The following is a 56,958-nucleotide window of genomic DNA, read 5'->3' as shown; positions in this document are numbered from 1 at the left end:
GTCGCCCTCGTGCGCCAGCTTGATCGCACCCGCGAGGTCCAGCCGCCGCCGCCCGGTCGTCTCCCGGGCCCGGGCCAGGATCGCGTCCGACGAGGCAACCGTCTCCACGCAACCGCGCCGTCCACAGGTGCAGACCAGGTCCCCCGGGGCCAGCGGCAGGTGGCCGAGCTCACCGGAGACGCCGTACGCGCCGGACACGACCTCGCCGTTGATGTAGAGGCCACACCCGATCCCGGAGCCGATCGTGACGACGGCGAACGAGTCCGCGTCCACCCCGACCCCGAACCAGTGCTCGGCCACCGTCAGCGCCCGGACGTCGTTCGTCACCACGACCGGGACCTTCAGGTGCTTGGCCATCAGGTCCGCGACCGCGACGTCACGCCAGCCCATCAGCGGCGAGTGCCGGACCAGGCCGTGCCGGGCGTCGACGTCACCGGACACCGCCACCCCGATCCCGATCAACGGACCGGTCGTGGCGTCGGCCGCTTCCATCAGCTCCTTGGCCAGCTCGGCCAGCTGCTCGATCACAACAGCCGGTGTGGTGTCGTCCAGCGGCCGGTGCCGGACGGTGAGGATCCCGGCGGTGAAGTCCGTGGTCACGCCGATCAGCGCGGTCGGGGTGACCTTCAGCCCGATGACGGAGATGCTGTTCCGGACCACGGTCAGCGGGCTCACCGGCCGGCCGATACCCAGCTGGCTCTCCGCCTCGGCCGGGGTGGCCGGCTGGTCGGTGACGAAACCGGCCTCGATCAGCGGCGCGACCGCCTTCGTGACCGCCGCCTGGGACAGCCCGGTCCGGCGGGCGATCTCCACCCGGGGAATCGGGCCCTGGGTGAGGATCCGGGTCAACACTTCGACTCCCGCCGGCGTCGCCAGGGGGAGTGATCGATGCGGACGCAGCGGCACAGGAACAACTTACCGGCGAGTCGTGCCCTTAGTCCTCGATACTCCCCAGGATGGGGGACGTCAGCGCCCAGCGGATCGTCCTGGTCAGGCCTTCGCCGGCGGCGCGGACGACGGTCGCCTCCGCCAGCGGCAGGTACGGCAGCCGCAGCGGCCAACGGGTCCACCACGGCAGCAGACCGACCGCGGTGGCGGTCAGTACGCCGTACGCCGGGCGCGCGGCCCACGGGACGGGCGGGTGGACGAGCATGAACCGGGCGGTCCGCCGGGCCTCCGCCGTCCCGCGCAACTCCGGGCGGTACGCGTCGAGGGCCTCGCGCAACTCCGCCATGGTGGTCGGCGGGTCGATCACGCCGAGCTTCCGGGCGACGAGCGCCGCGTCCTCGACGTACTGGTCCTGCTCCGGCTCGGTCAGCGGCTGGACGCCGTACCGCTGGTGGGCGACCAGGAAACTGTCCACCTCGGCGACGTGCACCCACTTGAGCAGGTGCGGGTCGGACGCCCGGTACTTCACACCGTCCGGGCTCGTCCCGCGCACGCGCTCGTGCACCGCCTTGACCCGGGCGATCGCCTCCTCGGCGTCCGGGACCGCGCCGTACGTCGTGATCGCCAGGAAGTAGCTGGTCCGGCGGAGGCGGCCCCACGGGTCGCCGCGATAACCGGAGTGCGCCGTCACGGCCGCCATCGCGAGTGGGTGCAGCGACTGGAGCAGGAGGGCGCGCAGTCCGCCGGCGAACATCGAGGCGTCGCCGTGCACCCGCCGGATCGGGCTGTCCGGCGCGAACCACCGCGGGCCGGGGATGTTGTGCACCCGGTTCCTCTCGGCGCGCGGATCCGGCCCCGCGACCTTGGTCATGATCATTCGGGCCAACCCGTCCCGCAACGGGTTCAGTGGTGCTGCGATGGTGGCGGCCATATTCCCAGTCTGCCCACCACTCCAAACAGGACGCGGCTAGCGGTCGGCGTACTCCGACTCGAGCAGGGAGTAGAGCAGGGAGTCGCGCCAGTCGCCGTTGGTGAAGACGTGGTGCCTGATCCGGCCCTCGTAGCTGAAACCGAGGCGCTTCACGACCTGGATCGAGGCCTCGTTCTCGGGGCCGATCGCGGCGCTGACCCGATGCTTGCCGAGGGTGCCGAAGGCGAGCCGCAACATCACCCGGGACGCGTCGGTGGCGTAGCCACGACCCCAGTGATCGGCGTGGATGGCGTAGCCGAGGTGGGCGGCGCGCACCCCCGACGGGCCGAGGCGGGCGAAGCCGACCACGCGGTCGTCGTCCCGCCGGGTGACGGCGAGCGTGTAGTCCGGCCGGTCCTCCTGCGCCGCCCGCTCGACGATCGCGGTCAGCGCCTCCGCGGCCTCGGCCCGGCTCCGGCTGTCGAACGACAGCCACGACGTCACGCGGTCGTCGCTGACGATGGCCAGGTAGTCCTCGAGATCGGATGTCCGGAACTCGCGCAGCGTCGTCAGGTCACCGATCAAGCGTTCCATCTCCGGGAGATTACCGGGGAAACGTCTGCATGGGAGTCCGGGTGAACATCTCGATCTCTTCCTGCAGTTCGCGGGCGTCGTCGGCTCGGCCGGACTGCCGCAGCGCCTGGTGGACCCTGCGGGCGGAGTGCACCACGCCGTTGATCCGGCGCTCGGCCGGCAGGTCCAGCACGGGGGCGATCGCGTCCGCGGCACCGTCCAGCTCGCCGTTCACGATCCGGCTGATGGCCATCGCGGCCTGGCTGCCGGCGGCGTCGCCGAAGGCCCACTCCGGGTGGTTCTGGTCGTTGTAGGCGTCCACGGCCTGGCTGGAGTACCGCTCGGCCTGCTCGACCTCGCCCGGCAGCCAGGCGAGCGCGTCGGCCGCGTAGTAGAGCTGGCGGTGGCGGCCGAAGGTGCACAGGCCGCCCATCTCGTCCAGGTCGTCGTTGCGGACTGTGTTCCAGGCCGCTTCGGCCCGCTCGAGGGCGGCCCGGGTGGCCTCCGGATTGCCCAGCGCCGCCCACGCGCGGGCCTCGCTCACCGGCAGCCAGACGCTGGTGGTGCTGTTGGCCTGCTCGGCGTACCCGGCACCGAGCTGTGCGTAGCGGACGGAGTCGTGCGGGTTCCCGGCCCAGTAGGAGACCAGCGACTGCAGGCCGCGCACCCAGGCGCGCAGGCCGTGGTGGTCGGCGTTGTCGGCGCAGAGGAACGCCGTCCGCGCCTGGGTCAGGGCGGCGTGGGGGTTGCCGAGGTCGTGGGACGCCTTGGCGAGCAGGCCGCCGGTGACGCCGCCGAGGAAGTACAGCTGCCGCAGGTGCTCCGGACGCTGCCGGCTCTCCAGCAGGGCGAAGACCAGATCCTGGGTCTCGACCAGCTGGCCGAGGATCTCCGGCAGCGGCCGCTGCGGGTAGGCCTTCGCGACGTGACGCACGTCGTCGTACACCTGTTCCATGGCCTCGCTTCCGAGACCGGACTGGGCCGCGAGGGCAAACGCCCTCGCTCGGCTGGCAGCCATGTCGAGAACCTCCATCTCATTACCTGTCGTGATCCGTCCACTCGCGGCAGGTGCCGGCACCACCTGGGCGGCCTGCTCGGGGACGTACGGGGCGAGGAGTTCCTCGACCGGCTTGCCGAACATGCGTTGCAGGGTGCGCCGGGTCTGAGGAGTGGTCCCCGCGCGCTCGCCCGATGCGAGGCGCCGCAGGTGCCGCTCGGTGATGGTTCCACCCAGCTCGACGAACTCGGCGACGATCTCGGAGTAGGTCTGGTTCCGGCGCTGGATCAGGTGCGCCAGGACCGTCTTTGGCGTGTACCTACCCGCCATCGGTTCCTCCCGTTCACGTCAGTTCAGACGTTGTCTCGACTGATGCCCCACGACAAGGTGCTGTCCCCCAGATGTCCGCGAGAGGTCCGGAAGAGGTCCGGCAAAGGTCCGGTCCAGGTCCTAGAGCGGTCACGTTGGGCTCGTGCACCATTACTGCCATGACAACCAGTAAGTCCAACTGGTTGCAAGGCCTGAGAGTTACGGGGTGAGAGGTAGTGACCATCGCGGAGATGACGTCGAGACAGCACCGCCGCAGAGTGCGGGTCTGGTTCGGCGAGCATGTGATCGCGCAGTACGTCGCGGAGGCGCCGCTGGCGGCCCGCTACGAGCAGGCGATGCGGAGGCGGTTCGCCGGCCTCCGGGTCACCAACGACGTACTCGGTCCGCTCGACACCGACGACTGAAACACCCGACCGTCCGGGTCCTCCTCAGACCCGGCAGCTGCGTCCTGGGGTCTCCTCACGTCCAGGAGCAGCACCTGAAGGTCCGGAGCACTCCTCAGTTCCGGACGAAACCCAGGTGCGGTCCGGAGTACTCCTCAACTCCGGACCGCACCGCCCACAGACCCGGCTGGGCCTGGCGGTTGAGTCCCTGTATCACCGCCGCCCAGCCGTTCCAACCACCTCCTGGCCGACACCTCGGGCCAGGCGGGGAGTGTCCTGGGCGGTAGGACACCGTGTGGCTCGTGACACCTCACCACGAGCCACCCCCCGAGGTGGCCGGCTCCGCTGTGTGACCGCCGCGCCTGGGCGGTCACGCAGCGGAGCCCTTCAGGTTTCCGGCCATCCGTCGCAGGACGTCGACGGCCGCGGGGTACTCCGCGCCGGTGATCCTCGCGGTACCCGCTCGCGCCGCGCCCAGACCTTCGCCGTGAGCCCGTCCAGCCCGGCCCGGCCGGCTGCTGTCAGACGCTCGTCATCGAGCCGGCCGCGCGCGGCGGGTCCACCGCTACCGGCAGGAGCAGTTCGGGGCCGCGATGAAAGGCTGGACCGCCGCCGAACGCGAGACGTTCGCCGACCTCCTGACCCCGCTTCGTCACCGCCCTGGACCGCTAGATGTCCGCTTGAGGTCCGGTGACATACACAGGGAACGGTGCGTCCGGGCGGATCTCGGCCGATCCCTCGAACCGGCCTGCCGCGGTGATCTCACCCGCGTAGGTCATGCCGAGGCGCTCCATCACCGCTCGCGACGCCACGTTGTGGCGCTCGGTGAACGCGATCACCGACCGCGCCCCCAGCGTCTCGAACGCGAACGCCAGCCCGGCGCGACCGATCTCGGTGGCCAGCCCGCGCCCGCGGGCCGACTCGGTCAGCGCCCACCCCAGCTCGAGCCGGGTGGCCGCCCAGTCCGGTCCGACCAGCCGAGTGAGTTGCTCGGTCACCGGGTCGCCCGGCCCGCACCGGGACAGTCCGCCCCGCCCGGCGAGCGCTCCGCTGCCACGTTCGAACGCCATCCACTTGTTCACGCCGTCGCCCTCCCAGCGGGCCTGGGCCTGGATGGCGCGGAGTACGGCGTCCTCCTCGGGCAACGTCTCGGCGTACCAGTGCGCAACCCACGGATCGGCGTACAACTCGACCAGGTCCGCCGCATGTCCGGGCAGGACCTCGCCTGGACCGGTCAGCGGTTCGAGGCGGAGGCGCTCGGTGAAACGGGTGCGGACGACGTACGCCACGATGTCGCGCAGCCGCCGGTCGCCGTCGGTCCGGTTGACCATCAGCAGGTCGAGATCGTCCGGTCCGACCCAGGCGCCCGCGTCGTGCTTGCCCTCTTCGAGCCGCGGCCGGGCCAGGTCGCCGTCGACGGTGACGACGTAGTCGAGCTCACGCCGTACGCGGCCTTCCCACTCCCACTCCCAGTCGGCGACGGACCAGACGATGTCCCGGACCTTCCAGCCGGTCTCCTCCTCGACCTCCCGGGCCAGTGCCTGCTCGGGGGTCTCCCCAGGCTCCAGGTGTCCGCCGACGATGTCCCAGATCCCGGGCAGCAGCCGCCGTTCCGCCGTACGGCGCTGGACGTAGACGCGATGGTGTTCGTCGCGGATCAGGGCAGCGACACAGTCGACCGGACGCATGCAGCCAAACCTAGACCTCGCCCGTGGCAGGTTGCGGGGCCATGTCCAAGCCCCAGCGGATCGTGCGGTCGTCCTGCTGATCCCCGGCCGAAGCAGCAGCCTCGAGGAACGCTTCGGCTCCGCCTACCCCGCCGTCCGGCCGCTCGGCTTCGGTTGGGCCTGCGGCTTCCTGGCCGGCCGGGTGGCTGCGCTACTCGCGCCGATGCCCTGAGCTCACTTCGCGAGCGGCTGCTCGACGATCCGGTTGGGCATGAAGGCGACTGCCACGACCAGCAGCACAGCTGCCGCGGCGGCTCCGTAGTACACGCCGTGGATCGCCGGAGCGAGCACTTCGCCCGGCAGCGTCTCCAGGTCCGCGTGACTGTCGCCGAGCCGGGCGGCCAGGACCCCGTTCGCCACCGCGCCGAACACCGCCACACCGACCGCACTGCCGACCGACCGGGCGAACATGTTGGCACCGGTCACCACACCGCGGGTCTGCCAGGCGACCGACGACTGCGCGGCCACGACGGACGGCGATGCGGAGAAGCCGAGTCCGAGTCCGATGACGAAGCACGCCGCGGCCAGGCGCAGTACGGCGCTGCCGGAGTCGACCGTGAGCAGCAGCCCGGCCCCGATCACGACGATCACCGAGCCGAAGAGCATCGTGGTCCGGAATCCGACCCGCAGGTAGATCCGGCCGGCCAGCGACGCCGCGATCGGCCAGCCCAGTGTCATCGCCGCCAGCGCGAATCCGGCGACGAGGGCCGACGTACCGAGGACCTTCTGGGCGAACAGCGGCACGTACGTCGACAGGCCGATCATGAGCACGCCGATCAGCAGGGCGCTCGAGTTCGCGGAGTTCAGCACGCGTTGGCCGAGCACCCACAGCGGGAGGATCGGCTCGGCGGCGCGGCGCTCGACCAGCACGAACGCGGTCAGCAGTACGACGGCCGCGGCCAGGATCGTGATGCTGGCCGCCGAGTCCCACGCCCAGACCACGCCGCCCTCGAGCAGGCCGAGCAGCAGCAGCGAACCGCCGATCGCGAGCAGGACCGCGCCCGGGTAGTCGATCTTGTGGCTGGCCTGCCGTTCCACGCTCTCCTTGAACCGCCGCGTCAGCACCCAGGCGGCCGCCAGTCCGAGCGGGATGTTCACGAAGAAGATCCAGCGCCAGGAGACGAAGTCGGAGAACACGCCGCCGAGCGCCGGGCCGACGAACGACGAGATCCCCCACACGCTGGCGATGTAGCCCTGCACCTTGGCCCGCTCGGCGACCGTGTAGATGTCGCCGACGATCGTCATCCCGATCGGCTGGATCGCCCCGGCGCCGAGCCCCTGGATCAGCCGGAACGCGATCAGCGCCGGCATGCTCCAGGCGATCCCGCAGAGCACCGAGCCGAGCACGAACAGACCGACGCCGAGCAGCATGATCGGCTTGCGGCCGCGGAGGTCGGCGAGCTTGCCGTAGATCGGCACCGACACGGCCTGGGCGAGCAGGTAGATCGAGAACAGCCAGGGGAACTGGGTGAACCCGCCGAGATCGTCGACGACCGACGGTACGGCGGTGGCCAGGATGGTCGCGTCGATGGCCACCAGGCCGACGCTCAGCATGACCGCGAGCAGGATCGGTCCGCGCTCCGAGCGGAGGCCCACCCCGGCCGCTCGGTCGATCTCCTCGGTAGTCATGTCAGGAGAAAATTTACGTCATGAGCAAACGTTTCCAGAGCCCCTGACCGCCAGGCGGACCCGAGCGCGGCCGGAGTCACTCGACGACGGGTTCCTCCAAGGCGTAACCCAGCAGGCAACTAGTGAGGACCAGGCCGATCAGGGTGGCGAGCGCCAGCCGCAGTGAGGTGTGCTCGGCGATCGTGCCGAGGACCGGGGTGGCGATGCCGCCGATGCTGACCGCGAGGCCGAGCGTCATGCCGCCTGCCGTGCCGACCCGGCCGGGCAAAAAGTCCTGGCCGAGGGTGACGTGCAGCGAGAACGGGATCGACATCGCGATCGCGGTCAGCGCGAGGAAGCCGAAGAACGCCGGGCCGGGCACGAACACCAGACCGGCGATCGCCGGAACCGCGACTCCGTACGACGTCCGCATCGTCCGCACCCGCCCGTACCGGGTCGCGAACCGCCCGCCGAGCAGGGTGCCGAACGCCCCGGCCGCGAACAGGATGAACAGCGCGATCCCGCCGGTCGTCGTCCCGCCGCCGACCCGTTCGCCGGCGTACAGCGCGATGAAGGTGCCCAGCCCGACGAAGACGACCGACCGGCAGACCATGATCGCGGACAACCGCAGGAACGACGGCCAGTCGTCCCGTCCGGACCGTTCGGGTGTGATCGCCCCGGCGGTACGGCGGGAACGGATCGCCACCGAGGTGATCAGCGCCCCGGCCAGCGCGGGGACGACGAGCACCGGCGTCAGCGACAGCCCGCCGACCGCGACGATCGGCGTCACCAGCACCGGCGCAAGCGCGAACCCGACGTTCCCGCCGACCGAGAACCAACTCATCCCGACATGGCTGCCGCCACTGACCGCCCGCGCCATCCGCGCCGCCTCCGGGTGGTAGGCGGCGACGCCCAGCCCGGACAGCGCGGCCGCCAGCCAGCTCAGCACGTACGCGTTCCCGATCCCGACCAGCGCGATCCCGAGTCCGGCGGTGGTCATGCTGACCGGGATCAACCAGGTCAGCTGCCGCCGGTCGGTCAGTACGCCGAACACCGGCTGCACCACCGACGACAGCAGGGTCGCGGCCAGCGTGATCCCGGACACCGCCACGTAGCCGAGCCCGCGCTCGGCGACCAGGAACGGCACCAGAGCGGGTACGGCGCCCTGGTAGACGTCCACGCAGGCATGCCCGACCGCCATCAGCCCGATCGGTCGAAGTCTCCTCACCCATCGATCCTGTCCGGCTTCCGATAAAATGCCAATCGATGCCGGAAATCAGCCAACGCCGTCCCGCGAACACCGGCTTCCGGTCGATCCCGGCCGGAGGCGGTATCGCCCCGCACTGGCACGAGGAGCACCAGATCGTCTACGCCGGTCGCGGCGTGCTCTCGGTGACGACCGAGGCGGGCAGCTGGGTCGCGCCGGCCAACCGGGCGATCTGGGTCCCGGCGGGCACTCTCCACCAGCACCGCGCGTACGGCGACACCGCGCTGCACACCATCGGGCTCCGGCAGAACCCGCTCGGCCTGGACACACCGTCGGCGTTGACCGTCAGTCCGCTACTCCGCGAGCTGATCCTGGCCTACACGTCCGACGCCGGCGAGGACACTGGCATCCGCAGTGACGGCGCAGCTGACCGGCGCCCCCGCCACGGCACACCGGGCGAGCGTCGGCGCCTGCTCGCCGTTCTGCTCGATCAGCTTCGGCGGTCGCCGCAGCGGCCGACCTATCTGCCGGCTCCACGCGATCCACGGCTTGCGGCGGTCTGCGGGCTTCTGGAGAACGACCCGGCCGACAACAGGACGCTCACCGAGCTCGGACGCGAGATCGGGGCGAGTGAACGTACTCTCAGCCGCCTGTGCAAGACGAAGCTGGGGATGACGTTCCCGCAGTGGCGCACAGAACTCCGGCTGCACCACGCGCTGCGGCTGCTCGCCGACGGTGAGTCTGTGACTCGCGTCGCCCACCAGTGCGGCTGGGCGTCCACCAGCGCCTTCATCGACACGTTCCGCCGCGCCTACGGTCACACACCCGGCTCGCGTAGCGCTTGATCCAGGATGCGACTCCACTGGCGTACGATCCCCCGGCGACGGGCGCTGTCGTCCGTGAGCAGGTCGGCCAGGCCCAGACCGCGCGCCATGTCCAGCACGCCCTGCACGGTTTCCCGCACGCCAGGAGTCCGTTCACTGACCTCGAGCACTTCCAGCAGCGCCCGGTGGGCCTGTCGACCCACATGCGCTTCCAATTGGACGATCTGCCTCCGCAGCGGCTCTTCTGTCGACGCTGCGACCCACAGGTGCAGTGCGGCCCGGAAGAGCGGCCCGGCGTAGACGTCCGCGAGTATCCCCACGATCGCCTCGGTCCGCCCCGGACCACTGGGCAGTGCGGCGGCCTGCGCACGGATCTCTGCCAGCCGCACCTCGGTCATGTACTCGACCGCCGCGGCGAACAGGTCCGCCCGCGTCGGGAAGTGGTGCTGTGCCGCGCCCCGCGAGACCCCGGCCCGGGCCGCGACGACCGACACCGTCGTCGCGGCGTACCCGACCTCGGCCAGCGACTCGACCGCGGCCTCGAGCAGCCGCTGCCGGGTGGCCCGGCTGCGGTCCTGCTGAGGTTCCTTGAGAGCCTCACTCACGGGCGGCCTCGCGGGCTCTGAGCTCCCGCCGCAGGATCTTGCCCGAGGCCGCCTTCGGCACCGCCTCGATGAACTCCACCAGCCGGATCTTCTTGTACGGCGCCACCCGCGCGGCCACGTACTCGATCACGTCGTCCGCGGTCAGCTCGGCTCCCGGCATCGGCACCACGAACGCCTTCGGAACCTCGTTGCCGTCGGCCTGGACCCCGATCACGGCCGCGTCGGCGATCCGGTCGTCGGTCAGCAGCACCGCCTCGAGCTCGGCGGGCGGCACCTGGTAGCCGTGGTACTTGATCAGTTCCTTCACCCGGTCGATGACGTACAGATAGCCGCGCTCGTCCATCCGGCCGATGTCGCCGGTGTGCAACCAGCCGTCGCGGTCGACGGTCGCGTCGGTCTCCGCCGGGCGGCCGAGGTACCCCTTCATCACCTGCGGGCCGCGGATCCAGATCTCGCCCTCGTCCGCATCGTTGCCATCGGCGCCGACCAGCCGCAGCTCGGTGGACGGGAACAGCTTGCCCACGGCCCCGGGCGGCGGCTCCTGGTCGTCCTGCGGCACCGAGTGCGTCCCGGGTGACAACTCGGTCATCCCGTAGGCCTGCAGGACGGCGTGCAACCCGAGTCGCTTGGCGCACGCCTCGGCCAGCTCACCGTCCAGCGGAGCGGCCGCCGACATCACGTACTTCAGCGCCGACAGGTCCACGCCGTCCACGGCCGGGTGCTTCGCCAGCGCCAGCACCACCGGCGGCGCGACGAACGCCCGGGTGATCCGCTCCCGTTCGAGCGTGGTCAGGAACTGCTCCAGATCGAACTTGGGCAGCACCACGACGGTCGCGCCGAGCCGGAGCGGCAGGTTCATCAGCACGGTCAGCCCGTAGATGTGGAAGAACGGCAGGATCGCGATGATCCGTTCGTCCTCGTCGAGCCTGATCATCACCTCGGCCTGTGCGATGTTCGTCGCGATGTTCCGGTGGGTCAGCATCACACCCTTGGCCGCGCCCGTCGTACCACTCGAGTACGGGAGGACGGCGACGTCCTCGGCCGGGTCGATGGTCACCTCCGGCTCGGGCCCGGTGGTCGCGACCAGCTCCGTCACCGAGCGGTAGCCCTCGGCGCTGTCGCAGACGAAGATCTCGGTGACGTCGGTGCCTTCGATCGCGGCGGATGCGGCCGGGAGGAACAGCGAGATGGTGACCAGCAGCTTCGCCTTCGAGTCGACGAGTTGCTTGTGCAGCTCCTCCGCGGTGTAGAGCGCGTTCACCGTGGTCACGGTCGCGCCGGCCCGGGTCGCGCCGTAGAAGACGACCGGATAGAGGATCGTGTTCGGGCTGTAGAGCGCGATCGTGTCGCCGTGCCTGATCCCGAGCTCGGCGAACCCGGCCGCGACCCGTCGGCTCATCCCGTCCAGCTGCGCGTAGCTGATCTCCTTGCCGGTCACGCCGTCGACGAGCGCCGGCCGGTCGCCGTACTCCTGGGCTCTGCCGAGGACCGCGTCGTGGATGGGGGCGTCGAGGACCTCGACGGGCGGGAACTCACTGGTGATGATCATCGGCGGACTCCTGTCAGTACGACTTGGGTAGACCGAGCGAGTGCTGGGCGACGAAGTTGAGGATCATCTCCCGGCTGACCGGCGCGATCCGGGTGGCCCGCGCGGCCGCGACCAGCGAGGCGACGCCGTACTCCGTCGTCATGCCGTTGCCGCCGAGCGACTGGACCGCCTGGTCGGTGGCCCGGACCGCGACCTCGCCGGCCGCGTACTTCGCCATGTTCGCCGCCTCCCCCGCAGCCAGGTCGTCGCCGGCGTCGTACAGGGCGGCCGCCTTCTGCAGCATCAGCCGGGCCAGTTCGAGCTCGATCTTGATCTGCGCAAGCGGGTGCGCGAGGCCTTGGTGAGCGCCGATGGGCGTCTTCCAGACCTGCCGGTCCTTCACGTACGCCGTTGCCTTGCCGAGCGCGTGCCGGGCGATCCCGATGGCGAACGCGGACGCCATGATCCGCTCCGGGTTCAATCCGGCGAACAGTTGCAGCAGAGCCGCGTCCTCGGACCCGACCAGCGCCTCGCGCGGCAGCCGGACGTCGTCCAGGAACAACGCGAACTGCTTGTCCGGGCTGATCAGGTCCATCTCGATCCGGGTGAACTCCACCCCGGGCGCGTCCACCGGCACGACGAACAGGGCCGGCTTGAGCTTCCCGGTCCGGGCGTCCTCGGTCCGGCCGACGACCAGGACGGCCTCGGCGACGTCGAGGCCGGAGATGAAGACCTTGCGCCCGGTCAGCGACCAGCCGTCCTCGGTCCGGCGGGCGGTCGTGGTGATCTCGTGCGAGTTCGAGCCGGCGTCCGGCTCGGTGATCGCGAAGGCCATGATCGTCGTCCCGTCGGCGAGGCCGGGCAGCCACCGCTGCTTCTGCTCGTCGGTGCCGAAGCGGGCGATCACCGTCCCGCAGATGGACGGCGAGACCACCATCATCAGCAGCGGGCACCCGGCCGCGCCGAGCTCCTCGAGCACGATCGACAGGTCGGCGATCCCGCCGCCGCCACCGCCGTACTGCTCGGGCAGATTGACGCCGAGGTAGCCGAGCTTGCCGGCCTCCAGCCACAGCTCGGTGGTGTGCCCACCGGTCCGCGCCTGCTGGTTGAACCAGGCGTACCCGTACTTCTTGCCCAACTCACCGACGGCCTTGCGCAGCGCTCGGCGCTCCTCCGACTCGATGAAGCTCATGGACGTCCTCGCTTCGCTCCGGGCGCCGATGAGGCACAAGGCACGCTGCGTCGTTCGACGACCTCGTTTCGCTCGTTCATCTGTCCTCCCCGACCACGGCCAGTACGGCGCCGACCTCGACCTGTTGACCTGCTTCGACCCTGAGCTCGCCGACCACGCCGTCGGCCGGTGCGGAGATGGTGTGCTCCATCTTCATCGCCTCCAGCCAGAGCAGCGGCTGCCCCTGCTTGACTTCGTCACCCACTCCTACGCCGATCCGCGTCACGATCCCCGGCATCGGTGCGACCAGGGACCCGGCGGCCACCTGCGCCGACGGATCCGTGAACCGTGCGAACGGCGTCAGCGCGACACTGCCGAGCGGCGAGTCCACACACACGAGGCCGTCGTACGCCGCCACCTCGAAGGCCCGCCGTACGCCGTCCACCTCGAGCACCACGCGGTCCGGTGAGCTGCCGACGAGCATGGTGTTGCCATCAGCAACCAAACCGGCCCGGGTCAGCCGGTAGGCCACCTCGATCGTCTCGTCGCCGGCCCGGTACGCCTTCCGCTGCGGCTGCGACGGCACGTTTCGCCACCCGCTCGGTACCCGCACCGGCGGCACCCGCCCGGCCGCGTCGGCGAGCGCCGCCGCGAGCGCCGACAGCCGGACGACTCCAGGGTCTGCGGCGCCACCGACGCCGTGCGTGTCGAAGAACGCGGTGTCGGTGTCGCCGGCCAGGAACGCGGGATGCCTGAGGATCCACACCAGCAGCTCCCGGTTCGTCCGTACTCCGTGGAGTCGGGCCCGTTCCAGGGCGCCCGCCAGCCGGCGCGCCACGGCCGTTCGATCCGGTCCGGAGGCGATCACCTTGGCCAGCATCGCGTCGTAGTACGGCGACACCTCGGAGCCGGGTCCGACGCCGGAGTCCACGCGGAGCTCTGTGGACACCTCGAAGCGCCGCAGGGTGCCTGTCTGGGGTTGCCAGTCGTTGGTGGGGTCTTCGGCGTACAGCCGCACCTCGATCGCGTGGCCGAGCGTCGGAGGCGGCTCGGCGGGTAGCCGGTCTCCCGCGGCGACCGCGAGCTGCAACGCCACCAGGTCGAGCCCGGTGGTCTCCTCGGTGACGGGGTGTTCGACCTGGAGGCGGGTGTTCATCTCCAGGAAGTAGAAGTCGCCCTGCTCGTCCGCGAGGAACTCCACCGTCCCGGCACCCACGTAGTTGATCGCCGCCGCGGCCTTGCGGGCCGCGTCGAAGAGCTCGGCCCGCATGGACGGGATGCGCTCGACCAGCGGTGACGGCGCTTCCTCGACCACCTTCTGATGGCGGCGCTGGATCGAGCACTCACGCTCACCGACCGCCCAGATCGTCCCGTGCCGGTCGGCCATCACCTGCACCTCGATGTGCCGGCCGGTCGCCAGGTACCGCTCGCAGAACACCGTCCCGTCCCCGAACGCCGAAAGAGCCTCCGCGGACGCGGCCTCGATCTCATCGGCCAGGTCCGCCAGCCGTGACACCACGCGCATCCCGCGCCCACCACCGCCGGCCGATGCCTTGACCAGCACCGGAAGATCAGCGCCGGACACCGCAGCCGGCGTCAGCTCCGTGAGCACCGGCACCCCGGCGGCGGCCATCAGCTTCTTCGCCTCGATCTTCGACCCCATCGACGAGATCGCGTCCACCGGCGGGCCGACCCACGTCAGCCCCGCGTCGATCACCGCCTGCGCGAACGCGGCGTTCTCCGAGAGGAAGCCGTAGCCCGGGTGCACCGCGTCCGCGCCCGCGCGCCGCGCGGCGTCGATGATCAGCTCTGCGCGCAGGTAGGTCTCGCCGGGCGCGTTCCCGGGCAGGTGCACAGCCGCGTCCGCCTCGGCCACGTGCGGCGATCCCGCGTCGGCGGTGGAGTGGACGGCGACGGTCGACAGACCGAGTGAACGAGCGGTGCGGAAGACGCGGCACGCGATCTCGCCCCGGTTGGCAACGAGGACCGAGGTGATCACCGGCTGCTCCATGACCACGCCGGCGCCGGAGGCCCAGCCGAAAGCACTGTCATCCGGCGCTCACATCCTGAAGACGCCGAAGTTGGCGCCGTCGAAGCGGGTGCCCTCGACCGGGGCGGAGTGGATGGCGGACAGGCAGATGCCGAGGACGGTCCGGGTGTCCCGCGGATCGATGACGCCGTCGTCGTACAGCCGGCCGGAGAGGAACATCGGCAGCGACTCGGCTTCGATCTGGCCCTCGACGTACGCGCGCATCTGCGCGTCGGCCTGCTCGTCGTAGGGCTGCCCCTTCGCCTTGGCGGCGGCCCGGGCGACGATCGACAGCACGCCGGCCAATTGCTGCGGACCCATGACCGCCGACTTCGCCGACGGCCAGGCGAACAGGAACCGCGGGTCGAACGCGCGCCCGCACATCCCGTAGTGCCCGGCGCCGTACGACGCGCCCATCAGGATCGAGATGTGCGGGACCCTCGAGTTGGAGACCGCGTTGATCATCTGCGCGCCGTGCTTGATGATCCCGCCCTGCTCGTACTCCTGCCCGACCATGTAGCCGGTGGTGTTGTGCAGGAAGATCAGCGGGGTGTTCGCGCGGTTCGCGAGCTGGATGAACTGGGCCGCCTTCTGCGACTCCTCGCTGAACAGCACGCCGCGCGCGTTCGCCAGGATGCCGACCGGATACCCGTGCACCGAGGCCCACCCGGTCGCCAGCGACGACCCGTACAGCGGCTTGAACTCGTCGAAGACCGACCCGTCCACCACCCGGGCGATCACGTCCCGCGGATCGAACGGGATTTTCAGGTCACCGGGCACGATCCCGAGCAGTTCGTCGGCGTCGTGCAGCGGTTCGTCGTACGACGGCGCCGGCGGCGGACCGAGTTTGCGCCAGTTGAGCCGGGAGACGATCTGCCGGCCGAGCCGGATCGCGTCCTGCTCGTCGACCGCGAAGTAGTCGGCCAGGCCGGACTGCCGCGCGTGCATCGACGCACCGCCCAGGGACTCGTCGTCGGCGTCCTCGCCGGTCGCCATCTTCACCAGTGGCGGCCCGGCCAGGAACACCTTCGCCCCGCCGTCGACCATCACCACGTAGTCGCTCATGCCGGGGATGTAGGCGCCGCCCGCGGTCGAGTTGCCGAACACCAGCGCGATCGTCGGGATGCCCTCGGCCGACAACCGGGTCAGGTTGCGGAACATCGCGCCGCCCGGGACGAAGATCTCCTTCTGCGTGGGCAGGTCCGCACCGCCGGACTCGACCAGGCTGATCACCGGCAGCCGGTTCGTCCGGGCGATCTCGTCCGCGCGCAGCGCCTTCTTCAGCGTCCACGGGTTGCTCGCGCCGCCCTTGACCGTCGGGTCGTTCGCCGTGATCAGGCACTCGACGCCTTCGACCACGCCGATCCCGGTCACCAGGCTGGCGCCGACGGTGAATTCGGAGCCCCACCCGGCCAGCGGCGACAGTTCGAGGAACGCCGAGTCCGGGTCGAGCAGCAGCTCGATCCGCTCGCGCGCGAGCAACTTGCCGCGCTGGTGGTGGCGGTCGACGTACTTCGGCCCGCCGCCGGCCAAAGCCTTGGCGTGCTCAGTTTCCAGCGCTTCGAGCTTCTCCAGCATCGCCTCGCGGTTGGTCATGGGGCCTCCCGGCCTGGACTGAGGAGAGAAGGGAGCGAAGCGACCGGAGCGACGAGGGAAGGCCGGGACTCACAGCCCGATGACCCGCCGCGCGGCAGCGTGGCAGTGTGCACAGTCATGTGCTGAACCCCAGTCGTCCGGCGGCCAGGCCGGTCAGGATCTCGGTGGTGCCGCCGCCGATGGCGAGGATCTTCTGGTCGCGGTACTGGCGCTCGACCTCGGCTCCGCGCATGTACCCGAGACCGCCGTGCAGCTGGAGTGCCTGATCGCACACCCATTGCCCGGCCTTGTCGTGCAGGTCCCGCGGGAGCTCACCGGCCCGCTCCCACTCGTTCACAGCAGGACTTCCGGCACGTCGACGTACCGGGAGCGCAACCACTCACCGACAGCCTTCGCCTGCGGATCGAACCGGGCCTGGGACCCGACACCTTCCCCCAGCAGGCCTTCGACGACGAAGTTGAGGGCCCACAGGTTCGGCAGCAGGTGGCGGATGACCGTGAGGTTCCTGGTCTCCGGCAGCAACTCCTGGAACACCTCCACCGTCAACGTGTGGGCGATCCACCGCCACGCCTTCTCCTGCCGCACCCACACGCCGACGTTCGCGTCACCGCCCTTGTCACCGGACCGTGCGCCGGCGATGCGGCCGAGTGGCACCTCCCGCGTCCGCGGACGCCCGCTCGACGCGAGCTGCGGCAACGGAACGGGCTGTTCGAGGTCGTCGACCTCCACCAACCGCTGCGTCTCCGCGGCCGGCTCGACGACCTTGCGCGCACCGTCCGGCAGGACGACGACGTGCTCGACCTCGCGGATGTCGACGTACCCGGCCCGGAAGACGCCGTACGGCGATCCCTCGCCGGGTGGAGCGGTGACGTGGAACCCGGGGTAACTCGCCAGCGCCAGCTCGACGGCCGCGTTGGAGAACGCGCGGCCGACGACGTGCGGGTCCGGGTCCTTCACGGCGCAGCGGAGGAACACGCTGGCCTCTTCCTCGGACTCGGCGTTCGGCTTCTCGGTCCACGCGAGCGTCCACCGCAGCTCAGCGGGTCGGGCGGGCAGCGCCTGCTCGAGCTGCCGCTGGACCAGTTCGGCCTTCGCCTCCAGCTCGAGCCCGGTCAGCACGAAGGCCACCTCGTTGCGGAACCCGCCGACGCTGTTCAGCGACACCTTGTACGTCGGGGGCGGCGGCTCACCGCGGACGCCACTGATCCGGACCCGGTCGGGTCCGTCGGTGTCGAGCTCGATCGAGTCGAGCCGGGTGGTGACGTCCGGACCGGCGTACCGGGCGCCGGTGATCTCGTAGAGAAGCTGTGCCTTGACAGTGTCGATGGTGACCGCGCCGCCGGTGTTCTCGTGCTTGGTGATCACGCTGCTGCCGTCGGCGTGGATCTCGGCGATCGGGAACCCGGGTCGGCTGTGGTAGCGGTCGCGGATCTCGCCGAAGAACGCGTAGTTCCCGCCGGTCGCCTGGCAGCCGCACTCGATCACGTGCCCGGCGACGACCGCGCCCGCGAGCTCGTCGTAGTGCGTCCGTTTCCAGCCGTGGTGCGCGGCCGCGGGCCCGACGATCACCGAGGCGTCCGTGACCCGGCCCGTGACGACCACGTCCGCGCCGGCCTGCAGTGCTTCCGCGATCCCCCAGGCGCCGAGGTATGCGTTCGCCGTGAGTGGTGTGCCGAGGTCGAGCTCGGCTGCCCGGGGCAGGAGGTCGTCGCCTTCGACGTACGCGATCTTGGGTCGCAGTCCCAGCTTGCCGGCCAGCTGGGTGATGGCTTCGGCGAGACCGGCGGGGTTGAGGCCGCCGGCGTTGCTGACGATCTTGACGCCGCGGTCGAGGGCCTCGCCGAGGCCGGTCTCGAGCTGCTCGAGGAAGGTGCGCGCGTAGCCGAGCGACGGATCCTTCATCCGGTCACGCCCGAGGATCAGCATGGTCAGCTCGGCCAGGTAGTCGCCGGTCAGGACGTCGAGCGGACCGCCGGTGAGCATCTCCTGGACCGCGCTGAACCGGTCGCCGTAGAACCCGGACGCGTTCCCGATCCTGATCGGCCCGGTCATCCGAACTGCCCTGCCGCACGACCCTTGCCCGGTAGCCCGGCGAACGCCTGGATGATGCCGAGCCACTCCTCCGCGTCGGCACCCTCGGCCTGGACGGCGAGATCGTCGCGGTGCCGCCGTTGGGTGGCGAGCAGGCAGAAGTCGAGCGCCGGAGCGGTCACCCGCTGCCCGGCGTCGTCCGGACCCCACGTCCAGGTCTGGCCGTCCGGACCGGTCAGTTCCACGTGGAACGGCTCGGCCGGCGGAGTGCGGTCGTTCAGGAGGTAGGCGAAGTCGCGGGCGCGGATCGCCAGATGGGCGACGTGGCGCAGCCGGCTGGACGGCGGGCGGTGGACTCTCAGCGCGTCGACCACGTCCTGGCCGTGCGCCCAGGTCTCCATCAGCCGCGCGGTCGCCATCGAGGCCGGACTCATCGGCGGTCCGTACCAGAGCACCTTGGTGCCCGGCGGGACCTGCTTCAGTGCCTCGGCCAGCTCGGCGCGGGTCTCCCGCCAGTAGGTCAGCAACTGGTCAGGCGGCAGCGCGGCCGTCTCGTTGGCGCCCTCGTCGACGTACGTGGCCGGACTGGCAGCCGCCTTCTTCAGCGACTCCTGGAAGGTGTCCGGATCGGTGACGGCCAGGTGCGCGGCCTCGTCGGTCCAGGCGAGATGGGCGATCTGGTGCGCGATCGTCCAGCCCTCGGCCGGAGTCTGCCTGGCCCAGTCCTCGGCGGGCAGTCCGCCGACCAGCCGGTCCAGCTCCGCGCTCTCGGCCCACAGGTCGGCCAGCACTTCGTCCAGTTGCACGCTGCACTCCCCGGGGTAGGGATCGTGCAGCCGAGCGTCGCACTTCCGGGAAAAAGAATCAAGCGTGCTTGTTTTTTCCCTTCGGCAGTTCGGGCGGCGACCAGTCGGACCACTGCGCGGTCGCGTTCCGCCACGCGGACGGCGGGATCATCCTGGCCGTGACCGCGACCGTGAGGTGGGCGAGCAGGCCGGTGTTCGACGTACGCCGGACCGACGCGCGGGCCGCCTCGGCCATCGGGTGCACCCTGGCCCGGCGCAGGTCGTCGTACTTCTGCAGGCCGTCACCGGACGAGAGGCACGCGGCCAGGACGACGGCGTCCTCGATCGCCTGGCACGCGCCCTGGCCGAGGTCAGGCGGCATCGCGTGCGCCGCGTCGCCGAGCAGGACGACGCGTTCGTTCACGAACGTCGGTACCGGGTCGATGTCGACGACGTCGTTGTGCAGCACCTGGTCCTCGGGCGTCGTCGCGATCAGTGCCGGGATCGGGTGGTGCCAGTCGCCGACCCGGTGCAGCGCTTCGCGGCGGTTGTCGGCGTACGACTGGTTCGGCCGGTCCGCGTTCACCGTGACGAACCAGTACACGCGCTCGTCCGGCAGCGGGAGTACGCCGGCCTGGACACCACGCCCGAGGGTCAACGACTCTTCGACCGGCCAGACCGAACCGGGCGGCGTCACCCCGCGCCAGACGGTCCGGCCCTGGAAGACGGGGTCGCCCGACCACAGGGTCCGGCGGGTGACGCTGTTCACGCCGTCGGCGGCGACCACCAGATCGGCGGTCAACTCGTTCTCCTCGCCGCCGCACCGGCAGACCACCACGCCCTTCGGGGACACCGACACCACCTCGGCGTCGGTGTGCAACGCCGTCTCCGGCAACCTCTTGCGCAGGACGTCGTGCAGGTCGGCCCGATGCATCGCGAGTACGCCGACATCCATGGGGTGACTGCGGCGCAGCCAGCGGCCGGTCGGCGTCCGCAAGCTGCCGCGGGAGATCGTCGGGACGGCCCGCGAGCGGATCTCGATGCCGAGCGTGTCCAGGGCCCGCTCGGCGTTCGGCCACAACGTCAGCCCGGCGCCGACCTCGGCGATGACCGGGGCGCGCTCGAGAACGGTCACCGACCAGCCGGCCCGGCGCAGTCCGACCGCCGCGACCAGCCCGCCGATGCCGGCGCCGATGATGATTGCGGTGGAAGCTTCTTCACCTGACCCCATGCTGCGGAGGTTACTTCTTCGCGGTCCAGCCTGCGGAAGTGATCCGGCAGGTTCGGCCGGCGGCGCAAGGGTTTCGATCGGTGTGGAAAGCCCTTCTGACGACCCGGCCGGAGTGCTACGCAAGACCAATGCATGGTTCGCTGCCGGGAAAGGCCGCCGCGATCCGGGCGTTGCTGCTCAGCCTGATCGACACCCTGCCGGAGGGTGCCGCGCTGCCGCCGGAGCGGGAGCTGGCGCTGCGCTGGAACGTGGCCCGGATGACGCTGCGGCGCGCGGTCGACGAACTGGTGATCGAGGAACTGCTCGTCCGCCGGCACGGCAGCGGGACCTACACCACCCGCCCGAAGGTGGCGAAGTGGCTCGGCATGATCGGCTTCTCCGAGGACGTCCGGCGGCGCGGGATGCGGCCGGGCAGCACGATGCTCGAGTTCCGCCACCTCCGGGCCGAGCGGGCGGCCGCCCGCCGGCTGCGGATCCCGGTAGGCGACCCGATCATCGCGTTCACCCGCCTCCGGCTGGCCGACGACGTACCGATGGTGGTCGAGCGGACCACGCTGCCCGCCGGGTACGTCCCTGGTCTGCAGGCCGACGACCTGGAGGGCTCGCTGTACGACCTGCTCGAGTCCCGGTACGGCATCGACCACGTCAGCGGCACGTCCCGGATCGAGCCGGTGATGCCGGACGCGAGGACCGCCGGCTGGCTCGACATCCCGACCACCCAACCATGCCTCGCCGTCCACGGCATCAGCTTCGACCGCCGCGACCGCGTCTTCGAATACACCTCGGCCCTCTACCGGGGTGACCGCTACGCGTTCACGACCGAGCTCCGCACCACGCCCACTCCCCGTTCGACCGCCAACGGCCTGTAGGTCTGGTTGCCTCAGGCAAGTTGTTGCGCCGTCACGATGATTACTCTCGGTGGACGCGAAGTCACTATCGTGGGCACCCTCATGGATCTTCGCAGTCCGATCAGCACCGTCGTCCCGTCACTGGACGGCCCCGTGCTGCAGGTGCTCGCCCGGACCGACCGCGGCCTGTCCGGCCGGCAGATCCACAAGCTCGCCGGGACCGGCAGCGTCGCCGGCGTCCGCCTGGTCCTGCAGCGGCTGGCGACCACCGGCCTGGTGCACGTCGACGACGTCGGCAACTCGTTGCTCTATCGCCTCAACCGCAAACACCTGGCCGCCCCGGCCGTGGAGTTCCTCGCCGACCTCCGCAGTACGCTCACCGGCCGACTCGCGGACGAGATCAGCGGCTGGCGGATCCCCCCGGTGCACGCCAGCCTGTACGGCCCGATCGCTCGCGGCGACGGTGATCTCGAGAGCGATGTCGACCTGCTGCTGATCCGGCCGGACCAGGTCGACCCGGGGGACGTCCTCTGGGAGGACCAGGCCGCCTGCCTGATGCGATCCGTCGTCGACCTCACCGGCAACCCGGCGCACGTGTTCGAACTCAGCCGCAGCGAGCTCACCGACCACCTCACCCGAGAGGACCCGATCCTCAACGACTGGCTCCAGCCAAGCCTCCCGCTGTACGGCGTCCCGGTCCCGTCCCTGCTGGACCGTCCCGCTTCCCGCGCCCGCACATTGGTCTAGTCGCCGTCCTTTACCCGGCCCGCCGGGAAGGCCAGACTGGGCGCGCCGGGTTGTCGACTCACACGGGACGCTGCATGACGAGCATTGCCATCGACGGCGGGCAGTCCGCCCTCCGGCTCCGGGTTCTTCCGGCCGGACGGGTCGGTCGGGGGCCTGGGTACGTCCACGGGCCGACCAGCATCGACCACTTGCTGGCCGCCATCGGGACAGCCGCCGCCGCGGCCGGGGTCGCCGGCCCGGTCGAGGTCGTGGCGCTCGGGCTGACCGGCTTTCCGCCGGTGCGTCCGGTCGCGGATGGGCTGGCCGCGCGGGTGGCCGGCGTACTCGACGCCGGTGAGGTGCGGATGACCCAGGACATGGTGACCGCGCACGCGGGTGCGCTGGCCGACGGGTACGGCGTGGTCGTTGCCGCTGGCACCGGTCTGGTCAGTCTGGCCGTCGATCGTGACGGGTCCTGGCACAAGGTCGACGGACACGGATACCTGTTCGGTGACGCCGGGAGCGCGTTCGCGATCGGCCGGGCCGGGCTGGTCGCCGTCCAGCGGGCTCGCGACGGCCGTGGTCCGGCCACCAAGCTCGCGGACGTCACATTGGACCCGGTCACGCTCTACCGGTCGACCACGCTGGTGGACGACGTCGCCAGGTTCGCTCCGGAGGTACTGCGGTGTGCTGCCGAGGGAGACCCGGTCGCCGGCGACCTCGTCGTACGGGCAGCTCAGGACATCGCCGAGACGATCGGTGCGGCCGTGGCAACGCTGGCCGGCCAGGATGCAGTTCCGGTCGCGTGTGTGGGCGGCCTGTTCGCGGGTGCAGGGGAGCAACTGCTCTCTCCGGTGCGTGCAGCACTCACACCTCGTGCTCAGTTGGTGAAGGCCGCCGGTACGTCGCTGGACGGCGCCGAACGGCTGGCGACGAGCCCACCCGGGCCGTACGCCGACCTCATCGTCACTCACCGCCGATCGTGACGCCGCTGGCGGCCGGGAGCCTGGTGGTGTCCTGCCAGTCCATCCCCGGCGACCCGTTCGACTCGGCCGGGTCGATGGCCCTGATGGCACGCGCGGCCGAACTCGGTGGTGCCGGTGCGATCCGGGCCAACGGTCCTGAGCACGTCGCCGCGATCCGGGCCGTGACGACGCTGCCGATCATCGGCATCAACAAGCTCGGCGACCCGTCGGGGGTGTTCATCACTCCGACGTTCGAGTCCGCCGCCGAGGTCGTCGCGGCCGGCGCCGACCTGGTCGCGCTCGACGCGACGCTCCGCCCGCGCCCGGACGGGCACCCGCTGCGCCGTCAATTCGAGCGGATCCATCAGGAGCTCGGTGTACCAATTCTGGCCGACGTCGACACCTTCGACGCGGGCCTCGCCGCCCGCGACGCCGGTGCCGACCTGGTCGCCACCACGCTGTCCGGCTACACCGGCGGAGGTACGCCGGCCGGTCCGGACGTCGACCTGGTCCGCCGGCTCGCCGCCGCGGTGGATTGCCCGGTCGTCGCCGAGGGCAGGATCAGGACACCCGAAGACGTTCGCGCCGTCGTCGACGCGGGTGCGTACGCCGTCGTCGTCGGCACCGCGATCACCAACCCGACCTTCATGACTGCCCATCTCGTCAGCGCCTTACCCCCGAAGTGGTCTACTCGACCTAGTTCCTGACACGGCCCGGCTCGATTCCGCCGGCGCCGGCGGGCTATCTTGACTGGACCGGAAAGTTTTCACCGGCACGACCGCTGGAGCGTGTAAGTAAGTGAGCGAACTCCTCCTGGCCGCGACCTCTCTGGACGTCACGCCACCGCCCGGCCACCGGCTGGACGGGTACGCCGCGCGCACTGCCCCGGCGACCGGAACCGCTGACCCGCTGCGCGCGACCCTGATCTGGCTCGGTACTGCGGACGACCCGGGCGTGCTGTGGCTGACGCTCGACGCGATCGCCGTCGGCAAGGACCTGGTCGCCGACCTGGCCGCCGCGGCCGGGTGTGCGGCCGGCATCCCGGCCTCGCACGTGGTCGTGTCCGCGTCCCACACGCACTCCGGCCCGTCCGGGTGGACCGGTGAGATTCACCCCGTGATCCCCGCCGAGCGTGAGCCTGAGTTGGTCCGGGCGCTGATCGCCGCAGTCGCGAACGCCTCGCTGCCGCGCCGTCCGGTCACCGCGTCCTGGCGGTCGATCGAGGTGATCGGCGTCGGCGCGAACCGGCACCGCAAGAACGGGCCGCACGACAACACGGCCGGCATCCTGGCACTGCACTCGCCGGCCGGCTCGCTGGCGGCGGTGCTCTTCGACTTCGCCTGCCATCCGACGACGTACGGCCCGGAGAACCTGCGGTGGTCTGCCGACTGGCCCGGCGCCGCCCGGGCCGCGCTGGCGCCCGCGGTGGTCGGGTTCCTCCAAGGCGCCGCCGGCGACGTCAGTCCACGCTTCACCCGACAAGGACGTGGTGCGGCCGAGGTCGCCCGGCTCGGCGGTCTGCTCGCGTCGCGCGTCCGTGAAGCACTGGCCGGTCCCGGGCTCGAGCTGCCACAGTCGGCACCGGCCATCCGCCGTACGACGATCGACCTCCCGGTCCGGGACATGCCGCCGGCCGAGGAGGCGGCGTCGACCGTGGCGGCCGCGGCGAGCGTGGTCCGCGGTGGACCTTGCGGTGCCGTGCGCGGCCTGGACGACCCGTCCGGCCGGATCGCACAGACCCGCCTCGACGGCGCACGCGGCCAGTCGCTGATGGCGGCGGCCGACTTGCCGGAGAGGCTGAAGCTACCGATCAGCGTGGTGACGTTGGGCGACGTCTGCTGGGTCAACCTGCCGGTCGAACTGTTCGCCCTCCACGGCGCGTGCCTCCAGGCGGACAGCACCCACCCGATCACCAGGGTGGTCGGCTACACCGACGGCTACTACGGCTACATCGTGGACCCGTCCGCCGCCGAATCCGGTGCATACGAAGCGCTCATCACGTTCTTCGACCAACCGGCCACCAACCAGCTCCTGACCAAGACCGCCGCCTTCATGAACCGTTAGTCGACCGGCACGTTCACCGAGTGCAGGCCGGTCGAGCCGTTCGGGGCGGGCGGTGCGGAGGCCTCGACCTGTGGGTTGCCCTTGGCATCGAACGCCCGTACCTGCAGGACGTGGTTCCCGCGTGGCGCGTCCCAGGTCCAGTGCCATTGCCGCCAGGTGTCGATCGACGCGTCCGCGGCCAGCGTCGCTTGTTGCCACGGGCCACCATCAACGCGGACCTCGACCTTGGACACGCCGACGTGCTGGTCCCACGCCACCCCGGCCACGGTCACCGGGCCCGCGGTCACCTTCGTGCCGTACGGTACGTCGATCCGCGACGACAACTTGATCGGCCCGAGCTCGGACCACCCACGCGGCGTCCAGTACGCGTCGAACCGGTCGAACCGGGTCACCTCGATGTCGGTCAGCCACTTGGTCGCCGACACGTACCCGTACAGCCCGGGTACGACGATGCGCACCGGGAACCCGTGCTCGACCGGCAGCGGCTCACCGTTCATTGCGAACGCGAGCATCGACTGACGGTCGTCCAGCAGCGTGCTGAGCGGCGTACCGGCGGTGAACCCGTCCTTGGACGTGGACTTGATCGCGTCCGCGTCGCCCGACGGACCGGCCTCGCCGAGCAGGTCCTTGAGCAGCACGCCGGACCACAGGGCGTTGCCGATCAGGTCGCCGCCGACCTCGTTGCTGACACAGGTCAGGGTGACCCACTTGTGCACGACCTGGCGCTTCAGCAGGTCGTCGAAGGTCAGCTCGAGCTCGCGGTCGACCATGCCGTGGATCCGCAGCTTCCACTCCGACGGCAGAATCTGCGGGACCGAGAGCGCGGTGTCGATCCGGTAGAAGTCGACGTTCGGCGTCACCCACGGGGTCGCGCCGTCGGCCTGCACTCCGGCCGGCGGGTCGAGCGTCGGGGGTTTCGGGAGGTTCAGCGCTTCCCGGGCCTCCGCGACCGCCGCCCGGTTGCCGCCGACGACGCGTCCGAGTGCGCCGATCGCGGCGGAAGCGATCGCGACACCGGCGGACAGTTGCAGGAATCCGCGGCGGCTGACGCCGTCCGCCGGATCGTCGACGAGTGGCGCGAGGCGCCGGGCGAAGAGCCGGAGGATGAGCAGCGCGGTGATGCCGGCGACTGCCGACGGGACGAATCCGGTCTGTCCGCTGTCCGGTCTGGTCGCGGCCGCGACCACCGCCACACCGGCCAGTACCACGGTGATCAGTGCGCCGGCCCAGTAGCGACGTACCGCGAGAACACCGCCGACGGCGGCGAGCGCGCTGAGGACCAGCAGGATGCCGACGCGGAGCGCGGTCTTGTCGTTGGTGCCGAACCAGGCGATCGCAAGGTCCTTCAGCCACGGTGGCACCCGGTCGATGAACGCCGAACCGATGGCGACGATCGGGGTCTGCCTGGTCCCGAGGAGACCGGCGACCACGCTGCCTGCCGCCAATCCGGCGAGCGCCGCGAGAACTCCACCGACGGCTGCCCGCCACCAGACCGCGTCCCGCCATCCGCGGGTGCCCGTCCGGCCTGGCTCTGACTCGTTTCCGCCCCGGCCGACGTCGTACCCGAGCCCGACAGGGTCGTAGCCATGCTTGACGTCCGTCGAGCCTCGACCCGGGGCTGGGGACTGATCGGCCTGGTTCACCTCTCAACGATTACGCGGCGAGGCGCCCGACACCAGTCGGGCGCCCCATCCGTTAGTCGCGGGTAAGCCAGGTGTTCGGTTGTCGGAGTGGTTCAGATTCGTTCCGGAGCGATCGGCCCGAGGCTCGGCCGGCCGTTCGGCCAGCGGCGGGCGTTGTCGCGGACCCGGCGAAGCTTGCCGAGCACGACCTCCCGCTCGTCGGCCAGCTGGGACATCCACAGGCTGTCGATCTCCAGGAGGTGGTCCGGCAGTGCTTCCCGCAGCCGGCGCTTCCCCTCCTCGGTGAGGACCGCGAACGAACCGCGGGCGTCGTCGGGACAGGGCTCCCGGCGTACCAGACCGAGGTTCTCGGCGCGGTCGACCAGCCGGGTGATGCCACCGGTGGTGACGGTCAGCTCCCGGGCAAGGGACGTAAGACGCTGTTTCTCCCCGTGGCTGCGGGCGAGCCGCAGCAGCAGTTCGAACATTGCCATTTGCAGACCACTGCGCTTGAGGGAATGGCGCATCACGTGGTCGAGTTCGGCCGCTGCTTCACGCAGCAGGCCGTACGCGGTGATCACGTCGCTTTCCCAAGGTTCGGCGGCACGAGTGGGTTCTGCATCGGCGAGCGCTAGGGGCGAGCAAAGCGAAGGCGCGATGGTCATGCGCGGACTCTATTAGCTGACTAGGTCACTTCGCTACACGGGGTGACCTTTCGGCTACAGATCGACCCGGAACCGCAAACTCGCCGAGCGTAACCGCTGTGCCGAATCGTCTGCCCTGCAGGGCCTGTGGATAACTTCCGCGGCGGTCGGACGATTTTTGCCAGCCTTGGTCCGTGAGGTTTTCGACCACCGGAGCGGGGAGCGCGATGAACGACAACGAAGACCAGTCACCCTTCCGCCGCGGCTTCGTCGCGGCCTCCATCGTCATCGCCGCGGTCCTCCTCTGCGGTGCCCTCCTGCTGATCACCGGCCTCACCACGGACTCCTCCGGTACGGCGAACGCCGCCGATCCGGCCCGGTCCGGTTCGGAGGCAGGTCAGCCCGTCGGTGCCCACCCGGCGACCCCTGACCCGGGAGAGCGACCCGGGACCGGCGATCGGGCAGCCACGCCTTGCTCCGACGCCGAGTCCGCCACCACCTGCCCCGGCACCCAGCCTGCGACCCCGGCCGACGAGCCCGGTTCCGGCTCGAGCGGTCGGACCACCCGCCCGGCATCCGCCGGCGGTTGCTCGCTCCCCGCCGGCGACCAGGCCGTGCCCACGAAGGCTCCGAGGGCCGACGGCTGGGACGTCAGCCGCCACGTCGTCGTCCCCCGCTCGTCCATCTTCGGCCCCGCCGTCACCGACCCCGACGGCTTCCGGCGCTGCTTCGCCCACTCACCCACCGGCGCCGTCTACGCCGCCTACAACACGATCGCCGCCGTCAATGACCCACGCCAGGCGATCAAGACCGTCCGCAAACTCATGGTCCCCGGCCCCGACACCGAGGCCCTCATCCGAGAGCTCGAGTCCGAGAACGACGTCCCCGGATCGGCGTCCACCGCCCAGATCGCCGGCTTCAGCGTCCTCGACAGCCGCCCCGACCGAGTCACCGTGATGCTCGCGCTCCCCGTCGAATCGGCGTACATGAGCGCGACCTTCACGCTCGTCTGGCACAACGACGACTGGCGCCTGCGACCGCCGTCCCCAGGCCAACCCGTCGGCGCCCCCTTCGCCCAGCACCGCGACCTGTCCGACTTCACCCGCTGGAGCGGAATCTGATGTGCGGAAAGGTGGAGATCGGCTGCCACATCCAGCAGGGCTTCCAGGCCGTGGCGAACAACGCGCTGGAGCAGTTGAGGGAAGGCGCGAACCAGGCGGCCATGAGCACCCTGAACTCCGCGTCGACCTTCTGGCTCCGGCCGAAATCGCCGACCTTGGCCGAGGAGCACGGCGAGACCTGGACGAACAGCGCGACCGTCGGGCTGCTACAGGGTCGGCTGCTGGCGGTCACCGCCGCCGTCCTGGTCATCTCGATCCTGATCGCCGGCATGCGAACGGCGTGGGAACAGCGCGCCCGCCCGCTCCAGGAGATGATCAAGACGACGCTGATCTTCGTCGCGGTGAGTGCCGCCGGCGCGGCGTTCCTGCAGGTGCTGACGAGCTGGTCGGACGACTTCGCAGTCCGGATCATCGCGCAGGGAGGCACGGATCCGTCGCTGGACACTGCCTTCGGTGGCGAAGTGGACCATCGCCAGGTGGTCGTTCGCCTGGTCTCCGACGCCGTGCCGACACTGCTGGCCATCACCATGTACGGATCGGTGATCATCGCCTCGTGCATCCAGATCGTCCTGATGCTGATCCGCTCGGCGATGCTCGTGCTCCTCGCCGGTACCTTCCCGCTGGCAGCCGCGGCCACCAACACCGAGATCGGCCGGAACTGGTTCAAGAAGTACTGCGCCTGGGCGTTGGCCTTCATCGCCTACAAGCCGGCCGCCGCCCTGATCTACGCAGCGGCGCTGCAGCTGAACAGCACGAGCCTGTTCGGTCCGGTCGACAGCGTGATCCAGGCGATGACCGGAGTCATGATGCTCCTGCTGGCGATCTTCGCTCTGCCCGCGCTGCTCCGCTTCATGGTGCCGGTCACCGCGGCTGTTGCCGGGGGTGCGGCTGCGATGGGAAGCTCTGTGGCCGACCCGGGCGGTCTGGCGAGCGGGGCGATCAGCGTCGGGCGGTCGGCCTTCGGGGGCGGGTCCTCGCGCGGTGGCGGTTCGTCCGGTGGTGGCGGTGCCGGGGCGAGCGGTGCCCGGACGGTGGGGGCGGCAGCCGGCGTGGGCCTCGGCGCTGCCGGGGTGGCCGTCAACGGCGCTCGCAAGGTGGCGGGCGGTCTGGCCGGCGCCGCGGCGCATTCGGCCGGCGAGCCGGGAGGCGGTTCGGTCACCCCGACCAAGTCCTTCGGCCCGATGTCTCGGGGACACGCCTCGAAACTGCGGTCGGGATCCTCGTCCAGCGAGGGCGGCGGTGCTCGGCAGCAGGCAGCGGAGCGCGCGGGGCCGAGCGGTAGTCGGTAGCGGGCACTCGGCGAACAGCGCCCGAGCAGCCGCCGGACTGCACCATCGCGTCCCTGGCGCCCCAGCGCCCGCCGCGCCCGAGCGCCCCAGCGCCCAGCGACTCAGCTCTCAGCGCCCAACGACTCAGCTCCGAGGGCCCAGCCCAGCGGCCTTCGTCCGGTGTGTGGCGGGAACGGAATCGTTGTCGGTGGGATGGGACAGGATGACAGCATGGTGGGTATGGGGTTGGAGCGGATCGCGTTGGTTTCGGATGTTCACGGGAATCTGACCGCGCTGGAGGCGGTGCTGGCGGACATCGAGGGGCGCGGGATCGACCGGATCTTCAACCTGGGGGACTACGTCGGCAAGGGGCCGCGCGGTCAGCAGGTGGTCGACCGGTGCCAAGCGGCGTGTGAGGTGAACATCCTCGGCAACTGGGACGACTTCCTGCCGGATCCGGATCGCGAGTACGACTCCGAAGCCCTGCGCTGGTGGAAGAAGGAACTGCGCGAGGACCAGTGGACCTGGCTCCGCGAACTCCCGTTCTGCCACGACTTCCGTCTCAGCGGCCGGCAGATCCGGCTGTTCCACGCATCGTCGACGAGCGTTCACCAGCGGGTCCGGTTCGACCACGACGAGGTGGAGTACGTCGAGTTGTTCGCGAACACCGCGGCCACCGGCGACGGCCCGGTCCCGGACGTGGTCGGGTACGCCGACACCCACGACCCGTTCTACGAGGCCGATCTCGGCCGGACCCTGTTCAACATCGGCTCGGTCGGCAACAGCCTGAGCGACCCGACACCTGTGTACGGGATTCTCGAAGGCGTGCCGGACTCGCCGGGCCCGGCGCCGTTCTCGATCCAGTTCGTCCGGGTCCCGTACGACGCGCACGCCGAGCTCGAGATCGCCCGCGAGCTCGGCATGCCGGAGCTCGACGGCTACGAGTCCGAGATCATCAGGGGCGTCTACCGCGGCGACCACTACGCCGGCGAGTCCCCGACCTACCACCGCCCGCCCCGCACGTCCTGATCCCGGACGCGAACCTTCGGTGACACCACGGTGAACGGCCGCCGGCCAGTTTGGGGCCATCAGCAACTATCCACAGGTTGTCCACAACTGTGGATGCCGAAAATCGATGCCGACAGCAACGACTAGGGATCGACCAGGAGTGCTTCGGAGCCGACCGGTTGGTACCCCGCGGCCAGGAACGCCCGGAACGACGCCGCGTTGCCCGGGGTGACCTGCGCCCAGATGTGCGCGTCCGGCGGGACCAGCGCGCGGGCTGCCCGGGCGAGACGACGGCCGTGACCGTTGCCCCGGCACCCGTCGGGTACTTCGACCGCACACTCGAGGCGATCCGCGAGCCCGCGGCCGGTCAGCACGAGTCCGCCGAACGAGTCGCCGTACACCCGGACGTCGTCGCGGTACCGCCAGGCGCGTTCGACGCGCGGGTGGGTGTGGTCGGTGAGCTCGGTCAGACCGGCGGTTGCCGCCGAGCGTTCGCCGGGGTCCGCGAGGGCGGGAGCGAGCAGCATCGCGTCGATCGCGTTGACCCGGCGGCCGGTGACCGCCTCGAGCGCCGACAGGAACGGCGGATTCGTCGGCGCGGAGAGGTCTCCGGGTGGCACCCGCTCGGCGACCCAGGCCGGGTCGACGCCCGCGGCGACCACGACGTGCCCGGTGAACGCGGCCACGCACGCCTCGCGCGGCGACGGCGCCGGTACGACCGTGAGGCTCAGGTCCGGGGCCGGGAACACGCCGCGTTCGATCCCGCGCAGAATGTCAGCCAGAGTTGTCATCACGAGCCATTGTCGAGGAGACCCCTCCCCGGCCGATCAACGCAGTCGAACCAGGCACTCGACACACGTACGCGACGGAGGCGACACATGCGGAAGCCGCAACTGGTGCGGACCGACGGGCTGCCCGACCGGGTGACGATCTACGAGGTCGGTCCCCGCGACGGTCTGCAGAACGAGTCGGCGATCGTCGATGTCGCGGTCAAGGCCGAGTTCATCCGACGGCTGGCCGACGCCGGGCTGACGACGATCGAGACCACCAGCTTCGTCCACCCGAAATGGGTTCCGCAGCTGGCCGACGCCGCCGAGCTGCTCGCCGAGCTCGATCTGCCGGACGTCGTCCGGGCGCCGGTGCTGGTCCCGAACGAGCGCGGTCTCGACCGTGCGCTGGCCGCGAACGTGCGGGAGATCGCGATCTTCGCGAGCGCGACCGAGACGTTCGCCGCGAAGAACCTGAACTCCACGCTGGACGAGCAGTTCGCGATGTTCACGCCGACGATCCAGCGGGCGATGGCCGAGGGGTTGACGGTCCGCGGGTACGTCTCGATGTGTTACGGCGACCCGTGGGAGGGTGCCGTACCGAGCCGCCAGGTGGTCGAGGTGGGAGCACGCCTGATCGACCTCGGCTGTCACGAGCTGTCCCTCGGCGACACGATCGGCGTCGCGACCCCGGGGCAGGTGACCGCGCTGATCGGGGCCTTCACCGCGGCCGGTGTGGGTGTGGACAAGCTGGCCGTCCACTTCCACGACACCTACGGCCAGGCGCTCGCCAATACGCTGACCGCTCTTCGCGAGGGCGTCACCACGGTCGACAGCTCCGCCGGCGGCCTCGGCGGCTGCCCGTACGCCGGGAGCGCCACCGGCAACCTGGCCACGGAGGATCTCCTCTGGCAACTGGACGGCCTGGGAATCCGGACCGGCGTGGACCTGGAGAAGCTGGTCGCCACCAGCGTCTGGATGGCTGAGAAACTCGGCAAGCCTTCGCCGAGCCGTGTGGTTCAAGCCCTCGCGGGCTGACGAGCCCCGGCAGGCCGGCGGCCGCTCGGACGTCGTACCAGATCGAACGCTCGGGACCTGTCCTGGTCGCGCTGTTCTTCGTCCTCCGGTCACCGGCGTCAGGCGGTGATCACCGGGACTCCGGCGGGCCCGCCGGAGTACGCCAGGTGGTGAGGCAGAACGGGTGCCCGGCCGGATCGAGGAAGACCCGGAACACCGAGGGCTCCGGCTGTACGGCGGTCGGCGTGGCGCCGGCCGCGATCACGCGGGCCTCGTCCGCGTCGAGGTCCGCCGTACTGAAGTCGAGGTGACACTGCTGCGGAACCCGGGTGTCCGGCCAGGTCGGCGCCCGGTAGTTGAGATCCCGCTGGAACCCGAGGCTGACGGTGTCGAACCGCAGCTCGACGAAGTTCTCGTGCACGACGGCCAGTTCGCCGCCCGCGACCTGCTGATAGAACACGGCCAGCTCCAACGGCTCCGGGCAATCCAGCGTCGGCCCCCAGAACGGTGCCGTCGGGTTCACGGCTCGATCGGCCGCCGGATCCGGCGGACCAGGCTCTTGTCGGCGTACTCCCCGATCCGGTACGTCGACCAGCCGTCGACGCCGGCGCCGACCGCGCCGCCGAGGAGCGGAACGCGGCGGGTGACGGTGATGGCCATGCGCTTGCCGCTGATCCGGGCGATCAGCTCGGCGACGACCTCGCCGGCGACCTGGCGGTCGAGGTCGGGGTCGAAGACCGGTGCGGTGGCGATCGCGAGCGGCGACGTCGGCAGGCTCGACTTCTTCAGCCGGTCGGCCACGCCGTCCTCGCCGAGCAGGCAGGTGATCACCGCGGTCCGGACGCGCGGGTCGTCCAGGTCGTATCCGCGCAGGTGCGCGATCGCGGCGACCATGCGGACCTGGACGATCGCGAGACCGGTCAGGTTGGCGGGCAGCGCGACGGGAAGGGTGACCAGCCCGCCGATGCTGGTGACGAATCCCTGAACACCCGCGAGCCGGATGTGCTGGTCGGTCACCGCGTCGATCGCCAGCTGCACGTCACCGGACGATCTGGCGAGCTTCGACTCGGCGACCTGCTCGGCGCCCGGGAACCGTTGGTACCCGTCGATCGCGATCTCGAGGACCTGACGCAACACACCCGCCGCGGCCTGCGGTGCGAATCGCTGCGCGGCGGGCGCGAGACTGCTCGCGACGAACCTGGCTACTCCGGCCACGGTGCTCCTTCCCGCCCTTCCCGACTCGGAGACGGGCGTGCTTCAACTCTACGTGGCTCTGGGAACGCCGCCACTCGGGAGAAACCCTGGCGTTCCCTGGAGTACCGCCGGTGCCGCCGGCTGGGAGCGCCCGGCGGCCGTCCACCCTCCGGGCCACCCGTGCACCCGGAACGGTGGGCGGTGGTTCAGGATGGTGGTGTGCCAGTCGAGCCAGCTGCTTCTGTGTGGGACTTTCCGCCGGTGGCGGTTGCCGGGGCGAGCGACATCGTCGCCGGTGGGGCGGATCTGCAGCCGGGGACCGTCCTGGCGGCGTACCGTCGTGGGCTCTTCCCGATGCCCGACCACCGCGGTTCGCTGCTGTGGTGGTCGCCGGTCGACCGCGGCATCATCGAGGTGGCCGGCTACCGGCCGACGCGGTCGGTACGGCGGGCGCGGAGCAGGTTCGAGATCCGGGTGAACACCGCGTTCGACCAGGTCATCCGCGCGTGTGCGGACCCGCGTCGTCCCGGGTCCTGGATCGACCGCGGCATCATCGCGTCGTACACCGAGCTGCACCGGCTGGGCTGGGTGCACTCGGTCGAGGCGTGGGACGGTGACGAGCTGGCGGGCGGCCTGTACGGCGTCGCGATCGGCGGGCTGTTCGCCGGGGAGTCGATGTTCCACCACAAGACGGACGGCTCGAAGGCGGCGGTGGCCGGCCTGATCGAGCTGCTCGACGACGAGTACGCCGACCAGCGGGTGTTCGACATCCAGTGGGTCACCGGCCACCTGGCCACCCTCGGTGCGGTGTCGATCCCGCGCGAGACCTACGTCCGCCGGGTCGAACAGGCCGTGACGCTGCCGCTCCCGAAGGCTTTCAGCTGAGGCCGACGAAAGCCGCCATCTGCCGTGTCGCCGACGCGAAGAACGCGTCCGCCGGATCCATCGAACCGACCAGCTGACCGAACAGCTCGAAGCTGATCATCCCGAACAGTTGCGTCCAGACGATCGCGACCCGCAGCAGCACCTTGCGGGGCACCCCGGGCGCCAGCTCGGCCAGAACGTCCACCTGCCCGGCCAGCTGGCCGGTTGGCTCGGGCGCGTCGTCCGGCGCGGCGAGCCGGCCCTGGGTCCAGGCTTGTTCGACGATCCTGAGCAGGAGGATCGGCACCCGGCTGGCCGGTTCGACGGTCGTCTGTGGCGCTTTGTAGCCGGTGACCGGCGAACCATAGATCAGCGCGTACTCGTGCGGATGCGCCCGGGCCCACTCGCGGATGGCGACGCACACCGCCAACCAGGTCTCCGGCGGATCCGCCTCGTCCGCGGCAGCGACCGCTGACTCCGCGGCCGCGCCGAGGGCGTCGTACGCGTCGATGATCAGGGCCGTGAGCAGGTCGTCCCGGCTGGGGAAGTAGCGGTAGAGCGCGGACGAGACCATGCCGAGCTCCCGGGAGATCGCCCGCAGCGAGAGCCGCTCGGCGCCCTCGGTCGCGAGTTGCCGCCGGGCCGAGGACTTGATCTCCCCGGTCAGCTCGGCGCGGGCTCGGTCTCGTGCGGTGCGTCCGGCGTTCATGACGGCAGTCTGCCACAGAACCGAGAGCAGTGCTCTTGACAGTGAGCATCACTTCCGGTTCACTGATCACAACAGAGAGCACCGCTCTCGCAACCAACGAAAGGTATGACGATGCCGGAGTACAAGCAGACCTACGACCACAAGCGCGTGATCACCGCCGCCGAGGGCAGCATGCGGGTCTTCAACCGGATCGTCGCCACGCTGACCAAGCTCGGCATCAGCCTGATGGGCAGCCGGGTGCTCTCCGTCCGCGGCCGCAAGACCGGCGACTGGCGCAGCACGCCGGTCAACCTCCTGGTCGTCGACGGGCAGCGCTACCTGGTCGCCCCGCGCGGCCACACCCAGTGGGCCCGCAACCTGCGGGTCAACCCCGAGGGCCGCCTCCAACTGGGCCGGACCGTCGAGACCTTCCGCGCCGAGGAGGTCGCCGACCCGGACAAGACCGACGTACTCCGCCTCTACCTGAGGAAGTGGGCCTGGGAGGTCGGCACCTTCTTCGGCGGCGACGTCACCAAGAACTCCCCGGACGCCACTCTCCACCACATCGCCCCCGGCGTCCCGGTCTTCAAGCTCCACGCCGCGTGACCTCGTCACCCAGCTACCGTCGGCCGGCCAGGGGGGAGCCTGCGAAGATGGCGGGATGATCACCGCGGAACAGGTTCAGGAAGCGCCCAAGGTTCTTCTGCACGATCATCTGGACGGTGGGCTCCGGCCGGAGACGGTGGTGGAGCTGGCGCAGGAGATCGGGCACACGGTGCCGCGGTCCGACGCCGGGGACCTCGGTGTCTGGTTCGTGGAGTCGGCGGACTCCGGGTCGCTGGAGCGGTACCTGGAGACGTTCGACCACACGGTCGCGGTCATGCAGACCGCGGAGGCGATCACCCGAGTGGCGAGTGAGTGCGTGCAGGACCTGGCCGCGGACGGAGTGGTGTACGCCGAGGTGCGCTACGCACCCGAGCAGCACCTGACCCGCGGGCTCACGCTGGAGCAGGTGGTCGACGCGGTCCGGGAAGGCTTCGAGCATGGGATGGCACACGCGGAGCGCCCGATCGTCGCCCGGCAGTTGCTGACCGCGATGCGGCACAAGGCCCGGTCGATGGAGATCGCCGAGCTGGCGGTGGCGTACCGCGACGCCGGGGTGGTCGGGTTCGACATCGCGGGCGCGGAGGCCGGATATCCGCCGACCCGGCACCTGGACGCGTTCGAGTACCTGCAGCGGGAGAACGCGCACTTCACCATCCATGCGGGCGAGGCCTTCGGGCTGCCGTCGATCTGGCAGGCGATCCAGTGGTGCGGGGCCGACCGGCTCGGGCACGGCGTCCGGATCATCGACGACATCACGTACGACGAGACCGGCGACAAGCACGAGCTCGGCCGGCTGGCGGCGTACGTGCGGGACCGGCGGATCCCGCTGGAGATGTGCCCGAGCTCCAACCTGCAGACCGGGGCGGCGACCTCGATCGCCGAGCACCCGATCGGCCTGCTCGCCAAGCTCCGCTTCCGGGTCACGGTCAACACCGACAACCGGCTGATGAGCGGTACGTCGATGAGCCGCGAGCTCACCCTGCTGGCCGAGGCGTTCGACTACACGCTGGCCGACTTCCGCTGGTTCGCGATCAACGCGATGAAGTCGGCCTTCCTGCCGTTCGACGAACGCCTGGCCATCATCGACAACACCATCAAGCCCTGGTACCGCGACGCCCTTCAGACCGAGCGCTGATCGGTGCGGAACGCGCGGGTGGAGAGCCAGGCGACCACCAGGGTGAACGCCAGCAGGTAGGCACCGTGACGGGCGACCGAGGACCAGTCCGGGTCGGCGGCGCGGAATAGCTCATGGGTATCCGATGTCAAGTATTCAGCCAGGCGAACGCGCGGAAGCCGAGCCGCTGCAACGGCAGCGCCGGCAGGGCGGTCAAGGCGCGGTAGACCGGCTGTTCGACGTACTTCGTCAGCAGCCACGCCAGCACGGTCACTACGGTCACCGCCCCGGCGATCTGGACGACGCGTCCCGCGCCGAGCGACATCAGGTGGTAGGCGATCAGGTAGCCGAGCTCCTGGTTGAGCAGGTAGATGCCGAAGGAGATCCGGGCCAGGAACTGGATCGGCCGGCGGATGGGCGCGAAGACCCGCCAGTCCGGACCGCGGGCGGCCAGCGCGACGAACACCAGCAGGGCCCCGATGCCCAGCGACGACGGCAGGTCAGCCGTGTGCGCGTGCTGGGCGAACACGGTCGCGGCAAGCAGGGCGCCCAGGTGCAGCACGCCGATCCGCCGCTGGGAGAAGAGCCAGATGGCGATGCCGATGGCGAACAGTTGCAGCCGATGCAGCCCGAGGCCGTTCCACGCCTGCTGGACCCAGAGCGGGCTGTGCAAGATCCGGTCGTGCCACTGCAGCACCACCGGCGCCACCGTCATCACCCACAGCAGCACGGTGATGCGCCAACCGGAACCCAGGCCGCGTGGCCAGAGCAGGGCCGCCGCCGCGAAGGCCATCAGTTGCAACGGCAGCGTCCAGTACGACCCGTCGATGAGGCGCACAGTCGGGTCGAACGAGCTGGCCAGCGTCAGGTTGCCCCACAGGTCGTGCCGGGTGGGCAGGCTCCAGTGGCGCGGGCCGAAGGCGACCAGAGCCGTGTAGGTGATCAGCACGGCGGCCAGGTACGGCGGGAGCACTCGGCAGACCCGCTGCCACAACCACCGTCCCGGGGAGGGACCCTTCCGGACGGTCACGCAGACGAAGTAGGCGCTGATCACCAGCAGGATGCCGGCGCCGACCTGGAACGGGTGACTGCCCAGCGGTGCTCCGAGCTCAGGGTGCAGCACCGGGCCCTGGTGCGTCGCGTGGCAGAACACCACCGCGAGGACTGCGAGCAGCCGGACGACGTCCCAGCTCAGACGACGTGAGGTACCGGCCCGACGCGGGACAGGCGTTGCCACAGTGGCTCCACATTCTCTCGGCTCGCCGATCTTCTTCGGCCGTTACCCCCCTGTGACACTTCGAAGGATCCTAGGGGGACCGGGAGGGGGCACCGCAAATCCTGTGGGCAGCGTCACCTGCCCACAGCGATCGGCCGACGGGTCAGCTGGCCGTGCGAAAGGTACGCCGGTAGTCCTGTGGCGGCACGCCCACCACGCGGCGGAAGTGGTGCCGCAGCAACGCCGCCGTCCCGAACCCGGACTCGGCCGCGATCTGCTCGATCCCCATCCGGGTCTGCTCGAGCAGCGTCCGCGCCCGCAGTACGCGTTGCGTGGTGACCCACTTCAGTGGCGTCGTCCCGGTCTCCGCGACGAACCGGCGGGCGAACGTCCGCTCCGACATCTGCGCCCGGCGGGCGAGTGCGGGCACGGTGTGCTCGATCGTCAGGTTGTCGACCATCCAGTCGAGCACCGGCTGCAGGCTCTCGCCGGACGACTCCGGCACGGGGACGTCGACGTACTGCCGCTGGCCGCCGTCGCGCTGCGGCGGAACGACCATCCGGCGGGCGATCCGGGTGGCGACCGCGCTGCCGAGCTCGCGCCGGACCAGGTGCAGGCAGGCGTCGATACCGGCCGCGGTGCCGGCGCTGGTGATGATGTTGCCGTCGTCAACGAACAGGACGTCGGCGTCCAGCCTCGCCGACGGGAACTGCTCGTTGAACAGCTTCACGTAGCGCCAGTGCGTCGTGCACGCCCGGCCGTCGAGCAGGCCCGCCTTGCCGAGCACGAACGCGCCCGAGCAGACGGTCAGCAGGATCGCCCCACGGGCCTCGGCCCGGCGCAGCGCGTCGAGGATGCGTTCGTCGTACGCGTCCCGCCAGGTGGTCGCCGGAATCCCGATCAGGTCGGCGTCCTCGAGCTGTTCCAGTCCGTACGGCGCGATCACCTCGGAGTGACTGCTGGTCCGCAGCGGCTCACCCGGGCGGGTCGAACACACCTTGAAGTCGAACGCGGGCACGCCGTCGTCGGTCCGGTCGATGCCGAACACCTCCGCCAGCACCCCGAACTCGAACAAGGCGACGTCCTCCATCAGGACGACAGCGACTTTGCGGAGCATGCCGTCCAGTATGGCAGGAATTTGTGGAACTATGTCAATAGTGCCAGTGGTGGCGGTATCTAGATGGTAGCAAAATTTACGCCATGACCGGAATCATCGTTCTCGCAGTACTCGCGCTGGCCGTGATCGCGGCTCTGGAGCTCAGCAACAGGCGTCACTCGACCGGTCTGACCGCCGGACCGAACGGCGCCTGGGTTGCCGACGACCGTGACGTGGCCAGGACCAAGCTCGACCTGCTCGCCCTCGGTGGCGTGGCCGAACCTTTCAACCACAAGCCCGCAGCGACCGCAGGCACCGTGCACACCATCCGCCGGGCCCGCATCCTCACTCACCACGGCCGCCACGCGGCCTGAACCGACCGCGGACCGCCGGGACCTCACCCGGCGGTCCTGTGCCGTAAACCGGCGGCGCGGCCGGGCGGGTTGTGGGAAGGTCTGGGAGTGAGCGACTACCTGGACGTGAATCGGGCCAACTGGGATGAGCGGGTGCCGGCGCACGTCGCGTCGCCCGGCTACCACGTGGTGGACTTCGAGGACCCGCAGTACGTCAGCGAGGTGGTCCGGTTCGACCGGCCGCGGCTGGGCGACATCTCCGGACTGCGTGGCGTGCACCTGCAGTGCCACATCGGCACGGACACCGTGTCGCTCGCCCGGCTCGGCGCCCGGATGAGCGGCCTCGACTTCTCCGCGCCGGCGATCGAGCAGGCGCAGTCGCTCGCGGACCGGCTCGGGCTGCCGGTGGACTTCCACGTGGCGGACGCGTACGACGCGGTCGACGTCCTGGGCGCGGCGTCGTACGACCTGGTCTACACCGGGATCGGCGCGATCTGCTGGCTGCCGGACATCGAGCGCTGGGCGGGGACCGTCGCGGGCCTGCTGGCCCCGGGCGGGCGGTTGTTCGTCCGCGAGGGGCATCCGATGCTGTGGGCGCTCGACTCCGCGCCGGAGGATCCGGTGCTGAAGCACCCGTACTTCGAGACACCGGAGCCGATCGTCTGGGACGAGGGTGGCACGTACGTCGAGACCGATGTCGAGTTCGCCACCACGCTCACGCACGAGTGGAACCACGGGCTGGCCGAGATCATCACCGCGGTCCAGCGGGCGGGGCTGGTCTTCGACTCGCTCACCGAGCACGACAGCGCGCCGTGGAACGCTCTGCCCGGGTTGATGACCGAGGACGAGTCCGGCGAGTGGCGGCTGACCCGCGATCCGCGGCGGCTGCCGGCGACATACACGCTGCAGGCGCACAAGGCCGCCTGACGGCGTACTTCGTGCCCGGCTGTAGTCCGCCAGCCGGGCCGAAGTCCAGAGTGTGCCCAGCTACGACTAGTGGGCACCGCCGCGGCGCTGCTGCACCTTCTGGAACGCTTCCTTGAGCTTGCGCTGGTTCTCAGGCTTGCTGAGCTCCCGCTGCACGACCTGCGCCAGTTTGGCGACGACCGCGCCCTTGACCAACGTCTTCACGAACCCCATCAGGGCCTCCCTACTCTCTTGCGCTAGAACGCTACCGTCCCACGCCAACAAACACCTGCGGGTTGACCCCACCAATCCCCTGTTCCCACCCTGACGCCGCGAAACAGCCCCACCGGGGCCGGGAAAGTGTCCGTGGCGTGAGGCACACTGGGACGGTGCCTGAGTTGCCGGAGGTCGAGTCGCTGGCGGGGTTCCTGCGGGAGCGTGCCGTCGGGCGGGCGTTCGTGCGCGCCGACATCACCGCCATCAGCGCCCTGAAGACGTACGATCCGCCGATCTCGTCGCTGGTCGGGCTGCTGATCGACGACGTCCGGCGGCACGGGAAGTTCCTCGACATCGAGGCCCAGGGCGTGCACCTGGTCATCCACCTGGCTCGTGCGGGCTGGCTGCGGTGGAAGGACGAGCAGTCGACCGCGCTGGTGCGCCCGGGCAAGGGCCCGATCGCGGTCCGCACGGTGCTGGACGACGGCTCGGGCTTCGATCTGACCGAGGCGGGCACGCAGAAGAAGCTCGCGGTGTACGTCGTGCGCGACCCGGTGGAGGTGCCGGGGATCGCCCGGCTCGGGCCGGATCCGTTCTCGCTGTCGCTGGACGATTTCAGCGGCATCCTGAAACGCGAGGGCCGGGTCCAGTTGAAGGGCGTCCTGCGGAACCAGTCGGTCATCGCCGGCATCGGCAACGCCTACTCCGACGAGATCCTGCACGTGGCGAAGATGAGCCCGTTCAAACCGGCGTCGAACCTGACCGACGACGAGCTGAAACTGCTGTACGACGCGATGCGCGAGACCCTCCAGGACGCGGTCGACCGCTCCGCCGGCCTCGCCGTCCAGAACCTGAAGTCGGAGAAGAAGTCCGGCCTGCGCGTGCACGGCCGCAGGGGCCAGAAGTGCCCGGTCTGCGGGGACCTCGTCCGCGAGGTCAGCTTCCACGACTCCTCCCTGCAGTACTGCGCCACCTGCCAGACAGGCGGCAAGCCGCTCGCGGACCGCCGCCTCTCCAAGCTGCTGAAGTAGTGACTAGGGCACGTCTCCCGAGCCGGCCGGCAGGCAGACGCTGTACGGCGAGGACGCCGAACGCCGGCCCGCGTCGAGGCGCACTCGGACCTCGTGCCGACCGGCCGGTCCGCCGATCCGCACGGGCCAGGTGGTCGAGTCGCCGGGCTCGAGCCCGGCGAAGGACCACTTGCAGCGTGAGCCGTCGGGCAGTCTCAGGCGGGCGTCACCGCGCGCCGGCGTCCGGCCGAAGTTGGTGACCACGACGGACAGTGCGCCGCCGCTGGTCGGGTGGATCGAGGCGAGCACCGTTCCGATCGGCGCGACCAGGACTCGCCGTACGCCGGTGGCCTCGACTCGCAGCGGGACGACCAGGCGGGCGGGCACCTGGAAAGGCCCGATCGTCCGGTCGGCGTCGGCCTCGGCGTACGTCTGGCCGGCCAGGGCCACGCACGCGGTTGCCCGGCCCGCGGTGCTCTCCGTGAACACGCGGACGGCGACGTCGGCGGCCCGGCGGGCGACCAGGTGGGACGTCGTTCCGGTCGCGGTCAGGTCCCAGACGCCGTCGGCGTTCGCGGTGACCGTGTCCGGCGGGACGATGCGGAGCTTGCCTTTCAGTGTGACGCGGACGACCGGCGCCTCGGCGGAGTCGGGCAGCCGGACGAGCAGGTCGTCGCCGTCGCGGCGCCAGGTCAGCGCCCGGCCGGTGCGGTCCTCGACCACGTGCCGGGGCGTCGTCGCCAGGCCGGGCAGACGGACCTCGTGGTCCGCGGGCCGGCGGGTGATCCGGAGCAGCAGCGACTCGCAGTTCCGCAGGATCGCGTCACCCCAGGGTTGCGGCCCGAACTCCCCAGGAATGCCCTGAACCAGTGCCATCGCGCCGCCTCCTCCGCAGCAGCGTCCGCAATCGGCCGACGGGTGTCAACGCGCGATCCACGGTTCGGGCAATCGCATTCCCGTCGTACCGCGCCAGTGCCCTGACCACCGGCCTGAGATGATCGGGGCATGTTCCAGAACCAGGAGATTCCCTCGGTCGTGGTGGCCGAGTTGGACGACGCCCTGCTCGGCGAGGCGTTCGTGTTGGATGTGCGGGAGCCGGACGAGTGGGACCGCGGCCACATCGAGGGGGCGAAGCACATCCCGCTCGGTGAGCTGCAGGAGCGGGTCGGCGAGGTGCCGCTCGACCAGAAGGTGCTGTGCGTCTGCGCGGTCGGTGGGCGGTCCGGGATGGCCACCCAGTTCCTGAACCAGCTCGGCCGGGACGCGATCAACCTCGACGGCGGCATGCACGCCTGGCAGGTCTCCGGCCGCCCGGTCAGCACCGTCTGACCGAATCTTCAGGCGATCACTCAGGAGAAAACCTTCCGGTCGGCCGCTGGAGACGTTACTTTGTCACCGGTCGGTTGACCGGCGTACACCTGTGTCTCATGTGGCGGTAGAGCGCACAGCGTCGGATGGCCGCGTCCGTCCACGTTGGGGAGGCTCCCGTGTCGCTCTTCCGTACCATCAGCACCGCGATCGGCGTGGGCGGCCTGCTCGCCGGTGCGGTCGCCGGCCCGGCCTTCGGCCAGACGATCCAGACCACCGGCCAGACCCCGGCCGGCACGATCCCGGATGCCGCGATCGCCGGCGACGGCGTACTGACCACCCGCGACGACAGCCCGGTCGCGCCGGGGGTCGACTACACGTCGTTCGAACGCCTCGATCCGCAAGGCTGGCTCCGCGGTGACATCCTGGCCGCCGATCTGGACGAACGCGGTGTGACCGTCGACTACGTCAACACCGGCAAGGTCTCCGGCGGTACGCCGCTGAGTCAGCAGTTGGCCCGCAAGGGCGCGATCGCCGGGGTCAACGGCGACTTCTTCGACATCAACGACACCACCGCGCCGCTGGGCGTCGGCATCGAGCGCAGCGGCCGGCTGATCAACGCCCCCGCGGCCGGTCACAACGACACCGCGGTGATCGGCAAGGACGGTCTCGGCCGGATCGCCCAGGTCTTCCTCCAGGGCAGCGCGACCGACGACGACGCCGTCGAGCTCGAGCTGACCAACCTTAACTCGCCGACCGTCAACTCGGGCGGGATCGGTCTCTACACGCCGGAGTGGGGCGACGCGGCCCGCACCAGGACCGTCGACGGCCTGCCGACCGTGCGCGAGGTGATCCTTCGCGACGGCGTGGTCGTCTCGGCCGCCGCCACTCCGGGCACCACTCCACTCGCCGCGAACGAGCAGGCGCTGATCGGCCGGGAGGCCGGCGCGACCGCGCTCGACGCGTTCGAGATCGGCGACAGGGTCGAGGTCGAGTACGGCGTGCGCCCGGACGCGGCCGAGGTCGCGGTCGGCATCAGCGGCAACCACCAGCTCGCCCGGGACGGCCAGGTCCCCGCCGGCGTCCCGGACGCCGACCTGGCGCCGCGGACCGCGATCGGCTTCGACGCCGACGGCAGCCGGATGCTGCTGCTCACCGTCGACGGCCGCGCGACCGGTTCCCGCGGGTTGTCGCTGAAGGAGATGGGCGAGCTGATGATCGGCCTCGGCGCCGACGACGCGCTCAACCTCGACGGCGGCGGCTCGTCGACGATGCTGGCCCGCTCGCCGGGCGAGGCGGCTCCGCAGGTGGTGAACGACCCGTCGGACGGCGGCGAGCGGGTGATCCCGAACGGACTCGGCCTGCTGCCGGTCAAGGGCTCCGGCAAGCTCACCGGCTACCGGGTCGAGGCCTCGGGCACCGCTGCCGAGGGCCCGGACACCGACCTCTCCCGCAGCGCCCGCGTGCTCACCGGCCTCAGCCGCGTGCTGACCGCGACCGGCCACGACGAGACCTATGCGCCGGCATCGGGTACGCCGTCCTGGTTCGCCGGCCGCAACGTCCGGGTCGACCAGAAGGGCGTGGTCACCGGCCGGAGGGCGGGCGACGCGATCGTGACCGCGGTCCGCGGCAACGCGAACGGGAGGTTCCCGATGACCGTCCTCGGTACGCCCACCCGGCTGGCCCCGTCGACCCGCCAGGTGTCGTTGCCGGACGCGACGGCCAAGGGCTTCTTCGAGATCAACGGGTACGACGCCGACGGCTTCTCCACCTGGATCGAGCCCCGCGACCTCGAGCTCACGTACGACGCCACGCTGGTCAAGGTGGTTGCGCAGGGCAACGGATTCGCAGTGAACGCGCTCACTGACGAGGCGGTGTCGACCGTGGTCACCGCGAAGGCCGGCCCCCTGGCCACCCAGCTCAGTGTCACGTCCGGCCTGAGCAGCACCGTGATCGACGAGGTCGACGACCTCAGTCGCTGGCAGGCGAACGCCGTACCGGCCGGGGCGGCGACGGCGTCGCGGTCCGCTGCCGAAGGCCACGACGGCGGCCAGGCGATCGCGCTCGACTACTCACTCACCGGATCCACGGCGACGCGGGCGGCGTACCTCTCGGTGACGCCGCGACTGGAGCTGCCCGGCCAGCCGCAGAAGCTGGGTGCCTGGGTCTACGGCGACGGCAAGGGCGCGTGGTTGCGAGCGAACGCCTACACGTCGGCCGGCGGGTCGCCGCAGACGCTGAACATCGCGGCCTCGGTGGACTGGACCGGGTGGAAGTACGTCGAGGCGGACATCCCGCCGGGGCTGGCGATGCCACTGCGGTTCTGGCGGATCTACGTGGTCGAGACCGTGCCCACCCGGCAGTACTCGGGCCGGATCGTCGTCGACGACCTGACCCTGCGCGGTGCGCCGCCGGTCGACATGGAGCCGCAGGCGTTGGCGGTCGACCCGATGGTGGTCACCGACGGGACGGTGACGACGGACGGCCGGTGGCGGTTCGCCGTGATGTCGGACGCGCAGTTCACCGCGGACGACCCGAACTCCGACTTCGTCAAGCAGGCCCGGCGGACGATCCGGGAGGCACTCGCGCAGCACCCGGACTTCCTCGTGATCAACGGCGACTTCGTCGACCGCGGGTTCGGAGAAGACATCGCGCTGGCCAAGCAGATCCTCGACGAGGAGGTCGCCGGCCGGGTGCCCGTGCACTACGTGCCGGGGAACCACGAGAGCTACGGTCCGGGTGACCTGTCCGAGTGGACCAAGGTGTTCGGGCCACCGACCAGCACCTTCGACCACAAGGGCACGAGGTTCGTCCTGCGGGACTCGTCGCTCGGGTCGCTGCGGGCCGGCGGCTTCGCGCAGATCCTCGACCTGCGGGCCCAGCTCGACGGCGCCGCGACCGACCGGTCGATCCGCAACGTGGTGGTGATGGCGCACCACCCGATCGACGACCCGTCGCCGACGGCGAACTCACAACTGGGTGACCGCAAGGAGGCCCGGATGATCGTCGACTGGCTGGCCGATTTCCGGGCGTCCACCGGCAAGGGTGCCGCGTACATGGCCGCCCACGCCGGCACGTTCGCAGCCTCCCGGACCGACGGCGTCCTGCTGCCGCTGACCGGCAACTCCGGCAAGGGCCCGTCATCCGCGCCGGACGACGGCGGCTTCACCGGCTGGGCCCTGGTCGGCGTCGACCCGGATATCCGTGCGGCGGCGGCCGGCGAGCGGAAGTGGTCGGCCCCCGAGCGGTCCTGGCTGAAGGTGGAGTTCCGGGCACACGTGGACTCGCTCGAGCTCACCGCACCGGCAACGCTGCGCCGGGGTGAGACGGCTCCGGCAGGAGCGACCGTCGTCCAGGAGAACCGGCGGGTGCCGGTGGCGTTCCCGGTGTCGGCCGACTGGTGGGGCTCACGGCAGCTCCACATCGGTCCGGCCCGGACGGCGCCGTTCTGGGCAGTGGCGTCGTACGACCCCACGACCGGCCGGGTCACCGGACTCCGCCCAGGCACGGCTCAGCTGGGCGTCACCGTGAACGGCGTCTCCAGGAGCAGCACGATCAATGTCGATTGGTAGCGTCTCGGGCGTGACAGACGTGCGGGTGCCGCGGCGGTTGGTGACTGGGGACCGGGTGGCGGTGGTGGCACCGGCTGGGCCGGTGCGGGTGGAGCGGCTCGAGGCCGGAACGCGGTACCTGGAGCAGTGGGGCCTCGAGGTCGAGGTGATGCCATCGGTGCTCGCGGGGCACGAGCGGCTGAGCTTCCTGGCGGCAGACGACAAGGCACGAGCAGAGGACCTGCGGAACGCGTGGCTGGACTCGCGTTTCGCAGCGGTCTTCTGCGCGCGCGGTGGTTACGGCGTTCAGCGCATGCTCGAGTACGTCGACTTCGACGAGCTGGCCGCGGCGCCGAAGTGGTTCGTCGGGTTCAGCGACATCACCGCGCTGCACGAGCCGCTCAACGCCCGCGGGCTGGTGACCGTCCACGGGCCGATGGCCGCCGCGGTCGAGCAGCTGGCGGAGGAATCAGGTCGGCAGCGCCTGCACGAGCTGCTCTTCGAGCCGGACAACGTCACCGACCTGCTGGCACCCGTCGGGGCTCGCATGCTGGTGGACGGGATCGCTGAAGGACCGCTCCGCGGCGGCAACCTGGCCCTGCTCGCGGCGAGCGTCGGTACGCCGACCTACGCACCGCCGAGCGGCATCGTCGTGATGGAAGACGTCAGCGAGGACGCGTACCGGGTGGACCGGCTGCTGACCCAACTGCTCCGGTCGGGCTGGTTCGCGAGCGTCACCGGGCTGGTGATCGGCGACTTCAGTGGCGCGGACGACTCCGGCCTGGTGAGCGCGGTGGTCCGCGACCGGCTCGAGCCGCTCGGCCTGCCGATGGTGGAGGGTGCCGCGATCGGACACGAGCACCTGAATCTCGCCGTACCGCTCGGGCTGCCGGTCCGGCTGGACGCGACCGCGGGAACGCTCACGCCGTTCTTCAGCTGACGTGCTCCTGGAGGAACGCCAGCGCCTGCGGGTACGCGTCGAGCTTGTTCGCGAGCTTGGCGAGCCCATGGCCCTCGTCCCCGTACGCCAGGAGCTTGCACGGTACGCCGCGCTTCGTCAGCGCGGCCGTGACCTGTTCGGCCTCGGACAGTGGCACCCGGGGATCGTTGGCGCCGTGGATGACCAGGAGCGGTGCCCGCAGGTCGTCAACCCGGCTCAGTGGGCTGGCGGACTCCAGGAACTCGCGGTCGGTCGCGAGGTAGCCGTACTCCCGCTCGCGGGTCGCCCGCCGGTAGTCCGAGGTGTTCTCCAGGAACGTCACCAGCGACGCGATCCCGACGATGTCCACGCCGGCCGCCCACAGGTCCGGCTGGAACGCCAGCCCGGCCAGCACCATGTAACCGCCGTACGAGCCGCCCCACAGCGCCGCCCGCGAGGGATCGCAGCCGATCGACGGCAGCCATGCGTGGATCGCGGCCAGGTCCTTCACCGAGTCGAGCCGCAGCTCCCGGTCGTCCAGCGAGTACCAGCGCTTCCCGTACGCCGCCGATCCCCGGACGTTCGGTACGACGACGGTGTGGCCGGCCGCGGCCAGTCCGGAGATCACCGGGTACCAGGTGCGCATGGCCGCAGCCTCTGGGCCGCCGTGGATGTGGATGACCGTGGAACCCAGGTCCGGACCGGTCGGCCGGAACACGAACACCGGCACCTGTTCACCGTCGAACGACGGCACGCGGTGGCTTTCCGGGTGTTCCAGCTCGGCAGGCACCTTCGGCGTACCGGGCCGTCGCATCGCGACGACCTCACCGGTCGCCACCGTGTACCGGTAGACCGTGGGTGGCTCGATCGGCGAGTGGTAGGTGATCAGGGCGAACGCGCCGTCGGCTGACCAGATCGGGTCGGGCATCATCATGCCTCGAGCCCCACAGCCCAGTGGGGGCAGATCGAGTGGTGCGACCAGTGCGGCGTCCTCCAGCCTGTGCAGCGCCAGCGGGACCAGACCGTCGTCGATCGTCGCGACGAGCAGATGCTCACCGTCCGGGCAGACCCAGCCGGCCAGGTCGTGCTCGTCGTCCACCAGCAGGTCCGACCACGTCCCGTCGGCGACGTCGTACTGCCGCAGCGCCATCCGGTCCCGGTCCGCGTCACTCGCCGCGACGAAACCGGACGACCCCGGCAGCCAGGACACCGCCTTCAGATCGTTCTGCGCGTCGTACGGCGTGAGCTCGGTGACGGACCGCGTGGTCGCGTCGACCAGCAGCAGCTGGGTCGAGTTGGCCTGAACGCCGGCGAGCGACAGCACGGCCCATTTGCCGTCCGGGGACGGGTCGACCGTCATCGGCCAGCCGCCGCCGTCGTACAGGACCGACTCGTCACCGGTGGCGAGGTCGTGCGCGATCAGGTCGAAGTCGGTGCCGTTGCGGCGGTTGGTGGTGAACAGCACACGGTCGGCCGTGACCTCGACCAGGCCGTGCTTGAACGCCGGGTCGTGGACGAGTGGCGTGAGCACGAGCGGCTCGTCCAGATCGAGGAGCGACAGTTGGCCGCGTTCGTCGCCGCCGGTGTCGTGCTCGACCACCACCTGGCGGCTGCCGGAAACGAAGCGCGCGTTGCGGCAGGTGTCGTCCAGGTCGGTGAGTGCCCGCCAGGTACCGTCGGGAGCCACCTCGTTCACCTGACGTGTGCCGGTCCCGTCGTACAGGACCAGCAGCCGGCCCTCGTCGTTCACATCGAGGGCGAGGGTCGTGGGCAGCGAGAGCAGTGTCGTCAGCAGCACCTCTGCATCCTCACACGCAGGCGGTGCGCGGCAAGGCTCGGTCCAGGCGAGGGAGTGGGGCAGCCCGGAGGCTGCCCCACTGTGTCACCGGTCGCCGTGCCAGGAGTGCCAGAGCGCCGCGTACGGGCCCTGGGCGTCGACGAGCTCGTCGTGTCCGCCCAACTCGACGATCCGGCCGTCCTCCACCACCGCGATCAGGTCCGCGTCGTGCGCGGTGTGCAGGCGGTGGGCGATCGCCACCACGGTCCTGCCTTCCAGCACACCGGCCAGCGACCTCTCCAGGTGCCGGGCGGCTCGCGGGTCCATCAACGAGGTCGCCTCGTCCAGGACCAGCGTGTGCGGGTCGGCCAGCACCAACCGGGCCAGCGCGACCTGCTGGGCCTGAGCGGGAGTCAGCGAGATCCCGCCTGAGCCCACCTCGGTGTCCAGCCCGTTGTCGAAGCCGGCGACCCAGCCGTCGGCGTCGACCGAGCGCAGCGCGGCCCACAGGTCGGCGTCGGAGGCGTCCGGACGGGCCAGCCGCAAATTGTCCCGGACACTGCCCACGAACACGTGGTGCTCCTGGTTGACCAGGGCAACATGGCTGCGGACCTGCTCGGCCGACATCTTGTCCAGAGCGGCACCACCCAAGGTGATGTCACCGACGCGCGGCGAGTAGATGCCTGCCAGCAGTCGGCCGAGCGTCGACTTCCCGGCACCGGAAGGGCCTACCAGCGCGACCCGAGCACCCGGCTGCACGGTGAGCGTGACCCCGTGCAGCACGTCCCGGCCCTCGAGGTAGCCGAACCGCACGTCGTCCGCGAGCACAGTCCGCCCGTCCGGTTCATCCTGCTCGGCGGCCGCGTCCGTCTCGACCTCACGGACCCCGACGAGTCGTGCGAGTGACACCTGTGCCACCTGGAGCTCGTCGTACCAGCGGATCATCATGTTGACCGGCTCGACCAGCATCTGGATGTACAACGCACCCGTGGTGAGTGCGCCGACCGTCAGCCAGCCCTGGATGGCGAAACCCCCACCGATCACCAGCACCGCCGCCAACGCGACCGTGTGGGTCATGTTGATGACCGGGAACAGGATCATCCGCAGGTAGAGCGTGTATCGCTCCCACGCGACCCACTGACCGATCCGGGTGTCGCCCAGCTTGATCCGGCGACCACCGAGCCGGTGCGACTCCACGGTCCGGCCGGCGTCGACGGTCTCGGCCAGCGCCGAGGCCACGGCGGCGTACCCGGCGGCTTCCGACCGGTACCCGGCGGGCGCGCGGCGGAAGTACCAGCGGCCGCCGATGATCAGGATCGGTGCCGCGATCACCACGGCCACCGCCAGCTCCGGCGCGGTGACGATCAGCGCGCCGACCAGCAACGACGCCCAGATGACCGCGATGGTCAGCTGCGGCACCGCGTCCCGCATGGCGTGCGACAGCCGGTCGACGTCGGTGGTGATCCGGGACAGCAGGTCACCCGTGCCGGCCCGCTCCAGCACGCCCGGCGGCAGGCCGACCGCACGGATCAGGAAGTCCTCCCGCAGGTCGGCCAGCATCTCCTCGCCCAGCACCGCGCCCCGCAGGCGTGTGAGCCGGACGAACACCGTCTGGACGAGCAGAGCGATGACGAACCCGATGACGACGTACGGCAGGTCGACGTCGGTCTTGCCCTGCGAGAGCTTTTCCACCACGCTGCCGAGCAGCCAGGGCCCGACCATGCCGCTCAGCGCCGCCACCGCGTTCACCAGGGTCAACCAGGCGAACGCCCGGCGATGCCGGCGGAACAGCGTCTTCAGGTAGGCGCGCACAGTCGCACTACCCGCTACCGGCAGCCGCTCCACCTCCTGCGGGGCCGCCGGATCGTACACAGGGCGCTTCACGCCGTCTCCTCGAAAGTTGGCTCTTCCTCACGGGTGACCACCGCGCGGTAGCGCGGGTTGTTGTGCACCAGCTCGTGGTGGGTGCCGACGGCATCGACCCGGCCGTCCGGCACGAACACCACCCGCTCCGCGCGGTCCAGCATCAGCGGGCTGGAGGTGAACACCACAGTGGTCCGGCCGGTCCGCAGCAGCCGCAGGCCGTCGGCGATCCGTGCCTCGGTGTGCGCGTCGACCGCACTGGTCGGCTCGTCCAGCACCAGCACCGACGGGTCGACGTACAGCGAACGGGCCAGCGCGACCCGCTGCCGCTGCCCACCGGACAGGGACCGCCCGCGCTCGGTCAGCACCGCCTGCATCGGGTCCGACTCACCCGCCGGCAGCGTCTGCCGCAGTACGTCGAGAATGTCCGCACACTGCGCAGCGTCGAGCGCGACCTCCGCGGAGACCGCACCACTCGCCGGCACGTCGAACAGCTCACGCACCGTCCCCGACAGCAGCACCGGGTCCTTGTCCTGCACGAGTACGACGGTCCGCGCCGACTCCAGCGGGATGTCGTCCAGCGATACGCCGTCGAGCAGCACGGAGTCCTGGTCGGCCTCGGCCGCCGGGCTGTGCCCGCCCAGGCGATCAGCCAGCCGGCCGCCCGCGTCAGGGTCACCGCAGACGACCGCGGTGAAGCTCCCGGCCGGCACGTGCAGCCCGGAGACCGGGTCGAGCAGGTCACCGTCGGGAAGCTGGGCCTCGGCCGTGCCCATGTCCTCGTCGGTCCGCCTCAGCGACAGCACCCGGGCAGCCCGGCGCGCCGACACCTTGGAGAAGATGAACGCGCTCGCCGTCTCCTCGAACGTGTGCAGCGGCACGACCATGAAGGTGATCAGGCCGTACGTCGTGACCAGCTCGCCGACCGAGATCCGGCCGGACATCACCAGCCGGACACCCAGCCAGACGATGGTCACGAGGAACAGCCCGAACAGCAGTACCTGGAGCGCCGCGATCAGCGACCACATCCGGGCACTGCGGACCGCGCTGGCCCGGTAGTCCTGAGACGCCGAGCGGTAGCGGTCCAGGAACAGCTGCTCACCGCCGATGCCGCGGAGCACCCGCAGACCGGCGACGGTGTCGGCGGCCAGCTCGGTGGCCCGGCCGCCCTTCGCCCGCTGCGCGTCCGCGCGACGCTCCGCGGGACCCATCAGCGGCACGATCGAGAACGCCAGCACCGGAACGGCGACGGCGACCACCAGACCGAGCTGCGGCTCGTAGAGGAGCAGCCCGACGACCACGGCGAAGCAGGTCAGCAGCGCGGCGGCGAACCGGCCGAGCACCTCGACGAACCAGCCGATCTTCTCCACGTCGCCGCTGCTCACGGCGACCACCTCGCCGGCGGCGATCCGCCGGGTCAGCAGCGACCCGAGCTCCGCCGCCTTGCGCATCAGCAGCTGCTGCAGGCGGGACGCCGTACTGATCCAGTTGCTCACCACGGCGCGGTGGAAGTACGAGTCGGCGGCCGCCTTGGCGGCGCCGAAGACGAGCAGCAGGCCGCCCGCCAGGAAGAGCTTGGGCCAGGACAGGTCGATGACGGCCTGGACAGCCAGGCCGACGGCGACGGGAGCGGCAGCGATCCCGCCGAAGTAGAGCAGACCCCACAACAGCGCGCTCGCCTGCCCGCGCAGCTGCTGGTGCTCCAGCCAGAGGATGAGTCGGAGACCGGACCGGGTGTCCGGCACACCCGGGTCGGCGAACGGAATGAGGCGCAGCGACATGACGTCTCACAAGAGGGCATAGAGGGTTGAGAGGGCGCCTGACCAGGCGAACGGACCAAGCGTAGGCGGGCCGTCCGACAGTCTCCAAAGGGTTTTCAGCCGTGCGACGCCGGGGACCGGAAACGTTGCCGACCAAGTAGTACAGTCTTCAAGCACAACGATCGGGAGGAGCCGGGTGGCCGAGCTGACGCGCGGGCGACGGTTGCTGGTCCTCGGCATCTGCTGCCTCAGCCTGTTCATCGTCGGGCTCGACTCCACCATCGTGAACCTCGCCCTGCCGGCCATCCGTGCCGACCTGGACGCCGACATCTCCAAGCTGCAGTGGACGATCGACGCCTACACCCTGGTGCTGGCCGGCCTGTTGATGGTGTCCGGCGCGACCGCGGACCGGGTCGGCCGGCGGCGGACGTTCCAGGCCGGGCTGGTGATCTTCGGGATCGGCTCGCTGCTGTGCGGATTCGCGCCGACCGTCGGGCTGCTGATCGCCTTCCGGGTCCTGCAGGCGGTCGGCGGGTCGATGCTCAACCCGGTCGCGATGTCGATCATCACCAACACCTTCACCGATCCGCGCGAACGCGCCCAGGCGATCGGTGTCTGGGGCGGCGTGGTCGGGCTCAGCATGGCCGTCGGGCCGGTGGTCGGGGGCGCCCTGGTCGACGCGCCCGGCTGGCAGTTCATCTTCTGGATCAACGTGCCGGTCGCGCTGGCCGCCGTACTGCTGACCGCTCTGTTCGTGCCCGAGTCGCGGGCCGCGGTGCCGCGGCGGATCGACCCGGTCGGGCAGGTGCTGGTGGTGCTGCTGCTCGGCGGCGTGACCTACGGGATCATCGAAGGGCAGCGGGCCGGGTGGACCTCGCCGCTGATCATCGGGTGCTTCGTGCTGGGCGTGGTCTCGCTGATCTCGCTGGTGGCCTACGAGCGGCGGCGCGACGAGCCGCTGTTGGAGCCGCGGTTCTTCCGGAGCGCGCCGTTCTCCGGGGCGACGCTGATCGCGGTCGCCGGATTCTCCGCGCTGTCGGGCTTCCTGTTCCTCAACTCGTTGTACCTGCAGTCGGTGCGCGGGTTCTCGGCGTTGCATGCCGGGTTGCTGACGTTGCCGATGGCGGCGATGACGGTGGTGTTCGCGCCCTTGTCCGGGTGGCTCGTCGGGCACCGTGGACCGCGGCTCCCACTGGTGGTCGCCGGGAGCATGCTCGCCGTGTCCGGGGTGATGTTGTCCCGGCTCACGCTGGACACGCCGACGCTGCTGCTGCTGGCCGGCTACCTCGTCTTCGGGCTCGGCTTCGGGATGCTGAACGCGCCGATCACGAACGCCGCGGTGTCCGGGATGCCGCGGTCCCAGGCCGGTGTCGCGGCCGCGATCGCGTCGACGAGCCGCCAGGTCGGCGCGTCGCTCGGGGTCGCGATCGCCGGGACCGTGCTGACCGCCCGGCTGGTCGGGTCGCTGGAGAACGGGTTCGTCGACGCGGCTCGGCTGTGCTGGTACATCATCGCCTGCTGCGGACTGCTCGTACTGGTCCTCGGCCTGATCACGACCGGCGCATGGGCCCGCCGTACCGCAGCGTCCGTCGCCGAGGACCTCGTCAGGGCTCCGTGATCCCGGCCCGGCCGAGCGCCTTGAGCCGGCCGCGGAGGATCTTCTGGCGGCGCTCCTCGTCGGGGAACAGGTCGACGTACGCAGTACCTTTCGCCGCGAGCAGGTCGTCGTCGAGGCGCCGTACCGTTCCGGCCGGGAACCGATGCGTCATCGCGGCCTGGACGGCGGAGCTGTCAATACCGGCGAGCAGGTCGGTGAGCTGCTCCTCGGTCGTCACGCCGAGCCGCGCGAGGACGCCGAGGATCCAGGCGTAGTGGTTCGTCTTGGCGTGCGGTGCGTCCGGGTAGCGCCGGGTCAGGTACGTCGTCAGCGTCGCGGTGGTCAAATCACGCGGGGTCTTGTCCGGCTCCGTCGCGGCGAGCTCGCGGTACAGCCGGTCGATCTCGGTGAACTCGTTGTCGACCAGCTCCATCAACGCCGCCGCGAGCAGGAAACGCCGGTCGAACTCCGGTCTGCGGTCCGCCGGGATGTCCAGCTTGTACCGGATGTCGTGCTCGAACTCGGCCCATGCGTGCTGGACAGCCGTACGCACCTGGATCTCCATCGTCAGGTTCTTCAGTACGGCGTACTCCGGCAGCTCCCGGCGATGCGCGTTCAGCCGGACGAGGTAGTGCCTGCTCGCGTACCCGAACACCCCCTGCGCGCGGGTGTGCGCGCCCATGTCGGTGTGCTCGACGACCTCGAACTCGTCCTCGATCACCTCGCACACCCGGTCCACCGCCTCGGCCAGGAAGGTGATCACCCGGGCCGCGACCAGGTCGGTGATCTGGTTCAGCGGATCGTCGTACTTCGGCCGGGCCGGATCGTCCGGATGCGGCTTCGACGCCTTCGCCAGGAACGACTCCGGATCCTTCGCCCGGGCGGTCGCGCTCAGGTAGTTGATGCCCTCTTCCTCGCCGATCAGCTCGTTGATCAGCGCCTCCAGCTTCCGGGCACCGCCGACGTACTGCTGATGCACCCGCTCGTACAGGCTCCCCGCCTGCCGATGCCACTCCCCAACCATGGCCGCACCCTAGTGGTCCCGGCGGCGCTAGGCGCGTCTAGCGGAATCTAGCGTTCATGCTAGAAAGCTGTAGAGATGGGTCGCGACACGTTCTCCGGGTTGCTACGTCAATCTAAGGAAAACGCTAGACGCGGTCATACAGTGAAATCCATGGATCCGATCCGGAATCCCTATGCGCCCGGCGCCGGTCAGCGGCCGCCTGAGCTGGCCGGACGCGACACCGAGGTGCGGCAGTTCGAGGTGGTCCTCGAACGCGTCGCGGCAGGCAGGCCGGAACGGAGTCTGGTGCTGAGCGGACTCCGGGGTGTGGGTAAGACGGTGTTGCTGAACACCTTGCGGAGCCAGGCGATCAAACGCGCCTGGGGCACCGGGAAGATCGAGGCCCGGCCGGACCAGAGCATCCGGCTGCCGATCGCGCAGGCTCTGCACACCGCGATGCGCGAGCTGGGACACCGCCACCGCGACGACGAGAAGGTCGACGAGTTCAGCGCCGTACTGAAGGCTTTCGCTCTGCGTACCGCGGCGAACGACCGGAAGGGGATCCGCTGGCACCCGCCGGTCGACGTGGCCGCCGCGAAAGGCCGGGCCGACTCGGGCGATCTCGAGATGGACCTGATCGAGCTCTTCACCGACGCCGCCGACCTGGCCGGCGACCTGTCCGTCGGCGTCGGGCTGTTCATCGACGAGATGCAGGACATCTCTGCCGACGACCTGTCCGCGCTGTGCGCCGCGTGCCACGAGATCTCCCAGCAGAGCGCACCGCTCGTCGTGGTCGGTGCCGGGTTGCCGCACCTGCCCGCCGTACTGTCGGCCAGCAAGTCGTACTCCGAGCGCCTCTTCCGCTACGTCCGCGTCGACCGCCTCGCCCGCGACGCCTGCGACCGCGCGCTCATGATCCCCGCCGAGAGCGAGGGCGTCTCGTACGACGACGAGGCGCTCGACGAGCTGTACGCCCAGACCGACGGCTACCCGTACTTCGTCCAAGCCTTCGCCCACGCCACCTGGGACCACGCCCCGACCTCCCCGATCACCATCAAGGACGTCGCCGTCGCGGCCCCCGAAGCCTCCGCGGAACTCACCGTCGGCTTCTTCGGCTCCCGCTACGAACGTGCCACCCCCGCCGAACGCGAGTACATGCGCGCCATGGCCGAACTCGGCATCGGCGTCGACGACGGCTCCGTCCCCACCGCCGAAGTCGCCAGCACGCTCAACCGCAAACCCCAGTCCCTCTCCCCCGCTCGAGACGGCCTCATCAAGAAAGGCCTGGTCTTCTCCGCCGAACGCGGCACCGTCGCCTTCACCGTCCCGCACTTCGGCAAGTTCCTCCGCACCCGCACAGCCTGAGGAGATGTTGGGACAGAGGGGTCCTGGATTCAGCTCGCGCGCCGCGGACTGCTGCCTGCTCAGCTGCGTCGAGTAGGCA

The 56,958-nt window shown here is 70.5% G+C and carries 53 protein-coding genes (1 of these 53 only partly in view); 22 read left to right on the top strand and 31 right to left on the bottom strand.

Going from position 1 to position 56,958, the window contains the following annotated elements:
• The 4 genes from E1218_RS02975 to E1218_RS02960 form a co-directional block, all read right to left on the bottom strand.
• Positions 1-852, bottom strand: the 5' portion of a protein-coding gene (locus tag E1218_RS02975) for an ROK family transcriptional regulator (RefSeq protein WP_233711964.1). 288 nt of this gene lie to the left of the window's left edge; the window shows 852 of its 1,140 coding nt (coding positions 1-852); the start codon lies at positions 850-852; its stop codon lies beyond the left edge, outside the window.
• 82 nt (positions 853-934) lie between these two features.
• On the bottom strand, positions 935-1,819 hold the full coding sequence (locus tag E1218_RS02970; protein WP_132315944.1) for an oxygenase MpaB family protein: 885 nt from the start codon (positions 1,817-1,819) through the stop codon (positions 935-937).
• A gap of 36 nt (positions 1,820-1,855) precedes the next feature.
• On the bottom strand, positions 1,856-2,392 hold the full coding sequence (locus tag E1218_RS02965) for a GNAT family N-acetyltransferase (protein WP_132315942.1): 537 nt from the start codon (positions 2,390-2,392) through the stop codon (positions 1,856-1,858).
• Positions 2,393-2,402: 10 nt separating this feature from the next.
• On the bottom strand, positions 2,403-3,698 hold the full coding sequence (locus E1218_RS02960) for an XRE family transcriptional regulator (RefSeq protein WP_132315940.1): 1,296 nt from the start codon (positions 3,696-3,698) through the stop codon (positions 2,403-2,405).
• A 230-nt stretch (positions 3,699-3,928) separates the two neighbouring features.
• Between E1218_RS02960 and E1218_RS35875 the strand changes: the two genes are divergently transcribed.
• Positions 3,929-4,102: a hypothetical protein gene (locus tag E1218_RS35875; protein WP_165949100.1), complete on the top strand. Its 174-nt coding sequence runs from the start codon at positions 3,929-3,931 to the stop codon at positions 4,100-4,102.
• A gap of 647 nt (positions 4,103-4,749) precedes the next feature.
• Here E1218_RS35875 and E1218_RS02955 read toward each other — a convergent pair.
• From E1218_RS02955 to E1218_RS02945, 3 genes are all read right to left on the bottom strand, one after another.
• A complete protein-coding gene (locus E1218_RS02955; RefSeq protein ID WP_132315938.1) occupies positions 4,750-5,769 on the bottom strand; it encodes a GNAT family N-acetyltransferase in 1,020 nt (339 codons plus the stop codon).
• Positions 5,770-5,982: 213 nt separating this feature from the next.
• A complete protein-coding gene (locus E1218_RS02950) occupies positions 5,983-7,437 on the bottom strand; it encodes an MDR family MFS transporter (RefSeq protein ID WP_132315936.1) in 1,455 nt (484 codons plus the stop codon).
• Between the two features lie 76 nt (positions 7,438-7,513).
• On the bottom strand, positions 7,514-8,644 hold the full coding sequence (locus E1218_RS02945) for an MFS transporter (protein WP_233711963.1): 1,131 nt from the start codon (positions 8,642-8,644) through the stop codon (positions 7,514-7,516).
• 38 nt (positions 8,645-8,682) lie between these two features.
• Between E1218_RS02945 and E1218_RS02940 the strand changes: the two genes are divergently transcribed.
• Positions 8,683-9,468: an AraC family transcriptional regulator gene (locus E1218_RS02940; RefSeq protein ID WP_132315934.1), complete on the top strand. Its 786-nt coding sequence runs from the start codon at positions 8,683-8,685 to the stop codon at positions 9,466-9,468.
• Here E1218_RS02940 and E1218_RS02935 read toward each other — a convergent pair.
• From E1218_RS02935 to E1218_RS02895, 9 genes are all read right to left on the bottom strand, one after another.
• The gene (locus E1218_RS02935) at positions 9,441-10,052 is read right to left on the bottom strand and encodes a TetR/AcrR family transcriptional regulator (protein ID WP_132315932.1); all 612 of its coding nucleotides are present in this window, start codon (positions 10,050-10,052) and stop codon (positions 9,441-9,443) included. The genes E1218_RS02940 and E1218_RS02935 overlap by 28 nt on opposite strands.
• Entirely contained in the window at positions 10,045-11,601 is a 1,557-nt protein-coding gene (locus E1218_RS02930) for an AMP-binding protein (protein WP_132315930.1), read from the bottom strand. Before E1218_RS02930 ends, E1218_RS02935 begins: the two co-directional genes overlap by 8 nt.
• A gap of 13 nt (positions 11,602-11,614) precedes the next feature.
• Entirely contained in the window at positions 11,615-12,772 is a 1,158-nt protein-coding gene (locus E1218_RS02925; RefSeq protein WP_132315928.1) for an acyl-CoA dehydrogenase family protein, read from the bottom strand.
• Between the two features lie 76 nt (positions 12,773-12,848).
• Positions 12,849-14,750, bottom strand: coding sequence for an acetyl/propionyl/methylcrotonyl-CoA carboxylase subunit alpha (locus E1218_RS02920; RefSeq protein ID WP_132315926.1), 1,902 nt, complete (start codon positions 14,748-14,750; stop codon positions 12,849-12,851).
• A gap of 60 nt (positions 14,751-14,810) precedes the next feature.
• Positions 14,811-16,376 carry an acyl-CoA carboxylase subunit beta gene (locus E1218_RS02915; protein ID WP_132315924.1) on the bottom strand — a complete coding sequence of 522 codons (1,566 nt, stop codon included), beginning with the start codon at positions 16,374-16,376 and terminating at the stop codon, positions 14,811-14,813.
• Positions 16,377-16,491: 115 nt separating this feature from the next.
• Complete coding sequence (locus tag E1218_RS02910) at positions 16,492-16,713, bottom strand: acyl-CoA dehydrogenase family protein (RefSeq protein ID WP_325052802.1); 222 nt, start codon at positions 16,711-16,713, stop codon at positions 16,492-16,494.
• Entirely contained in the window at positions 16,710-18,428 is a 1,719-nt protein-coding gene (locus E1218_RS02905; protein ID WP_132315922.1) for an acyclic terpene utilization AtuA family protein, read from the bottom strand. The genes E1218_RS02910 and E1218_RS02905 overlap by 4 nt, the downstream gene beginning before the upstream one ends.
• Positions 18,425-19,213: a TIGR03084 family metal-binding protein gene (locus tag E1218_RS02900; RefSeq protein ID WP_132315920.1), complete on the bottom strand. Its 789-nt coding sequence runs from the start codon at positions 19,211-19,213 to the stop codon at positions 18,425-18,427. Before E1218_RS02900 ends, E1218_RS02905 begins: the two co-directional genes overlap by 4 nt.
• Positions 19,214-19,271: 58 nt before the next feature.
• Positions 19,272-20,423: an FAD-dependent monooxygenase gene (locus tag E1218_RS02895; RefSeq protein ID WP_132315918.1), complete on the bottom strand. Its 1,152-nt coding sequence runs from the start codon at positions 20,421-20,423 to the stop codon at positions 19,272-19,274.
• A 128-nt stretch (positions 20,424-20,551) separates the two neighbouring features.
• Between E1218_RS02895 and E1218_RS02890 the strand changes: the two genes are divergently transcribed.
• The 5 genes from E1218_RS02890 (at position 20,552) to E1218_RS02870 (ending at position 25,026) form a co-directional block, all read left to right on the top strand.
• A complete protein-coding gene (locus E1218_RS02890) occupies positions 20,552-21,292 on the top strand; it encodes a GntR family transcriptional regulator (protein ID WP_132315916.1) in 741 nt (246 codons plus the stop codon).
• An 81-nt stretch (positions 21,293-21,373) separates the two neighbouring features.
• On the top strand, positions 21,374-22,018 hold the full coding sequence (locus E1218_RS02885; protein ID WP_132315914.1) for a hypothetical protein: 645 nt from the start codon (positions 21,374-21,376) through the stop codon (positions 22,016-22,018).
• 74 nt (positions 22,019-22,092) lie between these two features.
• Positions 22,093-22,983, top strand: coding sequence for an N-acetylglucosamine kinase (locus E1218_RS02880; RefSeq protein ID WP_132315912.1), 891 nt, complete (start codon positions 22,093-22,095; stop codon positions 22,981-22,983).
• Positions 22,980-23,669 (top strand): N-acetylmannosamine-6-phosphate 2-epimerase, encoded by a 690-nt coding sequence (locus tag E1218_RS02875; protein WP_233711962.1) that lies wholly within the window; start codon positions 22,980-22,982, stop codon positions 23,667-23,669. Before E1218_RS02880 ends, E1218_RS02875 begins: the two co-directional genes overlap by 4 nt.
• 91 nt (positions 23,670-23,760) lie before the next feature.
• Positions 23,761-25,026 (top strand): hypothetical protein, encoded by a 1,266-nt coding sequence (locus tag E1218_RS02870; RefSeq protein ID WP_132315910.1) that lies wholly within the window; start codon positions 23,761-23,763, stop codon positions 25,024-25,026.
• Here E1218_RS02870 and E1218_RS02865 read toward each other — a convergent pair.
• Positions 25,023-26,669 (bottom strand): molybdopterin-dependent oxidoreductase, encoded by a 1,647-nt coding sequence (locus tag E1218_RS02865; protein WP_132315908.1) that lies wholly within the window; start codon positions 26,667-26,669, stop codon positions 25,023-25,025. The genes E1218_RS02870 and E1218_RS02865 overlap by 4 nt on opposite strands.
• Positions 26,670-26,761: 92 nt before the next feature.
• On the bottom strand, positions 26,762-27,229 hold the full coding sequence (locus E1218_RS02860; protein WP_132315906.1) for a MarR family winged helix-turn-helix transcriptional regulator: 468 nt from the start codon (positions 27,227-27,229) through the stop codon (positions 26,762-26,764).
• Positions 27,230-27,519: 290 nt separating this feature from the next.
• On the opposite strand from E1218_RS02860, the gene E1218_RS02855 reads away from it, so the two are divergent.
• The 3 genes from E1218_RS02855 (at position 27,520) to E1218_RS02845 (ending at position 30,710) form a co-directional block, all read left to right on the top strand.
• Positions 27,520-28,413, top strand: coding sequence for a hypothetical protein (locus E1218_RS02855; protein WP_132315904.1), 894 nt, complete (start codon positions 27,520-27,522; stop codon positions 28,411-28,413).
• The gene (locus E1218_RS02850; RefSeq protein ID WP_132315902.1) at positions 28,413-29,702 is read left to right on the top strand and encodes a type IV secretion system protein; all 1,290 of its coding nucleotides are present in this window, start codon (positions 28,413-28,415) and stop codon (positions 29,700-29,702) included. The genes E1218_RS02855 and E1218_RS02850 overlap by 1 nt, the downstream gene beginning before the upstream one ends.
• A gap of 219 nt (positions 29,703-29,921) precedes the next feature.
• Positions 29,922-30,710, top strand: coding sequence for a metallophosphoesterase family protein (locus E1218_RS02845; RefSeq protein ID WP_132315900.1), 789 nt, complete (start codon positions 29,922-29,924; stop codon positions 30,708-30,710).
• A gap of 122 nt (positions 30,711-30,832) precedes the next feature.
• On the opposite strand, the gene E1218_RS02840 is transcribed toward E1218_RS02845, so the two are convergent.
• Positions 30,833-31,480 (bottom strand): GNAT family N-acetyltransferase, encoded by a 648-nt coding sequence (locus tag E1218_RS02840; RefSeq protein ID WP_132315898.1) that lies wholly within the window; start codon positions 31,478-31,480, stop codon positions 30,833-30,835.
• Positions 31,481-31,567: 87 nt separating this feature from the next.
• On the opposite strand from E1218_RS02840, the gene E1218_RS02835 reads away from it, so the two are divergent.
• Positions 31,568-32,494 (top strand): hydroxymethylglutaryl-CoA lyase, encoded by a 927-nt coding sequence (locus E1218_RS02835; protein WP_132315896.1) that lies wholly within the window; start codon positions 31,568-31,570, stop codon positions 32,492-32,494.
• Positions 32,495-32,603: 109 nt separating this feature from the next.
• Here E1218_RS02835 and E1218_RS02830 read toward each other — a convergent pair whose 3' ends face one another.
• Together E1218_RS02830 and E1218_RS02825 are read right to left on the bottom strand one after the other, a co-directional pair.
• Entirely contained in the window at positions 32,604-32,996 is a 393-nt protein-coding gene (locus E1218_RS02830) for a VOC family protein (RefSeq protein ID WP_132315894.1), read from the bottom strand.
• Positions 32,993-33,688, bottom strand: a complete 696-nt coding sequence (locus E1218_RS02825) for an EcsC family protein (protein ID WP_132315892.1) — start codon at positions 33,686-33,688, stop codon at positions 32,993-32,995. Before E1218_RS02825 ends, E1218_RS02830 begins: the two co-directional genes overlap by 4 nt.
• A 240-nt stretch (positions 33,689-33,928) precedes the next feature.
• Here E1218_RS02825 and aat point away from each other — a divergent pair, with 240 nt between their 5' ends.
• Positions 33,929-34,552 carry a leucyl/phenylalanyl-tRNA--protein transferase gene (aat, locus tag E1218_RS02820; RefSeq protein WP_233711961.1) on the top strand — a complete coding sequence of 208 codons (624 nt, stop codon included), beginning with the start codon at positions 33,929-33,931 and terminating at the stop codon, positions 34,550-34,552.
• On the opposite strand, the gene E1218_RS02815 is transcribed toward aat, so the two are convergent.
• Positions 34,545-35,240: a TetR/AcrR family transcriptional regulator gene (locus E1218_RS02815; protein ID WP_132315888.1), complete on the bottom strand. Its 696-nt coding sequence runs from the start codon at positions 35,238-35,240 to the stop codon at positions 34,545-34,547. The two genes, aat and E1218_RS02815, sit on opposite strands and share 8 nt — an antisense overlap.
• A 111-nt stretch (positions 35,241-35,351) precedes the next feature.
• Here E1218_RS02815 and E1218_RS02810 point away from each other — a divergent pair, with 111 nt between their 5' ends.
• Together E1218_RS02810 and E1218_RS02805 are read left to right on the top strand one after the other, a co-directional pair.
• The gene (locus E1218_RS02810) at positions 35,352-35,825 is read left to right on the top strand and encodes a nitroreductase family deazaflavin-dependent oxidoreductase (RefSeq protein ID WP_132315886.1); all 474 of its coding nucleotides are present in this window, start codon (positions 35,352-35,354) and stop codon (positions 35,823-35,825) included.
• A gap of 55 nt (positions 35,826-35,880) precedes the next feature.
• Positions 35,881-36,960 carry an adenosine deaminase gene (locus E1218_RS02805; RefSeq protein ID WP_132315884.1) on the top strand — a complete coding sequence of 360 codons (1,080 nt, stop codon included), beginning with the start codon at positions 35,881-35,883 and terminating at the stop codon, positions 36,958-36,960.
• Here the strand turns inward: E1218_RS02805 and E1218_RS02800 are convergent.
• The 3 genes from E1218_RS02800 to E1218_RS02790 all read right to left on the bottom strand — a co-directional run bounded on the left by E1218_RS02800 (position 36,945) and on the right by E1218_RS02790 (position 39,272).
• Complete coding sequence (locus E1218_RS02800) at positions 36,945-37,091, bottom strand: hypothetical protein (RefSeq protein WP_202865740.1); 147 nt, start codon at positions 37,089-37,091, stop codon at positions 36,945-36,947. The genes E1218_RS02805 and E1218_RS02800 overlap by 16 nt on opposite strands.
• On the bottom strand, positions 37,088-38,176 hold the full coding sequence (locus E1218_RS02795; protein ID WP_165949098.1) for an acyltransferase family protein: 1,089 nt from the start codon (positions 38,174-38,176) through the stop codon (positions 37,088-37,090). Before E1218_RS02795 ends, E1218_RS02800 begins: the two co-directional genes overlap by 4 nt.
• Before the next feature lie 142 nt (positions 38,177-38,318).
• A complete protein-coding gene (locus E1218_RS02790) occupies positions 38,319-39,272 on the bottom strand; it encodes a helix-turn-helix domain-containing protein (protein WP_132315880.1) in 954 nt (317 codons plus the stop codon).
• A gap of 83 nt (positions 39,273-39,355) precedes the next feature.
• Between E1218_RS02790 and E1218_RS02785 the strand changes: the two genes are divergently transcribed.
• Entirely contained in the window at positions 39,356-39,625 is a 270-nt protein-coding gene (locus tag E1218_RS02785) for a hypothetical protein (RefSeq protein ID WP_132315878.1), read from the top strand.
• Positions 39,626-39,712: 87 nt separating this feature from the next.
• Complete coding sequence (locus E1218_RS02780) at positions 39,713-40,531, top strand: class I SAM-dependent methyltransferase (RefSeq protein WP_132315876.1); 819 nt, start codon at positions 39,713-39,715, stop codon at positions 40,529-40,531.
• A 66-nt stretch (positions 40,532-40,597) separates the two neighbouring features.
• Here the strand turns inward: E1218_RS02780 and E1218_RS35870 are convergent, their stop codons facing one another.
• Complete coding sequence (locus tag E1218_RS35870) at positions 40,598-40,744, bottom strand: hypothetical protein (protein WP_165949097.1); 147 nt, start codon at positions 40,742-40,744, stop codon at positions 40,598-40,600.
• Positions 40,745-40,899: 155 nt separating this feature from the next.
• Between E1218_RS35870 and E1218_RS02775 the strand changes: the two genes are divergently transcribed.
• Positions 40,900-41,757 (top strand): DNA-formamidopyrimidine glycosylase family protein, encoded by an 858-nt coding sequence (locus E1218_RS02775; RefSeq protein ID WP_132315874.1) that lies wholly within the window; start codon positions 40,900-40,902, stop codon positions 41,755-41,757.
• A gap of 3 nt (positions 41,758-41,760) precedes the next feature.
• On the opposite strand, the gene E1218_RS02770 is transcribed toward E1218_RS02775, so the two are convergent.
• Entirely contained in the window at positions 41,761-42,612 is an 852-nt protein-coding gene (locus tag E1218_RS02770) for a hypothetical protein (RefSeq protein WP_132315872.1), read from the bottom strand.
• A 129-nt stretch (positions 42,613-42,741) separates the two neighbouring features.
• Here E1218_RS02770 and E1218_RS02765 point away from each other — a divergent pair, with 129 nt between their 5' ends.
• The 3 genes from E1218_RS02765 to E1218_RS37700 all read left to right on the top strand — a co-directional run bounded on the left by E1218_RS02765 (position 42,742) and on the right by E1218_RS37700 (position 47,535).
• Entirely contained in the window at positions 42,742-43,065 is a 324-nt protein-coding gene (locus E1218_RS02765; RefSeq protein WP_132315870.1) for a rhodanese-like domain-containing protein, read from the top strand.
• A 158-nt stretch (positions 43,066-43,223) separates the two neighbouring features.
• Positions 43,224-46,616 (top strand): phosphodiester glycosidase family protein, encoded by a 3,393-nt coding sequence (locus E1218_RS02760; protein ID WP_233711960.1) that lies wholly within the window; start codon positions 43,224-43,226, stop codon positions 46,614-46,616.
• A 10-nt stretch (positions 46,617-46,626) separates the two neighbouring features.
• Positions 46,627-47,535 (top strand): S66 peptidase family protein, encoded by a 909-nt coding sequence (locus E1218_RS37700; RefSeq protein WP_132315866.1) that lies wholly within the window; start codon positions 46,627-46,629, stop codon positions 47,533-47,535.
• Here the strand turns inward: E1218_RS37700 and E1218_RS02750 are convergent.
• The 3 genes from E1218_RS02750 to E1218_RS02740 all read right to left on the bottom strand — a co-directional run bounded on the left by E1218_RS02750 (position 47,528) and on the right by E1218_RS02740 (position 52,935).
• A complete protein-coding gene (locus E1218_RS02750) occupies positions 47,528-49,312 on the bottom strand; it encodes a S9 family peptidase (RefSeq protein ID WP_233711959.1) in 1,785 nt (594 codons plus the stop codon). The two genes, E1218_RS37700 and E1218_RS02750, sit on opposite strands and share 8 nt — an antisense overlap.
• A gap of 84 nt (positions 49,313-49,396) precedes the next feature.
• A complete protein-coding gene (locus tag E1218_RS02745) occupies positions 49,397-51,175 on the bottom strand; it encodes an ABC transporter ATP-binding protein (RefSeq protein WP_132315864.1) in 1,779 nt (592 codons plus the stop codon).
• A complete protein-coding gene (locus tag E1218_RS02740) occupies positions 51,172-52,935 on the bottom strand; it encodes an ABC transporter transmembrane domain-containing protein (RefSeq protein WP_132315862.1) in 1,764 nt (587 codons plus the stop codon). Before E1218_RS02740 ends, E1218_RS02745 begins: the two co-directional genes overlap by 4 nt.
• A gap of 175 nt (positions 52,936-53,110) precedes the next feature.
• Between E1218_RS02740 and E1218_RS02735 the strand changes: the two genes are divergently transcribed.
• Complete coding sequence (locus E1218_RS02735) at positions 53,111-54,532, top strand: MFS transporter (protein ID WP_132315860.1); 1,422 nt, start codon at positions 53,111-53,113, stop codon at positions 54,530-54,532.
• On the opposite strand, the gene E1218_RS02730 is transcribed toward E1218_RS02735, so the two are convergent.
• On the bottom strand, positions 54,519-55,535 hold the full coding sequence (locus tag E1218_RS02730) for a GTP pyrophosphokinase (RefSeq protein WP_132315858.1): 1,017 nt from the start codon (positions 55,533-55,535) through the stop codon (positions 54,519-54,521). The two genes, E1218_RS02735 and E1218_RS02730, sit on opposite strands and share 14 nt — an antisense overlap.
• 150 nt (positions 55,536-55,685) lie before the next feature.
• Between E1218_RS02730 and E1218_RS02725 the strand changes: the two genes are divergently transcribed.
• Positions 55,686-56,879: an ATP-binding protein gene (locus tag E1218_RS02725; RefSeq protein WP_132315856.1), complete on the top strand. Its 1,194-nt coding sequence runs from the start codon at positions 55,686-55,688 to the stop codon at positions 56,877-56,879.
• The last annotated feature ends 79 nt before the right edge of the window (positions 56,880-56,958 follow it).

The sequence above is a fragment of the Kribbella turkmenica genome, from assembly GCF_004348725.1.
Taxonomy (GTDB): domain Bacteria; phylum Actinomycetota; class Actinomycetes; order Propionibacteriales; family Kribbellaceae; genus Kribbella; species Kribbella turkmenica.
This window is presented reverse-complemented; position numbering and strand designations above follow the sequence as displayed.

Excerpts from the sequence above, each read along its gene's own strand:
- E1218_RS02970 (WP_132315944.1), bottom strand. The coding sequence starts at position 1,819 with ATGGCCGCCACCATCGCAGCACCACTGAACCCGTTGCGGGACGGGTTG.
- E1218_RS02965 (WP_132315942.1), bottom strand. The coding sequence starts at position 2,392 with ATGGAACGCTTGATCGGTGACCTGACGACGCTGCGCGAGTTCCGGACA.
- E1218_RS02960 (WP_132315940.1), bottom strand. The coding sequence starts at position 3,698 with ATGGCGGGTAGGTACACGCCAAAGACGGTCCTGGCGCACCTGATCCAG.
- E1218_RS35875 (WP_165949100.1), top strand. The coding sequence starts at position 3,929 with ATGACGTCGAGACAGCACCGCCGCAGAGTGCGGGTCTGGTTCGGCGAG.
- E1218_RS02955 (WP_132315938.1), bottom strand. The coding sequence starts at position 5,769 with ATGCGTCCGGTCGACTGTGTCGCTGCCCTGATCCGCGACGAACACCAT.
- E1218_RS02950 (WP_132315936.1), bottom strand. The coding sequence starts at position 7,437 with ATGACTACCGAGGAGATCGACCGAGCGGCCGGGGTGGGCCTCCGCTCG.
- E1218_RS02940 (WP_132315934.1), top strand. The coding sequence starts at position 8,683 with ATGCCGGAAATCAGCCAACGCCGTCCCGCGAACACCGGCTTCCGGTCG.
- E1218_RS02930 (WP_132315930.1), bottom strand. The coding sequence starts at position 11,601 with ATGATCATCACCAGTGAGTTCCCGCCCGTCGAGGTCCTCGACGCCCCC.
- E1218_RS02925 (WP_132315928.1), bottom strand. The coding sequence starts at position 12,772 with ATGAGCTTCATCGAGTCGGAGGAGCGCCGAGCGCTGCGCAAGGCCGTC.
- E1218_RS02915 (WP_132315924.1), bottom strand. The coding sequence starts at position 16,376 with ATGACCAACCGCGAGGCGATGCTGGAGAAGCTCGAAGCGCTGGAAACT.
- E1218_RS02905 (WP_132315922.1), bottom strand. The coding sequence starts at position 18,428 with ATGACCGGGCCGATCAGGATCGGGAACGCGTCCGGGTTCTACGGCGAC.
- E1218_RS02895 (WP_132315918.1), bottom strand. The coding sequence starts at position 20,423 with ATGGGGTCAGGTGAAGAAGCTTCCACCGCAATCATCATCGGCGCCGGC.
- E1218_RS02890 (WP_132315916.1), top strand. The coding sequence starts at position 20,552 with ATGCATGGTTCGCTGCCGGGAAAGGCCGCCGCGATCCGGGCGTTGCTG.
- E1218_RS02885 (WP_132315914.1), top strand. The coding sequence starts at position 21,374 with ATGGATCTTCGCAGTCCGATCAGCACCGTCGTCCCGTCACTGGACGGC.
- E1218_RS02880 (WP_132315912.1), top strand. The coding sequence starts at position 22,093 with ATGACGAGCATTGCCATCGACGGCGGGCAGTCCGCCCTCCGGCTCCGG.
- E1218_RS02855 (WP_132315904.1), top strand. The coding sequence starts at position 27,520 with ATGAACGACAACGAAGACCAGTCACCCTTCCGCCGCGGCTTCGTCGCG.
- E1218_RS02850 (WP_132315902.1), top strand. The coding sequence starts at position 28,413 with ATGTGCGGAAAGGTGGAGATCGGCTGCCACATCCAGCAGGGCTTCCAG.
- E1218_RS02845 (WP_132315900.1), top strand. The coding sequence starts at position 29,922 with ATGGGGTTGGAGCGGATCGCGTTGGTTTCGGATGTTCACGGGAATCTG.
- E1218_RS02840 (WP_132315898.1), bottom strand. The coding sequence starts at position 31,480 with ATGACAACTCTGGCTGACATTCTGCGCGGGATCGAACGCGGCGTGTTC.
- E1218_RS02835 (WP_132315896.1), top strand. The coding sequence starts at position 31,568 with ATGCGGAAGCCGCAACTGGTGCGGACCGACGGGCTGCCCGACCGGGTG.
- E1218_RS02815 (WP_132315888.1), bottom strand. The coding sequence starts at position 35,240 with ATGAACGCCGGACGCACCGCACGAGACCGAGCCCGCGCCGAGCTGACC.
- E1218_RS02810 (WP_132315886.1), top strand. The coding sequence starts at position 35,352 with ATGCCGGAGTACAAGCAGACCTACGACCACAAGCGCGTGATCACCGCC.
- E1218_RS02805 (WP_132315884.1), top strand. The coding sequence starts at position 35,881 with ATGATCACCGCGGAACAGGTTCAGGAAGCGCCCAAGGTTCTTCTGCAC.
- E1218_RS02790 (WP_132315880.1), bottom strand. The coding sequence starts at position 39,272 with ATGCTCCGCAAAGTCGCTGTCGTCCTGATGGAGGACGTCGCCTTGTTC.
- E1218_RS02785 (WP_132315878.1), top strand. The coding sequence starts at position 39,356 with ATGACCGGAATCATCGTTCTCGCAGTACTCGCGCTGGCCGTGATCGCG.
- E1218_RS35870 (WP_165949097.1), bottom strand. The coding sequence starts at position 40,744 with ATGGGGTTCGTGAAGACGTTGGTCAAGGGCGCGGTCGTCGCCAAACTG.
- E1218_RS02770 (WP_132315872.1), bottom strand. The coding sequence starts at position 42,612 with ATGGCACTGGTTCAGGGCATTCCTGGGGAGTTCGGGCCGCAACCCTGG.
- E1218_RS02765 (WP_132315870.1), top strand. The coding sequence starts at position 42,742 with ATGTTCCAGAACCAGGAGATTCCCTCGGTCGTGGTGGCCGAGTTGGAC.
- E1218_RS02740 (WP_132315862.1), bottom strand. The coding sequence starts at position 52,935 with ATGTCGCTGCGCCTCATTCCGTTCGCCGACCCGGGTGTGCCGGACACC.
- E1218_RS02730 (WP_132315858.1), bottom strand. The coding sequence starts at position 55,535 with ATGGTTGGGGAGTGGCATCGGCAGGCGGGGAGCCTGTACGAGCGGGTG.
- E1218_RS02725 (WP_132315856.1), top strand. The coding sequence starts at position 55,686 with ATGGATCCGATCCGGAATCCCTATGCGCCCGGCGCCGGTCAGCGGCCG.